At 52.6% G+C, this 50255-nt stretch carries 42 protein-coding genes and 1 pseudogene; 19 read left to right on the top strand and 24 right to left on the bottom strand.

Annotated elements, in window-relative coordinates:
• Positions 1 to 166 precede the first annotated feature (166 nt).
• From F456_RS0118330 to F456_RS0118355, 5 genes are all read right to left on the bottom strand, one after another.
• Positions 167 to 1468: a glycoside hydrolase family 27 protein gene (locus tag F456_RS0118330; protein WP_018978509.1), complete on the bottom strand. Its 1302-nt coding sequence runs from the start codon at positions 1466 to 1468 to the stop codon at positions 167 to 169.
• A gap of 236 nt (positions 1469 to 1704) precedes the next feature.
• On the bottom strand, positions 1705 to 3192 hold the full coding sequence (locus F456_RS0118335; RefSeq protein ID WP_018978510.1) for an alpha-N-arabinofuranosidase: 1488 nt from the start codon (positions 3190 to 3192) through the stop codon (positions 1705 to 1707).
• 241 nt (positions 3193 to 3433) lie between these two features.
• Complete coding sequence (gene arfA, locus F456_RS0118345; RefSeq protein ID WP_040925377.1) at positions 3434 to 4966, bottom strand: arabinosylfuranosidase ArfA; 1533 nt, start codon at positions 4964 to 4966, stop codon at positions 3434 to 3436.
• 288 nt (positions 4967 to 5254) lie between these two features.
• Positions 5255 to 6943: a glycoside hydrolase family 13 protein gene (locus tag F456_RS0118350; protein WP_018978513.1), complete on the bottom strand. Its 1689-nt coding sequence runs from the start codon at positions 6941 to 6943 to the stop codon at positions 5255 to 5257.
• 114 nt (positions 6944 to 7057) lie between these two features.
• Positions 7058 to 7843, bottom strand: a complete 786-nt coding sequence (locus tag F456_RS0118355; protein ID WP_018978514.1) for a glucose-1-dehydrogenase — start codon at positions 7841 to 7843, stop codon at positions 7058 to 7060.
• Between the two features lie 226 nt (positions 7844 to 8069).
• Here F456_RS0118355 and F456_RS23760 point away from each other — a divergent pair, with 226 nt between their 5' ends.
• Positions 8070 to 8570, top strand: coding sequence for a hypothetical protein (locus tag F456_RS23760; protein ID WP_051086763.1), 501 nt, complete (start codon positions 8070 to 8072; stop codon positions 8568 to 8570).
• Between the two features lie 156 nt (positions 8571 to 8726).
• On the opposite strand, the gene F456_RS23765 is transcribed toward F456_RS23760, so the two are convergent.
• Positions 8727 to 9209: an SRPBCC family protein gene (locus F456_RS23765; RefSeq protein ID WP_018978516.1), complete on the bottom strand. Its 483-nt coding sequence runs from the start codon at positions 9207 to 9209 to the stop codon at positions 8727 to 8729.
• A 416-nt stretch (positions 9210 to 9625) separates the two neighbouring features.
• On the opposite strand from F456_RS23765, the gene F456_RS0118370 reads away from it, so the two are divergent.
• The 4 genes and pseudogenes from F456_RS0118370 to F456_RS0118385 all read left to right on the top strand — a co-directional run bounded on the left by F456_RS0118370 (position 9626) and on the right by F456_RS0118385 (position 11443).
• Positions 9626 to 9817: a hypothetical protein gene (locus F456_RS0118370; protein WP_018978517.1), complete on the top strand. Its 192-nt coding sequence runs from the start codon at positions 9626 to 9628 to the stop codon at positions 9815 to 9817.
• Between the two features lie 23 nt (positions 9818 to 9840).
• Positions 9841 to 10026: pseudogene (locus F456_RS24095) on the top strand (ClbS/DfsB family four-helix bundle protein); the annotation flags it as partial.
• Positions 10004 to 10861: a hypothetical protein gene (locus tag F456_RS0118380; RefSeq protein WP_157060133.1), complete on the top strand. Its 858-nt coding sequence runs from the start codon at positions 10004 to 10006 to the stop codon at positions 10859 to 10861. The pseudogene F456_RS24095 and the gene F456_RS0118380, both read left to right, overlap by 23 nt.
• A gap of 69 nt (positions 10862 to 10930) precedes the next feature.
• Positions 10931 to 11443 carry a hypothetical protein gene (locus F456_RS0118385; protein WP_018978520.1) on the top strand — a complete coding sequence of 171 codons (513 nt, stop codon included), beginning with the start codon at positions 10931 to 10933 and terminating at the stop codon, positions 11441 to 11443.
• Between the two features lie 146 nt (positions 11444 to 11589).
• Here the strand turns inward: F456_RS0118385 and F456_RS0118390 are convergent, their stop codons facing one another.
• The 3 genes from F456_RS0118390 to F456_RS0118400 all read right to left on the bottom strand — a co-directional run bounded on the left by F456_RS0118390 (position 11590) and on the right by F456_RS0118400 (position 14804).
• On the bottom strand, positions 11590 to 12936 hold the full coding sequence (locus F456_RS0118390; protein ID WP_018978521.1) for an ABC transporter substrate-binding protein: 1347 nt from the start codon (positions 12934 to 12936) through the stop codon (positions 11590 to 11592).
• 167 nt (positions 12937 to 13103) lie between these two features.
• The gene (locus F456_RS0118395) at positions 13104 to 13943 is read right to left on the bottom strand and encodes a carbohydrate ABC transporter permease (RefSeq protein ID WP_018978522.1); all 840 of its coding nucleotides are present in this window, start codon (positions 13941 to 13943) and stop codon (positions 13104 to 13106) included.
• Positions 13944 to 14804: a carbohydrate ABC transporter permease gene (locus F456_RS0118400; RefSeq protein WP_026293974.1), complete on the bottom strand. Its 861-nt coding sequence runs from the start codon at positions 14802 to 14804 to the stop codon at positions 13944 to 13946. It lies immediately after the preceding gene.
• A gap of 155 nt (positions 14805 to 14959) precedes the next feature.
• Here F456_RS0118400 and F456_RS0118405 point away from each other — a divergent pair, with 155 nt between their 5' ends.
• Positions 14960 to 16894: a cache domain-containing sensor histidine kinase gene (locus F456_RS0118405; RefSeq protein ID WP_018978524.1), complete on the top strand. Its 1935-nt coding sequence runs from the start codon at positions 14960 to 14962 to the stop codon at positions 16892 to 16894.
• 39 nt (positions 16895 to 16933) lie between these two features.
• Positions 16934 to 18202: a helix-turn-helix domain-containing protein gene (locus tag F456_RS0118410; RefSeq protein WP_018978525.1), complete on the top strand. Its 1269-nt coding sequence runs from the start codon at positions 16934 to 16936 to the stop codon at positions 18200 to 18202.
• Between the two features lie 193 nt (positions 18203 to 18395).
• Here F456_RS0118410 and F456_RS0118415 read toward each other — a convergent pair whose 3' ends face one another.
• Positions 18396 to 20087 (bottom strand): methyl-accepting chemotaxis protein, encoded by a 1692-nt coding sequence (locus tag F456_RS0118415; RefSeq protein WP_018978526.1) that lies wholly within the window; start codon positions 20085 to 20087, stop codon positions 18396 to 18398.
• Positions 20088 to 20588: 501 nt separating this feature from the next.
• Here F456_RS0118415 and F456_RS0118420 point away from each other — a divergent pair.
• Both F456_RS0118420 and F456_RS0118425 read left to right on the top strand, forming a co-directional pair.
• Positions 20589 to 21107 (top strand): antibiotic biosynthesis monooxygenase family protein, encoded by a 519-nt coding sequence (locus F456_RS0118420; RefSeq protein WP_018978527.1) that lies wholly within the window; start codon positions 20589 to 20591, stop codon positions 21105 to 21107.
• 319 nt (positions 21108 to 21426) lie between these two features.
• On the top strand, positions 21427 to 23763 hold the full coding sequence (locus tag F456_RS0118425) for a UvrD-helicase domain-containing protein (protein ID WP_018978528.1): 2337 nt from the start codon (positions 21427 to 21429) through the stop codon (positions 23761 to 23763).
• A gap of 413 nt (positions 23764 to 24176) precedes the next feature.
• Here F456_RS0118425 and bshB2 read toward each other — a convergent pair whose 3' ends face one another.
• The 4 genes from bshB2 to F456_RS0118445 form a co-directional block, all read right to left on the bottom strand.
• Positions 24177 to 24854 (bottom strand): bacillithiol biosynthesis deacetylase BshB2, encoded by a 678-nt coding sequence (gene bshB2 / locus F456_RS0118430; protein ID WP_018978529.1) that lies wholly within the window; start codon positions 24852 to 24854, stop codon positions 24177 to 24179.
• A gap of 103 nt (positions 24855 to 24957) precedes the next feature.
• Positions 24958 to 25302 (bottom strand): YojF family protein, encoded by a 345-nt coding sequence (locus F456_RS0118435; protein WP_018978530.1) that lies wholly within the window; start codon positions 25300 to 25302, stop codon positions 24958 to 24960.
• A gap of 272 nt (positions 25303 to 25574) precedes the next feature.
• Positions 25575 to 28259, bottom strand: a complete 2685-nt coding sequence (locus F456_RS0118440; RefSeq protein ID WP_018978531.1) for a stalk domain-containing protein — start codon at positions 28257 to 28259, stop codon at positions 25575 to 25577.
• Positions 28260 to 28449: 190 nt separating this feature from the next.
• Positions 28450 to 29691 carry a DUF445 domain-containing protein gene (locus F456_RS0118445; RefSeq protein ID WP_018978532.1) on the bottom strand — a complete coding sequence of 414 codons (1242 nt, stop codon included), beginning with the start codon at positions 29689 to 29691 and terminating at the stop codon, positions 28450 to 28452.
• Positions 29692 to 29925: 234 nt separating this feature from the next.
• Between F456_RS0118445 and F456_RS0118450 the strand changes: the two genes are divergently transcribed.
• From F456_RS0118450 to F456_RS0118460, 3 genes are all read left to right on the top strand, one after another.
• Complete coding sequence (locus F456_RS0118450; protein ID WP_018978533.1) at positions 29926 to 30633, top strand: hypothetical protein; 708 nt, start codon at positions 29926 to 29928, stop codon at positions 30631 to 30633.
• Positions 30634 to 30892: 259 nt separating this feature from the next.
• Positions 30893 to 31330, top strand: coding sequence for a MarR family winged helix-turn-helix transcriptional regulator (locus tag F456_RS0118455; protein ID WP_026293976.1), 438 nt, complete (start codon positions 30893 to 30895; stop codon positions 31328 to 31330).
• A gap of 203 nt (positions 31331 to 31533) precedes the next feature.
• Entirely contained in the window at positions 31534 to 33060 is a 1527-nt protein-coding gene (locus F456_RS0118460) for an HD domain-containing phosphohydrolase (RefSeq protein ID WP_018978535.1), read from the top strand.
• Between the two features lie 55 nt (positions 33061 to 33115).
• On the opposite strand, the gene F456_RS0118465 is transcribed toward F456_RS0118460, so the two are convergent.
• Entirely contained in the window at positions 33116 to 33670 is a 555-nt protein-coding gene (locus F456_RS0118465; RefSeq protein ID WP_018978536.1) for a TetR/AcrR family transcriptional regulator, read from the bottom strand.
• 225 nt (positions 33671 to 33895) lie between these two features.
• Positions 33896 to 36538, bottom strand: coding sequence for a YhgE/Pip domain-containing protein (locus tag F456_RS0118470; RefSeq protein WP_018978537.1), 2643 nt, complete (start codon positions 36536 to 36538; stop codon positions 33896 to 33898).
• Positions 36539 to 36877: 339 nt separating this feature from the next.
• On the opposite strand from F456_RS0118470, the gene F456_RS23770 reads away from it, so the two are divergent.
• Positions 36878 to 38470 carry an ATP-binding protein gene (locus F456_RS23770; protein WP_018978538.1) on the top strand — a complete coding sequence of 531 codons (1593 nt, stop codon included), beginning with the start codon at positions 36878 to 36880 and terminating at the stop codon, positions 38468 to 38470.
• Positions 38471 to 38594: 124 nt separating this feature from the next.
• On the opposite strand, the gene F456_RS24580 is transcribed toward F456_RS23770, so the two are convergent.
• The 3 genes from F456_RS24580 to F456_RS0118490 form a co-directional block, all read right to left on the bottom strand.
• Positions 38595 to 38879, bottom strand: coding sequence for a hypothetical protein (locus F456_RS24580; protein WP_018978539.1), 285 nt, complete (start codon positions 38877 to 38879; stop codon positions 38595 to 38597).
• Positions 38876 to 39133, bottom strand: coding sequence for a DUF6953 family protein (locus F456_RS0118485; RefSeq protein WP_018978540.1), 258 nt, complete (start codon positions 39131 to 39133; stop codon positions 38876 to 38878). The genes F456_RS24580 and F456_RS0118485 overlap by 4 nt, the downstream gene beginning before the upstream one ends.
• A gap of 83 nt (positions 39134 to 39216) precedes the next feature.
• Entirely contained in the window at positions 39217 to 39561 is a 345-nt protein-coding gene (locus F456_RS0118490) for a DUF4870 domain-containing protein (protein WP_018978541.1), read from the bottom strand.
• A gap of 329 nt (positions 39562 to 39890) precedes the next feature.
• Between F456_RS0118490 and F456_RS0118495 the strand changes: the two genes are divergently transcribed.
• The 3 genes from F456_RS0118495 to F456_RS0118505 all read left to right on the top strand — a co-directional run bounded on the left by F456_RS0118495 (position 39891) and on the right by F456_RS0118505 (position 41306).
• A complete protein-coding gene (locus F456_RS0118495; protein WP_229675669.1) occupies positions 39891 to 40256 on the top strand; it encodes a MarR family transcriptional regulator in 366 nt (121 codons plus the stop codon).
• Between the two features lie 28 nt (positions 40257 to 40284).
• Entirely contained in the window at positions 40285 to 40923 is a 639-nt protein-coding gene (locus F456_RS0118500; protein ID WP_018978543.1) for a nitroreductase family protein, read from the top strand.
• Positions 40924 to 41006: 83 nt separating this feature from the next.
• A complete protein-coding gene (locus F456_RS0118505; protein ID WP_018978544.1) occupies positions 41007 to 41306 on the top strand; it encodes a putative quinol monooxygenase in 300 nt (99 codons plus the stop codon).
• A 164-nt stretch (positions 41307 to 41470) separates the two neighbouring features.
• On the opposite strand, the gene F456_RS0118510 is transcribed toward F456_RS0118505, so the two are convergent.
• The 3 genes from F456_RS0118510 to melA form a co-directional block, all read right to left on the bottom strand.
• Complete coding sequence (locus F456_RS0118510) at positions 41471 to 41797, bottom strand: hypothetical protein (RefSeq protein WP_018978545.1); 327 nt, start codon at positions 41795 to 41797, stop codon at positions 41471 to 41473.
• Between the two features lie 159 nt (positions 41798 to 41956).
• Complete coding sequence (locus F456_RS0118515) at positions 41957 to 42985, bottom strand: C40 family peptidase (protein WP_018978546.1); 1029 nt, start codon at positions 42983 to 42985, stop codon at positions 41957 to 41959.
• Between the two features lie 126 nt (positions 42986 to 43111).
• Positions 43112 to 44464, bottom strand: coding sequence for an alpha-glucosidase/alpha-galactosidase (melA, locus tag F456_RS0118520; protein ID WP_018978547.1), 1353 nt, complete (start codon positions 44462 to 44464; stop codon positions 43112 to 43114).
• A 155-nt stretch (positions 44465 to 44619) separates the two neighbouring features.
• On the opposite strand from melA, the gene F456_RS0118525 reads away from it, so the two are divergent.
• On the top strand, positions 44620 to 45459 hold the full coding sequence (locus F456_RS0118525; protein WP_018978548.1) for an AraC family transcriptional regulator: 840 nt from the start codon (positions 44620 to 44622) through the stop codon (positions 45457 to 45459).
• Between the two features lie 6 nt (positions 45460 to 45465).
• On the opposite strand, the gene F456_RS0118530 is transcribed toward F456_RS0118525, so the two are convergent.
• Positions 45466 to 46251 (bottom strand): helix-turn-helix domain-containing protein, encoded by a 786-nt coding sequence (locus tag F456_RS0118530; RefSeq protein WP_018978549.1) that lies wholly within the window; start codon positions 46249 to 46251, stop codon positions 45466 to 45468.
• Between the two features lie 237 nt (positions 46252 to 46488).
• Between F456_RS0118530 and pyk the strand changes: the two genes are divergently transcribed.
• A complete protein-coding gene (gene pyk, locus F456_RS0118535) occupies positions 46489 to 47904 on the top strand; it encodes a pyruvate kinase (protein ID WP_018978550.1) in 1416 nt (471 codons plus the stop codon).
• A gap of 140 nt (positions 47905 to 48044) precedes the next feature.
• On the opposite strand, the gene F456_RS0118540 is transcribed toward pyk, so the two are convergent.
• Entirely contained in the window at positions 48045 to 48380 is a 336-nt protein-coding gene (locus F456_RS0118540) for a hypothetical protein (RefSeq protein WP_018978551.1), read from the bottom strand.
• A gap of 397 nt (positions 48381 to 48777) precedes the next feature.
• On the opposite strand from F456_RS0118540, the gene F456_RS0118545 reads away from it, so the two are divergent.
• The gene (locus F456_RS0118545; RefSeq protein WP_018978552.1) at positions 48778 to 50127 is read left to right on the top strand and encodes an N-acetylmuramoyl-L-alanine amidase family protein; all 1350 of its coding nucleotides are present in this window, start codon (positions 48778 to 48780) and stop codon (positions 50125 to 50127) included.
• Positions 50128 to 50255 lie beyond the last annotated feature (128 nt).

Consider the following 50255-nt stretch of genomic DNA (forward strand, 5'->3'; position numbering starts at 1 on the left):
CAGGCATCGTACAGATGTCTTCGGATGTCGTACGCATGTCGTCAGGCATCGTACAGATGTCTTCGGATGTCGTACGCATGTCGTCAGGCATCGTATGGATGTCGTACGCATCAACGCCGGAGTGAAGTCAGCAAAAGCGAGAGTGAGCAATAGGGATAGACTTGCCTTACTCCGGCGCAGTCACCGCATACAGCATGCTGCCGTGCGGCGGAAGTTCCGCACGCAGCACGCCCTCCTGCGCGGCAGCGTCCTGCCGCGCCCACAGATCGCGCAGGCGCGCGTTGGGCGCCTGCGCAAGCTCATCGAGGCTGAGCGTGACCTCGGCGGATTCGTCGCCGAGGTTGAACAGAGCCACGTTCAAGCCGCCATCCGGGCGGCGCGAAGTCCAGATCCGGATATGATCCGGATCTGCCGCGCGCTGCGGCAGCGGGCGCGGCTCAGAGCCGTCACGCGAGACGGCCAGCACTTCGTCGTTGGTGAGCAGTGACAGCGTCCACTCGTCATTGCTGCGCAGTTCGCCGCCGAACATGAGCGGCGAACGGAAGATGCTCCAGAGCGTCATCATCGTAACCTGCTCATCGCAGGTAAAACGCGTCATGCGGTCTTCCGCCCCGCCGTCAACGCTGCGGATGCCGATCCGGCCGAGCGGCAGCATGTCGCAGTCCGGGAAGTGCCCTGGGCCGACATGCGGCGCCCATGCTTCGCAGCGCTCGAACATGCCGCGCAGCAGGAACCAGTGATCCCAGTAGTCGTCCGTCATGCGCCACAGATTGGCATTCTCGATCAGATGCTCCGCACGATCGACATGCGCCGGACCCGGCGACAGACTCAATACCATGTCCCGGCCGCTGCGGTCAATCGCACGGCGGATTAGTTCGACTTCGCCGGCATGATAGCCGTACAGTCTCGAATCGGCGATGTCGTCGACTTTGACGTAATCAACGCCCCAATCCGCATACATGGCGAACAGCGAATCGTAATATTCCTGAGCGCCTTCCTTCTCTGGATCGACGCCGTACATGTCCGTGTTCCACGGACAGATGGAATTCGGATGGGCGATCTGCCGCGCCGTAATATTCGTGCCGAGAATCTTCGTATCGGCATGTACGGCCTGACGCGGAATGCCGCGCATAATATGGATGCCGAACTTGAGACCCAGTCCGTGGACATACGCCGCAAGTTCACGGAAACCGCCTCCGTCAGCCGCAGACGGGAAGCGATTGGCGGCCGGAATCAGCCGCGAATACTCGTCCATTTCCAGCGGCACGAACGGCCGATAACGGGACGAATAAGCGCCCGGTTCGTACCATTGAATATCGACGACAACATATTCCCACCCGTGCGATTTAAGATGCTCCGCCATATAATCCGCGTTGCCCCGGACTTCCTCTTCCGTTACGCTCGCGCCGTAGCAGTCCCAGCTGTTCCAGCCGAGCGGCGGCGTCTGTGCATAAGCATGATGCTTCATGGTCACTGCTCCTCCTCATGCTGCGGGATCGTCCCGCCCTGTAAATTTCCCTGCTCCAATCCAATCTTTTTGACGCCCGAAAGCCGGCGGTTGTGCCGCCGGCCTTCCTCGACTCCACCTGACTTTCGAGATGCTTTACATTTGAACACGCCTTATGCTTTTGAACGTCTTGCACTCGTAACCTCTGCATGCCGACCTTTAATCAAGCGTTATGCTTTAAGCTCAGCCTGTAAGCTTTAGCCCTTAATCGTCAGTACTGTTACCGACATTGGAGAGAGCTCAACGTTCAGCGTTCCGTTCTCGCCGCGCTCAAAACCATTGAACTCCTGCGGCGCGATATTTTCCGGCTGCTCGAACGTGTTATGAGCCTCCATGCTGTCCGCCGTCAGTACGCGTCCGCTGACCTGCCCGTCCGCTCCGATTCCGCGCAGATCCAGTCGGACACTGCTGCTTTCCGTCGGGCTGACGTTGCACAGACTGATATGCACGACGCCGTCTTTTCTCGACGCGGATACGCTCACCTGCGGAATGGAATCGCCGTTCAATTCGTAATTCGGCGTTTCCACAGCCATCTGCAGCACTTCGGCATCCTGATGCACCTTGAACATTTCGAATACGTGATACGTCGGGGTCAGCAGCATCTTGTCGCCTTCGGTCAAGATCATCGCCTGCAGCACGTTGACCATCTGCGCGATATTCGTCATTTTGACGCGCTCATGATGCTTGTGGAAAATATGCAGATGCAGACCGGCAACCAGCGCGTCGCGCAGCGAGTTCTGCTGATACAGGAATCCCGGGTTGGTGCCCGGCTCGCTCAAGAACCAGGTGCCCCATTCGTCGACGATCAGCGCGACTCTTTTCTCCGGATCGTATTTGTCCATAATTGTCGTGTGGCGGGTAATCAGTTCGTCCATGTACAGCGACTTTTTCATGACTTCGAACCAGCCGCTCTCGTCGAAGCCGAGCGCCGGCTGCTTGTTTTCCCAGCCGCCTTCCATCGTGTAATAGTGCAGGCTGAGTCCGTCCATGTGGCGGCCAGCTTCGCGCATCAGCACCTCGGTCCAGTGATAGTCGTCGATATTCGGTCCACCCGCAATCTTGAACAGCTTGTTATCGCCGTAATTGCGCGAATACGTCTGGTAGCGGCGATATTCGTCGGCATAATATTCCGCTCTCATGTTGCCGCCGCAGCCCCAGTTTTCGTTACCGACGCCGAAGTACTTCAGTTTCCAAGGCTTCTCCTGCCCATTCTCCTGACGCCATTTCGCCATTGGGGATTCGCCGTCGAACGTCATGTACTCCACCCATTCGGACATCTCCTGCACCGATCCGCTGCCTACGTTGCCGCAGATATACGGTTCGGTCTCCAGCAGTTCGCACAGGCGGAAGAACTCGTGCGTTCCGAAGTGATTGTTCTCTATAACGCCGCCCCAGTGCGTATTGACCATCCGTTTGCGGCCTTCGCGCGGTCCGACGCCGTCTTTCCAGTGATACTCATCGGCAAAGCAGCCGCCCGGCCAGCGCAGTACCGGAATGCTGAGGTTTTTCAGCGCCTGCAGCACGTCTTTGCGAATCCCGTCGATGTTCGGCATCTCGGAATCTTCGCCGACCCACATGCCTTCGTAAATACAGCGCCCCAGATGTTCCGCGAACTGCCCGTAAATATTGCGATCGATCTTGCCCAACGCCACGTCGGCATTGATGACAACGGATGCCTTGGTCATGGAAAATCCTCCTTGTATCCTGTTCAGGATATTATGTTAACTTGTACGTACAATCACGTGAAAAAAGCAACCGATGTTGATCGCTGCTTCCCGTTTGGAAAAAGGATGTCGGCCGGCCGCGTTTCGCTCTTTCCAAAACGGTGGCCGACCGATTTCCGATTATGATGCCGCGCTGCACATGATTCTTACCATTCCAATTTGAACTTCCCGGCTTACCTATGGCTTAAAAAGAATTCGACGATCAGCCGCGCTTGCTCAAACGGATGACATTCCACGAAGCTTTGGCCAGACGTCCGCTTACGATGCCGTCTTTCAGCTCGGAAGCGCCGCGGTTATGCGGAGCGACTTTCTCGCTGTCGGCTGTGTTTACGGCTTTGAGGTCGTCATTTTCCAATACAATATGCTCCTCGATGGCATAGCCTTCGAAGCTGCGCACGTCGCAGGTCAGATCGAGCGCTTCGGTCAAGTGACGGTTAAGCGCGAAGATTGTCAGCGTGTCTTCTTCTTCGTTGTGCACGACGGCAGTGTCCAGATACGGCACGTCCGTATAGTCTTTCGCGTCGTACTTCGGCGAATCGACAACCGGCTTGAGCGAAACGCCGCGGCCGTAGATGGATGCGTGCAGGTATGGATAGTAGATCGTCTGCTTCCACGAACGTCCGCCGTTTTCCGTCATGATCGGCGCGATAACGTTGACGAGCTGAGCCAGGCAGGCCGACTTTACGCGGTCCGCGCGGCGCAGGAACGTCATCAGCATGCTGCCGACGAGCAGAGCGTCTTCGAAGTTGTACACATCTTCAAGCTGCGGCGGCGCGATGCCCCAAGGGTTGCGGTCGATCTGCGCATCCGCTTCGTTGGAGTGGTACCATACATTCCATTCGTCGAAGCTGAGCTTCATCGTTTTTTTGCTGCGTTTCTTCGCTTTAATAAAATCCGTCGTCGCGATAACGGTATGGATAAAGTGGTCCATGTCCATGCCGCGGGCCAGATAGTTCGCCGAATCGTTGTCGCGGTTGCCGTAATACTGGTGCAGCGACACGAAGTCGGCTACATCATAAGTATGCTCAAGCGTTTCCGCTTCCCACGACGGGAAGGTCGGCATATCGGTATTGGAGCTGCCGCAGGAAACGAGTTCGATGTCCTTGTCGATCAGACGCATCGCTTTGCCTGTCTCCGCTGCCAGACGTCCGTACTCTTGGGCCGTCTTATGCCCGATCTGCCAAGGGCCGTCCATCTCGTTGCCGAGACACCACATTTTGATCTTGTGCGGTTCTGCAAAGCCGTGGCTTTTGCGCAGATCGCTGTAGCGGCTGCCGCCCGGATGGTTGCAGTACTCAAGCAGATTCCGCGCATCTTCGATTCCCCGTGTTCCGAGGTTGACCGCCATCATGACATCCGTGCCTACGTCTTTAGCCCAGCGCATGAACTCGTTTGTTCCCACATAGTTAGGTTCCGACGTGCGCCACGCCAATTCCAGACGCTTCGGACGGTCTTCGACCGGTCCCACGCCGTCTTCCCAATCGTAGTTCGACACGAAGTTGCCGCCCGGATAACGCACGATCGGTACTCTCAGATCGCGGATCAGCTGCTTCACATCGCCGCGGAATCCGTGCTCATCCGCAGTCGGATGTTCCGGTTCATAGATGCCTCCGTATACGGCACGTCCCAGGTGTTCGATAAACGATCCGTAGATGCGCTCGTCGATCTCGGAAATGCGGAACGCCTTATCGACGATCATTCTAGCTTTCAGGTTAGATGCTGCCAATTTGCTCATCCTTTCGATCTGAAAAGTTAATGAAGGCTCGTCCTAATGAAACGCTTACAAATCTCGTCGAACGACAAATCCGGGCGATCGCTTCCCCTGCTCCGGTGCCGATCTGGCGGACGGAAGAACCTTTACGCACCCAATGTATCATGCATGTCCGTACAAGTCAATTCTTATACGAATTATTAATGTTTATATTAAGTATATAGTTTTCATTCTGTCGGATTCCCATTCAAAAAGCATGGCTGCCCACTTTGGGACAGCCATGCTTTTTAACCGTCTACGTTCCATCAGGTGTCAACCCAACCGATACACCGCCGCCTCATAAGGCCGCAGCTCAAAATCGCTTCCCTCCACCACACCCGGTTCGTAGTTCCCAATCAGAAACTCGCGCGGGCGCTCGCACAATCGCTCAGGACATGTGAACATCGGCGTCTCTCCGAAGAAGTTCAGCACGATCATCAGCGTCTCGTCCTCGAACGTGCGCGTATACGCGTAGATGTCTTTGTGCAGCGGCAGCAGCAGCTTGTACTCGCCATACAGCAGCGCCCGGCTTACCTTACGCAGTTCAATCAACTTTTTATAGTAATGGAACACGGAATTCGGATCTTCTACTGCTGCAGCAGCATTAACCGTCTCATAGTCCGGCGCAATTCCGATCCATGGATCGCCGGTCGTAAAGCCTGCGCCGCGCGAAGCGTCCCACTGCATCGGCGTACGGCCTGCATCGCGCGTATTGCGCCTTGCAATCTTGAGCGCTTCTTCCTCGTCCATACCGCTTTTACGTGCATGGTCCAGGAAATTGAGCGTCTCTTCGTCGCGGAAATCGTCTGCCGTATGGAATACGCCCCCAATCATGCCAAGTTCTTCGCCCTGGTAGATGGACGGAGTGCCTTCGAGCGTCATCAGCAGCGTCGCCAGCATCTTCGCAGACTGCTCTCGGTACTCGCCCGGATGACCGAAGCGGCACACGGCACGCGGTTGGTCGTGGTCGGCGAGGTAGTTGGCATTCCAGCCGTGACCGTGCAGCACGGTCTGCCAGTGGCTGATCGCGTTCTTGATATCGAGCAGCGTCCAAGATTGAGTCGTCCAGCGTGCAATACCCTGCGACGCATGACTCAGCAGCATATGGTCGGAATTAAGCACCATGTTCGCTTTGCCCGGTTCGTCGCCGATCGAATCGAGCGTCTGCGACGGATCAAGCCCTGCCGCTTCACCGATCGCCACAATCTCATAGTTCGCGCCTTCCTCTTCGTGCAGCCTTTTCACAATCCCATTGACCTTATCCAGACTCGAGAACATCTGGTACGCTCGTTCAACAGGCAGATGCTGGGTATTCCCGGTATCCTCGTCTCGCTGCCCTTCGGTCTTGACGATGTGCGCAATCGAATTGAAATGGAAACCGTCTACGCCTTTATCCGCCCACCATTTGACGATTTGATACGCTTCTTCGCGCACCTGCTCATTTTCCCAATTCAAATTGGGCTGACGGTGGCTGTATAAGTGCATATAATATTCTTCCGTCTCGGTATCGAATTCCCAGACGGAACCGCCGAAATAGGAGCCCCAGTTGTTCGGGAAGCCGGACCCTCGTCCTTCGCGCCAAATATAATAATTTCGTTTGTCGTTTTTCTTGGATGCCCGAGACTCTTTGAACCACGGATGCTCGTTGGATGTATGGTTCAGCGGCATCTCCAACATAATCTTCATACCGCGGCCGTGCGCTTCTTCAAGCAGCTGCTCGAATTCTTCCATCGTGCCGAATTTATCCATAATACTTCGGTAATCGCGAATATCGTAACCGCCTTCATGATCGGGAGAATCGAAGATCGGCGTCAGCCAGAGTACATCTACGCCGAGCTCCTGCAGATAGTCCAGTTTGGAGCGGACTCCGACCAGATCGCCGACTCCGTCGCCGTTCGAATCCATGAAGCTTTTGATATAGATCTCATATACGACGCTTTCTTTCCACCATTTCGGATTCATCACTCATTCCTCCTTCGCGGTTTACGAACCAAAAGAAGCGGAAGGGCTGCCCTATTCAAGACGCCTTCCGCTTCCGTTCATTTGCATGGATACTGCACATGAATCATGCGCTAATTATCCTTTTCCGCCTTGGAAAGCCGGATACTTGGTCATGCCTCCGTCGGCAAACAGCGTGATACCCGTCACATAGCTGGATTCCGATGATGCAAGCCAGGCCGCAACTGCGGCGATCTCTTCCGGTTCGCCTACGTATCCCATTGGGATCATACTCTCGACCTGCTTTTTCTGCTCGGGATCTTCAAACTTCTCCTGATTGATCGGCGTGTTGATTGCACCCGGTCCAATCGAATTTACACGAATACCTTTCGGTGCGTATTCGAGCGCAAGCGTCTCGGTCATCATTTTGACCCCGCCTTTGCTAGCTGCATAGTGGACAAAATGAGGCCATGGAATGATCTCGTGCACGCTGGACATATTGATGACCGTACCTTTGATATTATGCTCCAACATGTACGATATCGCCTCGCGGCTGCCCAGGAAGTATCCCGTCAAGTTGAGCTGGATTACACTGTTCCAGTCTTCAAGCGGCATTTTATGCGATTCAACTTCATTTTCTTTGCCCGCATTGTTGATCATAATATCTAGACTGCCAAACGTGTCGTGCGCCGCTTGGATCAGCTTTTTGACGCCTTCCTCTTCTGCAGCGCTTGCCTGAACTTCAATCGCTTTCCCGCCGGCCTGTTCGATTTCTTCAATCATCTCGTCGACGCCTTCGCGGTTGCTGTGATAATTGATGACGACATTTGCCTTCTCGCGGCCAAGCCGCATCGCGATCGCTTTCCCCAGCCCCGTTGCGGCACCGGTTACGATCGCAGTTTTTCCTTCCAAGTCCGGATACATTGCCATCCCTCCTTCTCTCTATTAGTACACCCGTTTGCAGAAGCAGAAACTCTATTTTTTGCTATCAATCCTGTAAAAGAACCCGGAGTTAAGCTTAGACTAAGATTCGGTGTGTATAGTAGAGAGAGAAAGAAGTTCCAAGCACCTCCCCACATCGAAAACAGACGGACATCCTCCATATAACGAATGACTCGATGAGAACGAACGAAGAAAGCGAGGAACATTGATGAGAACGATGAAAAAAGCAAGTTCAAAAAGCACAAATATTCGCAGCAGAAAACCGCTGATGCAGCAGACCGATCTTCTCACAAAAAGTAGAATTAACTTGAAACGGATCTGGATCGTCGGCACGCTGGCGCTGGGTATTACACTGGGCAGCAGCTTGGGAGGAGGACGGGTGGAGGCGGAAGCGGTCTATCGCGAAACGCCGCCTGCTTCAAGCGACGAAACGACCCGCAGCAGGGACGCTTTCCTATACGCCTTGGGCACTCAAAGCGAGCAGGAAGTGTATGACCTCATGTACGAAGGGCTCTCGCTGCGCGAAATATCCAGTCTGAACGGCGGCAGCGAAGAAGCGCTGATCACCCTGCAGGTACGAGAGCTGGAGCAGCAGTTGGAACAGCGATTGGCCGACGGCCAGATCACCAAGGAAGCCTACATAGCATACAAGGCCGAGCTGCCGGAGGTCGTGACGGCGAGCCTGTCGAGCAGTATGGCGGGCTTGTAACCAACGTTCGGCAGTCGCTCATATCCAAAACTCAAAACACTCCTTTTCCGATTTCGGAACAAGGAGTGTTTTGATGTGCTGTTCGTATCTTTGCCACAGCCCAAGCCTGTAATAAGATCGCTCTCGCCTTCCATCAGCTTCTTTTCGATAAGATATCTACGCTTCTGCCGCTCCGGACTGCACCAACCGAATTCCGAGCCGACTTGTCAGCCCTTCGACACAGTCCGCCATGACCCGATTGTGGTTCCAAACGAATGCCGGACGAAAAAAAGGCGCCCACATATTCATCCAGCGCTTCTTGGTCCGTACCTCCCACGTATACCGGATACGGGTGCAGGCTCCGACCTGCTCGAATTCCAGTCGGCCGCTGCCTTCCAGATGGCCGTTCGCACGCAGCACGATCAGATGCGGACGGCGCTTTTCCACGATTTGTGCGGTAAAAGACAGCTTGTACAGCATCCGAGTACGGATGACCGTCCGGTATTCATCCCCGATTCCGTCGCCGCTTGATCCCGATTTCAACTTACAGATCGAACATCCCCGCCACCAGTCTGCCTGCTCCGGTTTCTCAATCAGTTTCCACAATTCTTCCGCACTCGTCTCCAGCATCCAGTCGCTGACGAATCGGTAACCGTTCATGCCTCTTCGCCTCCCTGCCGTTTAAGGTCTTTCTCTTCATTTAAACGCCAAGCAGGGAAATTGAACAGCGGGTCAGTGAAAAAAGCGCTCGTCTGTATGGTACGGAAATTCTGGTTATGCACTGGAATGCCGGTTATGCCGGTGAGTGATGTGGCGGTCATAAGAGGGCGTGGAGTGAAGCTATTTGCAGCGCGGCATCCAGCAGACATTTCTACTTGAGCTTGTCAACAAGCAGGCCAAACGTACACGCTCAAATCCTCGTCCTCTCAAACTCCCGAATACGATCGTAACAAACTCTCATTCATTTTCGTTCACTAATAAAAGGCATTGATTTGAAAGAATCCAAGGCTTTCGCCAGCCGGTCGTGCTGCTGCCTCTTTCACTTGAAAAAATCTTTATTGGAAAGGAGAATAGTTATGAAAATGCCCGAAAATTTTCGTCTATGGGACTACATCGTATTCTTCGTACTGATTGCCGGGCTCGGTATTCTCAACATTCTGTCTCCAGGTCCCTTCCTCGGCCCTCTGCTGATGTGCATCATTAGCGGCGCGATCGGCAGCCTGATCCTGGGGACTGCCACAAATCTGGTTTTCCAAAGGAAACACTGACATGCCGAGCTATCAATACGCAGGCGGAAGCGGAATGGCTGGAGTGGATCGACCGCTTGAGCGATGAAGAACTGTTTATACAGGGCGTCGGCTGCTGGACCGGTAACAAGCCCAATTGGCCGATGGTACGCTGGATTCATATCAACTCGGCAGCACCTTTTGGCAGCTTTCGTACCAAGATTCGAAATGGAAAAAGCTGCGTTCCCTAAAAAACAGCGAATAAATTGGGGGGGTTCGGGGCGCTGCCTCAACGTCAGGCTGTTCATCCGCTTCAAGAAACCGAGCTCCTTCTTTCCCGTAATACAAACAAGCATAAACAATCCTATATGGGTAAAGGAGCCGGGAAATATGCGAGAAAAAACAGAACGCAATTTGAAAAATTTTTTAGGTTTTAACGCCAGTCTCCTTCTGGCTTCAAATCTGTTATGGGGCGCACTCTTTTCACTGATGCCTTTCGGCTTTTGGAATGCAAAGATATTTACCGCAATTCTGGCCATTACCGTTGTCGAACTTGTGATCATCTGGATCTGGTGGAAAAGCCCCAATATGCCGCTGTCCCGCTGCAATTCCCTGACCTCGTATGTTCAACTATTGACCATGAACGTTATTTTTTCACTGTCTCTCTATCAATTGACCTGGGGTTCCGTCTGGTTTTGGGTGTTCCTTGGGGTATTTGTTGTCGTATGGGCATTGTCGGTATTTTCCCTGGAATACCTGGCAGCTGCACTTCGAACGCCCAAAGGCGAGAAATGGATGCTTCTTCCGCTTGGTGCGCTGGCGATCTTTTTCACCCTGGGAGGGCTGTCCGCTTACAAAGGTCAGGAAGGAATTATAATGGAGCTCCTGACGGACTATGGAAAAGCCTGGTATGTGTCGCTGTTCATGTACGTTATGGGCCTGTTCCTAATGTTCCTCACAGGGAATTTAGTAAGAAAAAAAGATCCCAAAAAGCAAAGCTCACAAAAAAGCTCGGGAAGTCAAGCTTCGAGAAAGAAACTGTCCAGAAAGCAGCGTTTGAAAAAAAGCTCTCGTTCTTCCGGATAAAAATACTGGGGCTGCAAAGTTCAGTTCAACTCCATCTGCAAGTCTCACAAGAAAGGCGGCGACTTCCACATGAAAATCAGATGCCTTCTCTTTCTTTGTTTTGTATGTATTCTATCCGCCTGTGCTTCCAGCAGTAAGCCCGATTCGATCGTTGAAGAGGCTAACAGAGTTACAGCGACTAAACGGATTGCGGACAGCGACTTTGAACTTAGATTGGTCGCGGAACGAATCGACGAGGACGACAACATGTTCGAGTTGGAAGCGGGTATTCGTTATATCGGAGATCGGCCGGAAATTGAGATCATGCACGGAGATCCACTGATCTCTTCTTCTATAATTATAGAGGGCGAAGAGATCGGAGGACCTAGTGTTGTTATTACCATAGGAATTTTTACAACATTAAAAGCAAACGAGTGGCATACTCAAGACATCACCCTTCAGTCCTCCCGAACGCAGATTAAGCAATTTTACGAAAAGGACGGAAAGATCACGATCAATGCCGGATTCAGCGCCGACGGCTATACCTATGAGCAAAAGGATAACGCTTTTCTGAGCCTGAAAGCCGAAGACATTCCGCGTTGATGCCCGTCAGTTCCAGTCACCTTCTTCCCGACGCAGCAAAAAAGCGGCTTTCGCAGGCACTATGCCCGCGAAAGCCGCTTTCCCATATTCGGAGTCCCGAGCGCCTATTTGCGCTCGGAGTCCGTTCAATTCTCGATTTCTATTCTTTATTTCCCCGCCAACTTCAGTACCGTAGCATCCATCTGCTTGAACAGCTCTTCCTTCGTGATCTTCTTCGCCACATAAGCCTGCATCAGAGCGCCGAATTCCTGATTCGTTCCATCCGGCAGCTTAGGCCAATGCCAGCCGAGCGTTTTTTCAGCTTGTACGTATTCCTGGATGCCTGCGGCGATGTCGCCGAGCTGTTCCGGTTCATACGTGATCGTTTTCAGTGCCGGGATGAATTTGAACTCTTCAACTGTATAGCGTTTGCCTGTTTCGGACGTAACCATCCAGTTGAGGAATTTCTTCGCTTCTTCTTTGTTGGCCGAGTTTTTGTTCACGACCCAGTTGTTCGGTACGCCGACAAAGATATTGTCGTTCAGCGCTTCGTCATCGTTGATTGGCATAGGCAGAATGCCGACTTCGAGCTCTGGATCGATCCCGTCGATCTGCACCTGCGTCCAGTTGCCCTGCTGCGTCATTGCCGCCATGCCGGAAGCGAATTCCGTCATCTGCGTGTTGTAGTCGGTCGTCAGTGGACGATCGTTGCTGAATTCCATCGTCAGGTCGACCAGATTGATCCAGTCGTTGAAGATTTCGTTGTCGGCAACGGAAGTCTCTCCCGCTCTCCATTCTTGGATGAACTTATCCGGATCTTCCTGCTTGGCATAAGCGTCATTCACCAAATGCTGCCCGATAACCCACCACTCCTGGTAGCCGTTTTCGAACGGTACGATACCTGCATCCTGCAGCTTCTGTGCCGTTTCGCGCAGAGCGCTAAGCGTCGTCGGAAGTTCTGTAATGCCTGCCTGTTCGAACAGTGTTTTGTTGTACAAGAAACCGTAACCTTCGATGTTCATCGGCAGTCCGTACAGCTTGCCGTCCATTGTCATCGGGTCTTTCACGTTATCTGCCAGATCGGCCACCCAAGGCTGATCGGACAGATCTTCCATACGGTCTTTCCACAGCTGTGCTTCGTTGTAACCGCCGTTGTTGAAAATGTCCGGCTCGTCGCCCGAAGCGAATTTTGCTTTCAAGGCTGCGCCATAGTCCGCGCCGCCGCCGACCGTCTCAATCGTAATCTTGACGCCGGTCTCTTTTTCGTATTCGGCCAACAGCTTCTCCATCGCATCCGCGATTTCAACTTTGAACTGGAACATCTTGAGTGTCACGTCAGAAGTCGGTGCATCTCCTTCTCCGGTTGTCCCCGCATCTGTACCGCCCGTGCCGGCCGTCGTACCTGTCCCGCCGGTTCCGGCTTCCGGATTCGGCATAGCGCCTCCGCCTCCGCAGGCAGCGAGCAGCGAAATCATCAGCAGCAGCGCCATCGTGAGAAAACTACTTTTTTTCATGTGTACAGCCTCCCTTTTGTGTGTGTCCAAACATCCGTGCAAAAGTGTAAAGACGGTATCCCTTCTCCGACCTGTCCTCGCTCTTCCCAATCTGGTTGGTAGCGATTACAATAAGATTGCTTTTATGTGGTATTGCGACTTGCCGATATTAGGGTGCTGCTTGTGGATCAGCCTTTGACAGCGCCTGCTGCGATACCTGCGATAATATGCTTCTGTAGGACAAGGAAGAAGATGACGATCGGCGCAATGCCCATCAGCAGTCCTGCAAGCGCCAGATCCCACTGCTTCGTATACTGCGAGAAGAATGCGTTAGTCGCCAGCGGAATGGTCCGAAGATCCGGATTACCTCCGACAATCAGCAGCGGCAGCAGGAAGTCGTTCCAGATCCACAGTGTGTTCAAGATGAACACCGTCACGATCATCGGCTTAAGCAGCGGTACGACAATTCGGAAAAAGACACCGAATGGCGAGCAGCCGTCCATAATGCCCGCTTCCTCGACTTCCACCGGCACCGACTTCACGAAGCCGTGGAACAGGAAGATGGTGAGCGAAGCGCCAAATCCCAAATAGCAGATAATTAGCCCCGGCAGGTTGCCGGTCATGCCCAGATTTGCAGCGACCCGTACCAGCGGAATCATGATCGACTGGAACGGAATAACCATCGCCGCTACGAAAGCCATAAATACAATATTGTTGAATCGGCTCGGATGCCGAACCAACCGGTAGGCAGCCATGGAACAGAACAGCGCCAGCAGGACGTTCGCCAATATGGTAATGACTAGCGAATTGGTGAACGCTTTTGGAAAATCAAGAATGTCCCAAGCCCGCGTAAAGTTATCGAAAGTGATCGCTTTCGGAAGCGCTGCAGAATCTTTGAGAATATTCGCGAACGTCTTCAGCGAGTTTACGATGACAAAGTAGAAGGGAACAAGGAAGAGCAGTGCCAGCAGGACGGCGATGATCTCAAGCAGCAGCGTGCGCCAAGAATACTTGTGACCCGTTTCCATTTAGGACTGCACCTCCCTTCTTTTTGTAAACCAGACTTGCAGTGATGATACGGCTGCGACGATAATGAAGAACAGCAGTGCCTTTGCCGTACCCAGTCCGTAGTTGCTGTTGGTGAACGCTTCGGTGTAGATGTTAAGCGCCAGCGACTCGGTCGAGCCGAACGGTCCGCCGCGTGTCAGCGACAAGTTGAGATCGAACATTTTGAAAGCGTTTGACATGGACAGGAACAGGCAGACGGTAATCGCTGGCATAATCAGCGGGAACGTAATGAAGCGAAGCTTCTGTCCGTAACCGGCTCCGTCGATCTCAGCGGCTTCGATCAGCGAGCGGTCGACGTTCATCAATCCGGCGATATAGATAATCATCATATAGCCGGCGGCCTGCCAGACGAATACGATGACGATTCCCCAGAAACCGGTTGCTTCTGTTCCGAGCCATTCAAGGTTGAAAAATCCGATTCCGGTTGCTCTGCCGACAGCCGCGAAGCCGCGGATAAAGATGAACTGCCAGATGAAGCCGAGCAGCAGTCCGCCGATAACATTCGGAATGAAGAAGAGTGTCCGCAGCAGATTGCGCATTTTGAGCTGCTGGACCAGGAGCAATGCCAGCAGGAACGCGATCACGTTGGTGAGAATAACAACAGCCAGTGTGAAGCGGATTGTAAACCAGAAGGAAACCCAAAATTTCGAATCCGCGAACATCGCGGCAAAGTTACGTCCGCCTACCCAATTGACGGTAAGGGCTACGCCGTTCCAGTCGGTAAAGGAGTAGTACATGCCCAAGAAAAACGGGATGACGACAATAACGACGAAGAAAAGCAGCGACGGACCCAGAAACACGCTCTGCATCAGTAAATTCATCCAGCGCTTGCGTCCTGCCAAGATAGTGCACCTCCCGTTACGTTCTGTTTTTCTGATCTGTCATCATTATATAACCAAAAAGTAAGCGCTAACATAGAGAGAAATGACGAATATAGTGGAGTATATTGACCTTCCTCAGGAGAAAGGAGTGCCGCATGTTCCGACAGTCCATTCGCAGCAAGTTGACCCTATTCCTTGTCGTCGCCACCGCCCTACCCATTCTGCTCTCTGCACTGGTCGTCTACAGCTTGACTAAGGAAAACGTCAAGCGCAGCGCGATCGAAGACAATGCCAGCCTGCTGTATCAGGGACAGACAAATATCGTCAACTATCTGGATGCGGTTAATAAACTGTCCCTGCAGGTCTACGATGAATCCGTATACGGCGATACGCTGATTGATATTATGCTCACGGGCTCCGACGAATTGGGCTCCGGGATCGACCGCGGCGACGTCATGGGCGCCCTGCGGCGAACCTATTACTCCATGGACGGGATACACCAAGTCTTTCTGCATATCGACAAGAGCAGCAATTCTTATCTCTACTATGCAGGCAAGCCTTACGGACCGATGCGTCAGGATCAGCTGCCCGAATACCGCAAATGGGAAGCTCAAGCTTTTGCTGGGGTCACACATCGAGCCGGCAGCTATCGCCTCCGTCCAGAGGACGAGGAACGGTCGACCGACGTGTTCACCTTCAACCGGATCGTCTACGACATTCCCCGTAATGAAAAGATTGGATTGTTGGCAATCGACGTGCGAATCGACTTCCTTCGTTCGTTGGTTCAGCGGCTGGCCGCCGAAGGTGAGCAGGTCTATATTGTGAACAGCCAAGGCAGATTAATTGTTGGGCCGCCGGAACGCCTCGGTGAAAGGCCCGAATTGGCCGGATTGGATGAAGTGCTTGCAGCGAAGAAGGAATCGGGGTATTCAGTACAAGAAGACGGCAGTAATACGTTCCTCTTCTACGAGAAGGTACAAAGTTCACTCGCCGACTGGACCCTTATCAAACGTGTCGATACCGATACGCTGTACCGACGCGAACGACAGATCCTGCTGCTCAACGCTGGTGTCGGCGTACTGTCACTGATCGTTGTCATCGTGGCGACGGCGTTTATCTCGCTCAAATTCACCCGGCCGATCCGCAAATTAATCCGCGGTATGCAGCAGGTGGAATCCGGCGCACTGCCGCTGGAGCTGGAGACGAATCGGACCGACGAATTCGGCGTGCTGTCCCGGCGTTTCGAAGGCATGGTTCGGCGGCTGAACGACTCGATCTTGAAGCAGTACCGATTGGAGATCATGAACAAGACCAATCAGCTGCGGGCGCTCGAAGCTCAGGTCAATCCACACTTCCTGAACAATGCACTCCAATCGATTGCGACACTGGCTTTGAAAAAAGGCGATCGAGAAGTGTACGGCCTCATCTCCTCGCTCGGTCGGATGATGCACTATAATATGCACGTCGGCGATGCTTTTGTTCCGCTGAATCGAGAGATCGAATATGTGCAGGATTATCTGGGTCTACAGCGGCACCGCTTCCGTGGAAGCTTCCGCTTCTCGCTCGAAGTTGAGCCGGAAACAAAAAATATCCAGGTTCCTCGAATGATTCTGCAGCCGCTGGCGGAAAACTATTTCAAGCATGCCGGCGAAACGTTCGAGAACGAAGGCATACTTCGAATCCGGACATTCATAAGAAAAAACGAACCGGAAGCGGAAGTGAAAACGGAAGAAGATGCGACCGAAACTGAAAATTCGTCTTCCGCCCGCATAATCTCGACCGAAGACGAAGACTGGCCGGCCGCTGCTGCACAGAGAAGCAGCGTACGACGCGAATTAATTGTAATTGTTGCCGATAACGGGCCGGGAATCGAACCCGAACTTCGGCGCGAACTTCAAGAAATGCTGGACCGCCCACTCGTCTTTGGTCAGAATACGGAGCCGGCACAGATCGGATTGCGCAGCGTCGGCGACAGGCTGCGCTTGTATTTCGGCGATTCGGCTGCCGTCTTCCTGAGCCGATCACTTGAAGGCGGCCTTCAAGTCACGCTTCGGATTCCGCTGTTTGGCTACGAAGAAATTGGGGAATAAACTCGCATATTTGACCATTCCAACACAAGGAGGCTCGATATGAAAGTTCTTATCGTGGACGACGAGGCACATGTTCGGGAGGCCATTCGCCTTCTGATCGATTGGGAGCGTTACGAACCGGCAGAGGTCATGGAGGCATGCAGCGGTCGTGAAGCCATCGCCATAATCGAACGGCATGCGCCGCAGATTGTCCTGACCGACATGATCATGCCGGCCGGCGGCGGAATCGATCTGCTGGAATGGATCAGCCGCAGCGTACCCGATACGAAAACGCTGGTGATCAGCGGACATGGCGATTTCGACTTCGCCCGTCAGACGCTGCGATACGGAGGAATGGATTATCTGCTGAAGCCGATTGACGGCGACCAGCTCAACGAATCGTTCTCGCGAGCCGTCGAAAGCTGGCTTGCCGACGAAGAAAATCGTCAGCGGCTGCTGGCACAAACGATGGAAGTAAACCGTTTCAAGCCCGTATATTGGGACAAGCTCTGCTCCGATCTGCTCGGAAGCTCGACCGCCCGCATGAGAGCGGATCATGAATTGATCGGCGAGTTCAGTCTGGATGGGCCGACAGGAACGGTGCGAAGCGCCGTTGTCCGGCTCGATGAAGACTCTCTCCTCTGGCGCAAATACGCGGCGAGAACCGAACTGCTCTTCTTCACCTTGACCAATGTGATCAACGAAATGCTGGGCCGAGGCCGCGACGGTTACGCCTTCCGAAATCTCGGCCGCGATCGCGAAGTCGTCATCTTTTTCTGGCGTAATGCGGCACATGTCGGCGAAAAGTTGATACGGATCAACGCGGGGCTTGAGAGCGTGCTCGGCGAGCCGCTGCATTTCGGCCTCGGCGGCTGTACGGAAGGATTGGCCGAAGGACTGCGTTCTTCCTACCTGCAGGCGGAGGAAGCACTGAAGCAGCTGTATCTTTCGGCAGATAACCTTGCAGCGGAAGAATATATTCATGCTTTCGAGGGCGGGCATATTGGACGGACGGATACGATGGAAGAGATTGCGGCCTATATCCGCGAACATTATCGCGAAGATCTGACGCTCCAGGATTTGGCGAAGCGCTTCTTCCTGAGCCGCGAGTACATTTCCCGCCGCTTCAAGCGGGAATTCGGTGAGAATGTATTCGATTATCTGGCCAACATCCGCTTGGAACGTGCCAAGCAGCTGCTGCTCGATTCAGAGATGAAGATCGTTCGTATTGCTGAGCTGGTCGGCTATCAGGATGAGAAATACTTCAGCCGCGTCTTCAAAAAAGCGACCGGTCGGACACCGAACGAATTCCGGCGCGGAGAAGCTTGAATGTGGAAGAGGGCTTAGCCGTTGGCTCGGGAACCTGTGCAGTGTAGAGTATGCTACGATTCTCGCATCAAAAAGCCTCTTCCAAAACGGAAGAGGCTCTTTAATCCTGTGAGACACTCCAAATTATCTGGACTGTCTCCTAGATGCGCCTGCTTGTGAGGCTCCGTGCCTCATGCTTTCAGGACCGCAAAATTCATACCCGGAACTGCCCTACTTCTTCGCGAAGTTCGCCGGACAATCGGCTCAGCACATCTGCCGAAGCCGAGACTTCCTGCATCGAAGCGAGCTGCTGCTGCGCAGCTGCAGCCACACTCTGCGAACGGGCCGAAATGTCCCTCGACAGCTCATTCATATCCTGTTCCGAGCTAAGCGCCTGCTGCATGCCTGCCGAGATCTGCTCAACGGAAGCTGCTGTCTCCTGCATCCGATCGGTAATCCGCTCAAGCGAATCGTAAATGCGGTAGAAGGACTCTCCGGCACGATTGGCCGTCTGTGCTCCTTTTTCCACTTCCCGTGCTCCTTCCTCCGTCGCATCTACGGCAGCCTGCAGACGGTTCACGATACCTCCAAGCAGTTCTTCGACTTCGGCCGATGCCTTGCTCGACTGTTCAGCCAGTTTCTTAACTTCCGCAGCGACTACACCGAAGCCCTTGCCCTGCTCTCCTGCACGGGCCGCTTCGATCGAAGCGTTCAGCGCCAGCAGATTGGTCTGACTGGCAATGCCGCCGATTGTCTGCACGATCTCCGTGATCCGCTTTGATTCGCGCTCCAATTCGTAAATGGCGGCCGACGAACGGCCGACCGTTTCCTTGGCCGTACGCATACGCTCCATCGTTTCTCCGATAAGCTTTGTCCCTTCCTGTGCACCTTCAAGTGCATCAGTTGAAGCACGCGACACATCGGAAGTTGTATCCGCCACCCGGCGAAGGTTTTCTCCACCCTCTTCCAATGCCAGCTTGTTTTCATCCATTCCCGCCATTTGGCGTTCCGCTCCACCGGCCACGTCCATAATTGCACCCGTCACCTGGTCGGCCGCTTCGGACGCTTGCCCGGAATTTTTGAGCAGTATACCCGAAGCACCCGCCACTTGTTCCGAACTGCTGTCGATCTTAACAATCAAATTACGCAGATTATTTTTCATCCGGTTAAAAGCTTCAGCCATTTCGCCGATCTCGTCACGATTCGAAATATGCAGATCGCTGCCTGTAAGATCACCCGATGCAATGCGTTTCGCTTGATTCGCAATCTGCGAAACCGGACGGGCAATTTTGCGTCCCAGCAGATAGGCGATCAGTGTTCCGAGCAGAAGCCCGACTGCTACAAGCCCTATAATAATCGTCTCAATGCCTTTTACATCTCCGGCAGTATCCGCAATCGAAGCATCAAGCTGCGCATGCTGCAGGTTCTCAAGCTGTTGGGAACGTTCCGCCAAGGCGTTGGCGAGCGGCACACATTCCTCTTCTACGATTCGTGTATAGGCTTCAAGGTCTCCCGCCTGCTTCAAAGCAATCAATTTTAGGCCGACATCACCGTAGCGCGTTTCCAACTCCCGAATTTCGCCCAATATCGCACGCGCTTCTTCACCGGTCAACATCGTTTCCAGCTTATTCATTTGCTCTAGCAGAGTCGCTTTATTCTGTTCAAACGATTCCATATGAGCCGAATTGCCTGTAATCAGATAGCCCCGCAAGTTTTTCGCCTGAGCGGTCGCTTCATATTTCATATTTGCAATTGTCTGGATCTCCTCAACACTACGATCAATCAGAGCGCCGTAGTTTTGATGAACTTGTTCCACTTCGTAAAAGCTGAACGAAGCCAGAAACAGCGTAATCAACAGTACTCCCGCAAATCCTACATGCAATTTTCTTCTGATCGTCATCTTCATTGTTCATTCTCCCGTTCCTGTCTCCGATTTGTCGTTCGGGCGTTCCAGCGACAGGTTTGAAGGAAGTAACCTTAAGACCTGGATTTTATTGTTTATTGACTAGTCGCCTACTGACATGTAGTTAATTAGACTTATTTTACGTGCTTGAAACAACTTATTTAGCTAAAATAACTTACTATATATATTTTTTTCAGAACTATAGACCTAATACAATAATTAAAATAGGCCGCTGCATCCGAAAAGCAGCCCTGTATGTCTAAGTAAACCGAATGACGCTGCACGGGAGCTGCACAGAACAAGTGATAGGGAACGGCACCACATTTTCTCCAAACCTGCCCGCTTGGCGCTTCCTTCATCATTACAAAGGGTATAATAAGAAAGAAAAGCCTTATGAACTTCAATGAGTCCTTCGCACGTGAACGTCAAAATTGACGCTCACCGCTTCGACCGGGACTCCCAGTATGGATTCCACTATTTTGACGCAAAGGCAGGTTGATTTGTATGTTCTTATACTTATTTCACGATACGGTACCGGAAGACCCGCAGCTCGACAACGCACATACGTTAAAAGGCGAAACGGAGACGCTGCGGCTGTTCGAAGCCCTCACTCCACTGGAAACGTCCGTCGATTCCCGCTCCGCTTATCAGGTAATCGACAGCTCCGGCAATTTGACGGGAGGGTATGCCGTGATGAATAACATTCCCGTTAGCGAAGACAAGCGCGAAGCTTTTGAAGAGCGTTTCCTCGGCCGTGCCCGCCGAGTTGAAGAGATGCCAGGCTTTGGCGGCATTCGGGTTCTGCGCCCGCTGCAGGGAGATACCTACATCGTATTAACGATGTGGAAGGACGAGGCAAGCTTTACAAGCTGGCAGGATTCGGAAGCTTACAATCATGCCCACCGTCAGCGTCATTCGGAAGAAGGATTGGGCAGCAAGCGTCCCGAGATCTTCGCCCGTACACCTTTTATTACGACGTATACTGTCGAGACTCCGGACGGCGGACATACTGGCCGTTCTTGAACAAAACAGATCAGATCGGATCGAATGAGTTGAAGTTTAGTCTCATAATCATAAAAAGCGGCGAACCTATAGGTTCGCCGCTTTTTATGATTATATTTATATTCAATAACTTGATCGTTATTCGGCATCCGTTCGTTCATCCATACACGGCTTAACTTTGACAGCTGGTTGTTTAACCGACTTCTCAATACATTCCGCCCTTTTTCTAATGTAACCGAAGACAGTCGGTGCTTGGTGTCAGTCTTCAGAAAGCTTTGACGCGTTTCCGGGCTCATGATACATTTGAAGAATCGGAATTTTCAGTGGAGGAGAATCGCTAGTGAACAAGGTAACAGATTTCAGCAAAAGACCGTTTGGCGCACCGGACACCTCTGTTCCGCTCGCGGATCCGGCGGCATCCGGCGGAAGAAGGATTCCCGATCATCCAAAGGAAGCCGCTTATTTCCGCATGCTGCAGGATCACGGCATCTCGCTCAACCCTTCCCAGATCGATGCCGTAAGGTATACGGAAGGTCCTCTTCTTACGCTTGCCGGCGCCGGTTCCGGCAAGACCAGCACGCTCGTCTGTCGCACCGGTTATCTGCTGGCCGTCAAGGAAGCCGATCCATCGGGCATTCTGCTGCTGACCTTCTCCAGCAAGGCGGCAGCCGAAATGAGAGAGCGGATCGCCGGCCTGCCGGGAGCGGCGGAAGCCGCGCCGCGTATTCAAGCCCGGACCTTCCATTCTTTCTGCCTGTGGCTGCTGTACAGTCAAGGATCGCAGAAGCAGATCTTCGGCGACACCCGCAGACAGCATATCCTGCTGCAGCAGATCATGCGGGAGCTCGGTCTTGGTGATGCTTATCCGCCGGAGAATCTGCTGGCGGTTCTCTCTTCTTATAAGGTCAATCTGATGACCGCCGAACAGCTTCCCGAAGCGAGCGAAGCGGAGCGGCAGATGAAAAAGATTCTGCTGCGCTACGAAGCTTGGAAAGAAGAGAACGGACATATCGACTTCGACGATGTCCTGACAGGGGCTTACTCCATGCTCAAGCAGCGGCCCGAACTACTGGATAGACTGCGCCGCCGCTTCCGCTACGTGATGGTCGACGAATTTCAGGATACCAACTTGCTGCAGTACGAATTGGTGAAGATGGTCGCTTCGCCGCGCAACAATCTGATGGTAGTCGGCGACGACGATCAAACGATCTATTCGTTCAACGGAGCCCGCAGCCAATTCATTCTGGAATTCGAAAAAGCTTATCCGAAAGCCCGCGTTGTTACACTCGATATCAATTACCGCTCGGTGCCTTCCATCGTCGGTCTTGGCAATGCGGTCATTCGCCATAATAAAAAGCGGCGCAGCAAAACGCTGCGGGCGGCCATACCGGGACGGAATCTGCCAGCGTATATGCGTCCCGCGTCAGCCGACGACGAAGCGCAGAAGATCGTCGACCATATCGTACGCGAAGTTTCTTCAGGAAAACGCAGTTTCGGAGACTATGCTATTCTGTATCGTTCATCAAGCAGCAGCCGTGCCGTGCTGGAGCAGCTGGTCATCCGGGATATTCCCCATATCGACTATGGAGACGGCAGACTGCTCTACGAACACTGGCTGGTCAAGCCGGTCTTGGATCACCTGCGTCTGTCGGTCAACCGTCGGGACTTCGACGCCATGGAAGGCGTGCTGCCGACTCTATATATCGCAAGAGACAAAGGCATGACCCATATCAGGGAAACGGACGCGGGCAGACCGAAGAAAGGTCCGCTCGTCCACCTGCTTACGCTGCCCGGGTTGAAAGACTTTCAGATCGAGAAAGTACGGCAGCGGCTGGAAAGCATCCGCTCGCTGAAAGGGCTTGTCCCTGCAGCCGCAATCACACAGATTCGTCAAAGCTTCTATGACAGCTATATTCAAGCTGGAGAGCACAGCGAGCTGACTTCGCACCGGGAAATGCTGAAAGAAATGCTCGACGAACTGGAAACTTCGGCAGGACGTTTTGATTCCATTGTCTCCTTCCTTGCCTTTGTTGACGAAATGATGCTGAAGAATCGCCAAACGGCCGCCGTAAAATCCCAATCTCAAGGCGACCGGGTTGCACTGATGACAATTCACAAGTCCAAAGGACTGGAGTTCCCTGTCGTCTTTCTGATCGGCGCTTCGGAAGGCGGTCTGCCTCACGCTTCAGCTCTCGAAGCCGACAATCTTCGCGACACTCGGGTAGATGCCGCAGACGGAGATCGGTATACCGAAGCACTCGAAGAAGAAAGACGTCTGGCTTATGTTGCGGTAACCCGGGCCAAAGAGGAGCTGTTCATCAGCTCTCCTGCTTTTCAGCGGGGGAAGAAAGCCGAAGTCTCCCGCTTTCTGCTGTCCGCCTTCGGCGGCAAAGAGCCGGCAGACGCCGGTCGTCCGGCCCGTCCGACCGGTACACTGCGTTTCGGCAAGATTCGCTCGGAACGGGAACGGACGTCTTCCGGTCACTCGGGCGGAGCCGGCAGCGCAGCAGCAGCGGCCTCTGTCCGCACACAGAACGTGGCCGTCTGGGCCTGCAGCGCTCCCGGCTGCAAAGCATGGACCCGCATCATGCACAGCAAAGACATGAATGCGGCGCATAAGCCCTGCCCGCTCTGCAGCTCCCCGATGAAAAAGAGCCGCAGAGACGTACCGGTCTGAGACGGATTTTTTACAAAGCTGCACAAATCCGCAGAAGTTACAAAGACCCTGAGTAAACTTGTAAAGATTGCTGCCGCGAAATACGTATATCTATTCGTTTGCACTGGATCGGCCTATCTAAGGTCGATCCTTTTTTGTGCCAAAACTCAACACAAAAAAGCCGCGGAAATCGCGGCCAGTGTGTCAAGAAAGTCTCTCCTTATAGAAATCCAATAAGCGGAAGAGGAAATTCAATGTAGGAGCAATAGCGTGCGCCTTTGAAATCGGGAAAATTCCATTACAATTTCATTCCTTTTCCCGATTTCCACAAGCGACCGGAATGAAATTCCTCTGCAGCCTCTTCGAAATTTCTACGCATTGGACTTTCTTAAAAACTTAAAGCCGCGTAAACCGCGGCTCTAACAAAATTATCATTATTTAGATTTGGACGGATGCGAATCAAACTTGTACGTCCAGAATTTCTCATCTGCGAAACGTTCGCGAAGCATCGGATCGTGCACGGAATGTCCTTCGAACACCGGGTCCGTATGGAATTGCGACTTATGCGCCTTGATCGAGCCTACCTTCTGCTCCAAGAACAGTCTGATATCGACATGGACATCGGCCGGGCCGAGCGCGCGCTCATGGCCTTTTGCAAAAGCGACCGTATGGACTTTCGGACGATCCTTGGGCTTCATAGCTTCGACGACGCGCACAACCGCCGCGCCGCAGGCGTCATGATCGGGATGCACGCTGTACAGCGGATGGAAAGTGAGAATCAGCGACGGATTCAGTTCTTCGATCAACTCGCGGATTTTGCCGTCGAGCAGTTCCCGGTCTTCAAATTCGATCATTTTATCGTGAAAACCGAGTGTACGCAGATCGGTAATGCCGATCGCTGCGCAGGATGCTTCGAGCTCTGCCCGGCGAATAGTCGGCAGCGTTACACGGTTGGCAAACGGCGGATTGCCGAGATTGCGTCCCAGCTGTCCCATAGTGAGGCAGGCATAAGTGACCGGCGTTCCGTTATGCAGATGGTATGCAGCGGTGCCGGAGACGGTAAACGACTCGTCGTCGGGATGGGGAAATACGATTAAAACATGGCGTTCCACGGGATGTACCCGCTCCTTTCCGGATGCGGCAGGCCGCTTTAATGAAAAGCTATGAACTCGACATGGAAACGGGAGGCAGTAAGAAAGCCGGGATGCTTGGAAGTTAGAAAGGTTCCGGGCTCAGCATCAAGCTGACGACAAGTTTGCCGTCACGATCGTTGCCGGCAAGAATGGCTCTCTCTGTCTCGCTTTCTTCGTAATGAGTTAATCCTTCAGCATAAATCCAGCCCTCCGGCATTTTCAGACCGACCCGGTAAGGGCCAACTCCGGAGATCGAACCATGCGAATAGCTGACTTTGACATTGCGAATCAAGTTGGAGGCGACAAGCTTCGACCGGTCACGGTCGAATGTATAGGCGCCGTTGGTCAGCTCGAGATGCAGATAAAGCTCCTGATTTTTCAGCTTGTCCAGCAGCTCTTGAACGGCTTGCGGTTGAATCGGCAGCATCGGAGTCTTCCCTTCGGTTTAAGATTTACAAAAAGTACTTTCAATTATAGTACAGGTTGCCCCAAGAACAAAACCTTCTATGGAAGAAAAGCGGTGAAGTCCGCTTTCGAAAGAGAGCGACCGGAGATGGGATGGCTCAAAAAGAAACGGTTCGCTCCCCGTAGGGAAACGAACCGTTTCTTGGTCTTCAGGCCATCGGTGCACTTGGAGGGATGAGATGCGTTATGCCGTTTTCCGTCCAGATGCCCCAACTGCCTTGGCCGATCCGATGTTTATGGGTTGACCAAGATAAAATCGTTTGAAGCTGCGGACAGCGCATTTGCCGTAATCTGTCTGCCGTCTGCGATCGACAGAACGAAGGCCCGGTAAGATACGCCTGCCTGCAGGGCTCCTCCGAAAGCATCCGTATCGCCGCTGTTCAGACTAAACGACGCTGTGCCGGTCGAAGCTTTAGAGTAAGCCGTCGAAGCACTGCTTGCATTGGCGACCGTAAAGTTTGGAGCCGAAGAGGCCGGAACCAGCATCACCCGGTATTCCAAGATTCCGGTTGTATTGCTTGGCCGTGTGAAACCGACCGTCGCTACCGATCCGTTGACCGTAGCACCTACGCCGACCGCAGGCTGTACAGCTGCTTCACTCAGCGAAACCTCAGCTGAAGGAGCGGACAGTGTGTTGGAGCCGCTGTTAGCGACCGTCAGCACATAAATGCGGTACTTGCCGCCTGTTGTAATGATGCCGCCAAATACATCGCGGCTGCCATTGGTCAGAGCTTGGCGAATCTGGCCGCTGCCTGCCTTGGATACCGGAGTGGAATAGTAAGCTGCGTTTGCATCGGCCAACGAGTACGCCCCTGCACGGTCGGCCGGTACAGCCAGAATCCGGTACTCGGCTACGTTGTCCTCATTCGAAGAGCGCGTAAAGCTCACTTCGATATCGCTGGCCGTTCCTGTTGTTCCGCTTACCGAAGCGGCAACGTTCGAAGCACCCGATACAGCCGAGTTGCTCGATAGGGTAACCGCATTGGATACGCCGGACAGCGCGTAATTGGCATTCGTATTCGACGAATTGGTCGAACCGACCGAGAGGATGAACACCCGGTAGCTGACACCGCTGCGAATCGGCTCTCCGTTCACGTCACGGGTCGAAGAGTACAGGAATTGGCTTTGACTTGCGCCAGTCTTCGCAATCGATGCGTAGTTCGCAGCCGGCACGCTAATTGCTGAAGCCAGATTAAATGTCGGTGCGCTGCCCGATTTCACGACAAGTACCCGATATTCCGACAGGCTGCTTTCGTCCGCCGCGCGGCCGAAAGTGACAAGCAGATCTCTTCCGTCTCCGAAGTCACCGGCGTCGCTCAGCACAGGCGTCGCTGCCGCGCCTACGCTGTAGTTGCTCGCCAATGTAATCGGCTGCGAAGAAGCCGACAGTACGTTCGTGCTTGTCGAAGTTCCCGCACCAACTGTCAGCACATAGACGCGGTAGCCCACTCCGTTGCGGATCGGATCACCGTCCGTATCGCGCGCATTGCTGCTCAGTGTCTGCGTAAGGTTAGCGCCGGTCTTGTTCACCGCCGTATAATTCGCGCTTGAAACGGCGTTTGCATTGTTAATGTTGAAAGAAGAAGCTTTCGAATCTTTTACGACCAGTACGCGGTACTGACTGACGAGCGCTTCGTTGGTCGCCCGGTTGAATGTCACGCGCAGATCACGTCCGTCGCCATAGTCGGCAATGTCACTGACCGCCACATTCGCTGCCGAAACGTCAGACCCGGTTGCCGCCAGCGTTACCGAAGCGGAAGCGTTCGACAGCGTATTGTTCGAAGCATTGTTGGTCGAGCTTGTGCCCAGAACGAATACCGTATAAGGAACGCCGCTGCGAAGCAGTTCGCCCGACGTGTCGCGGGACTGCGCCGTCAACGTCACGCTCGGCGTCGCGGAGCCTTTCGGTACCGTCGTGTAGTTCTGCGCTGCAACCGCATTGGCTGTAAGCAGATTGAACGAAGACGCATCCCGTGTCTTGACGACCATGACCCGGTAGCCCGACAGGAGCGATTCATCCTGTGCTCTGGCAAACGATACCGTCAGATCGCGTCCGTCGCCGAAATCGGCTGTATCCGTCGCCTTGACCGAAGAGGCCGTACCGACAGCCGCCCCGCTCAGCGTCACTGCCGCCGATGAAGGAGACAGTTCCATTTTGCCTGCCGCATAACTGTTCCCGACCGCAGCTACGAATACTTGATAAGGCTGTCCTGCGCGCAGTGCTTGTCCGTCGGTGTCTTTGGCTTGGGCCGTCAGCGAAAACGTCTGATTCGATCCGTTCGGCATAACCGGCGTATAGTTTCGGGAGCTTACTGCCCGGCTGACATTGAAGGCGGAAGCGCTGCCCGATTTAACAACGAAGACGCGGTACTGCTGAACATAGGATTCGTCCTCTGTTTTCACAAAGCTTACTTGAAGATCCCGACCGTCTCCGAACTGTCCCAGATTACGCGCCGTTACCGAAGTTGGTGCTTCGAATTCATCTGTCGTTGTAATATTGACGGTCTTGGTGGTCGCATTCCAGTTTACGCCTTGTCCAAGCGATTCACTGATAAAGCGAAGCGGCACGACTGTGCTTCCGTTGACGACGCGAGCCGGAACGTCGAGCGTAACCGAACTTCCGTTAACCGTTGCCGACTTGGAGCCGATTGTCAGAAGTACCGTATCGCTGCCTTTGTAGGCACTGACCGTCTTCGCTTTCTGATTCCAGACGACTCTGGCATTCAGCGCTTCGAAAATACCTCGCAGCGGTACCAGCGTCCGGTTGCCCTGCATGATCGGCGCTTGACGAGTCGTCAGTTCTACTCCGTCGATATAAACTTTAATAGGAGTGGCCGCATCGGCGGAATAAGGAACGGCTGCCGGCAGAAGCAGTGCCCCCGCAAGTAAAGCGGCACTAACTTTTTGCATTTTTTTCATTTTATCGTTCTCCCTTCTATAATAGGTTGGAATGTTATTCTATTCTGCTGTTCTCTACTCTTAAGGTTTGACGCATGAATTAGACGAAAGGTTGCTGTTTACGCTGAAAACAGACCGAAAAAGCCCGAAAGGCAGGGCATGGCCCCACCCTTCGAGCTTCCTATACACCTGCCATTTTCGGTTCGTTTCTTCAGAACAGTTGAATAATCGACAGAATAATACCGACGAGGAAGCCGCAGACCGCTCCGTTCACACGAATCCACTGCAGATCTTTTCCGATCTTCTCTTCCAACATTTCTACAAGCTGCTCGTCGTCCATGCGTTCCACGTTGTCCCGAACAAGCTGCCCAATCCGGTAATGATTGTCTTCGGCCAACTGGACGATTCTGCTACGGGCTTTTTCTTCCCATGCTGCAATCCGTTCTGGTTCCGCCGCCGCATTGCGCAGCACCGCCGCGTAGAGGCGGAATACGATCCGTCCTCCGCGCGCACGTTCCTCCGCCGTTTTTTCCAACGCGAATTCCCGCAGTTTCTCCAGGTTTTCGCGGATAAAGATTGCCGTACTTTCTTCCTGGAGAATCTCCAGAATTTGTCCGCGTACATACTCCAGCTTTTCTTGGTCGCCGGCAGCCTCGAACAGCTTCACACGCACCTCGCGCAGGATGGACAGACGCTGCTCGCCGTAAGGGTCGAGCAGCGAATCAATGCTTGAATTTAACATGGATTGGATCATGGAACCAAGCTTGTCCTCGTTCACCATGCCCGCAAAAGCCTGGAAAGCGAACCCGGTAAATCCGCCGACCTTGGCACTGGAGAGCTGCTCCAGTGCCATCGCGCCCATCGTGTCTTTGGTCTCGGGACGCTGCACCCACTTCTTCGCTTCACCAAGAGCATAATCAAACAATCGGATCTCGTATCCATCGTTCAGCACCTTCGTCAGTCCGCGATCCGCCATTCCGGCCGCATCCATACCACGAACATAACTCGCTGCGGCTTCCCGTGCCGGTTCCACCGCTTTCTCCAGCGGAAGCTTAGCAATCGCCTCCGCCACAAAATCCAGCACCTGCTGCCGCGTACGCTTGCGCGCCATGACTCCGGTCAGCATCCGTGCAGCACTATGAATCAGATTAAGCTTATGCAGCTGCCGGATAATACTTTCTTTGTTGAGCAGCTGGGTTTCCATAGCGGAGACCAGCGAATCCACAATGCGGTTTTTGTTCTTGAGCAGCAGCGACGTATGCGGGATCGGAATCCCCAACGGATGCCGGAACAGCGCCGTAACGGCGAACCAGTCCGCGAGACCGCCTACAAGGCCGGCTTCGAAACCGCCGATCAGAAGGAACGTCCATACGTTCTCGGGCAAGAACAAGCAAAATACAAAGCCCGCGGCCATTACAATTAACGAAATGCCCGCCAAATTTTTCGATCCCATCGCCATCCCCCTTGCTTCGATTTATTTTCCCTACTTTTATATGACCCAAACTTTTTCCGTTTCAGCGCCCTTTCAAACCGATACTTCTTGAACACCAATTTGGAAAGTATGCTGTGGATTCTCGTTTATTTTAGTATAGCCGCTGATTGAAACGCAAAAAACAACTTTATAACAGTAATAGAAAAGTCCGCAGATCCAGCGTTTTCAGGTCGGACGAAAGGATGGGAAAGCCTAATGGACAATATTATATTTATTACTTTCAAGCAGGAAGAAGAGCTAAACACGGTCTTGGAAAGCTTGCGGGAACATCCCGTGACGGAAGAATATTCAGTCCTTCAAGCTTCTGTACTGCGCAAACTGTCCGGTAAGACTGTCTGTGAGCGGGAAGAGCACTTTGCCGAAGACGGAACAGATACCCGCCATCTGACGAATGACTTGATCGACTCTATCGTTTCGGTAATGTCCGGACCGGTTGGCAGTCTGATCGGCGGTTATACCGGACCCCTTCTGGACGCCGACCACAATGCCAAGCAGATCGTCGAAGATTCCGGCATGCTTGAAGCGATCGCCGCCAAGCTGAACGAGAACGAATGGGGACTGCTCGTTCTCGCACGAGAAAATAACGAGATTAGCCTCAGCAGCCGGTTTAACTCACTCGGCGCAAGCGCGGTTGTCCGTAAGGATGCGGCACTTGTCGCCTACGAAGTCATGAATGCCCAAGAACTGCGCAGCGAATGGGAAGAGCGGCATGGGGTACTTGATGCCAACTCGGCGGACGATGCCATGAAAGAAAGCATCCGCGAAGAACTTCGCGAACGTGCCAATCGCAATTCATTCGAGCAGGAACAGTCTGTCCGTCTTATGCTGCAAGGTGACTTCGAATATTTGCACAACAAGGTCAAAGGCTTTTCAAAATCGGCCGGCACTCCTTCTTCCGATTAAGTCGGAAAACAAAACCCAAAGCAAAAGCCCGTTTAAAGCCGGAATAAACGCTTAATAATACACAGTTTGCGGATCATTAGACGGTCCGCTTCTTGCTGTGCTTTCTTGCTTTCCTTCATTTATTGTCGAACTTTACCGAAATCTATAATTAAGGCTATTTCTTCCGGCTTTTATGTATAATTTATTGCAATTATGTTGTTCGAAATATAAAATGCTAAGAGTATGCAACTTTTTATTTAAGAAAGGATTCGGTAAAGTGATGGATCAACAACGGCTTACGCTTGATTCCCACCTCTGCTTTTCGCTGTACGCCTGCTCAAGGGCTATTTTTCGGATGTATCGGCCCCTGCTCGATGAATTGAATCTGACCTACCCCCAATATTTGGTCCTGCTCGTCCTCTGGGATCATCAGGAGAGCAGCATCAAGGAACTCAGCCAGGTGCTTAGTCTCGACTCTGGAACACTTACGCCGATGCTGAAGCGGATGGAAGCCTCTGGACTGCTCAAACGCAGCCGTTCCATGGACGACGAACGCATCGTTACTGTGCGTATTACCGAAAAGGGACTGGAGCTTCGAGATCGTGCTCACTGTATCCCTACTTCGTTGGTCGAGTCCAGTGGTCTTTCTCTGCAGCAGATCGATACATTAAATGATACAATTCGGACGCTGATGTCGAGCGTCGAAAATCATCGTTAAATTTTTGGACAGCCGGACACTCCTCATGAGTGTCCGGCTGCTGCTTTTTTTGACTTTTCTCGGGCTTTTCTTTGTCTGCGGAACGTCTGCTGTAACCATGGAAGCTGATCCGGCCGATAAAAGAAGAACAATATGCCTAATCCTTGATCCATTATAAATGAACGTGTTCAAGGAACCAGTTTTTCAGGAAAAGAGGAATTTTAATGACCGAATACCGGCTCTTCCTACGCCGGCTCGTGCGCAACTACATCGTCGGGTCGATTTTGGCCGTTCTCTGTGTGGGAGGAGCTGTCATTTCATCTGCACTTCAGCTTCCGATCGGCGGTTTCGACCGAATTTTCATCGTACTGATTGTCTCCTTCCTCGTTATGGCTTCGCTGGAGCTGCTGACATTCGCCCGGCAGGTCCGACCGATCCGCGGTCTTTTCCTGCAGGAAAAGCCTTCGTTGGACAGCATTCGGGACGCTTATGTACAAATTCACCGTCTTCCTTCCCTATCGGTACTGCGCATCATGGGACCGCATTTATTTGGACTATCCGCTCCCGCCATCCTTATGACCCTGCTGTTTATTCACCTTGGATGGATCGAGCTTCCCGTCTATTACATCGGCATTGCGGCTTCCGGTGCCTTCTTGATCGCAGGCATGCATGCGCTGATTGAATACTTTCTGACCGATCAAGCCATTCGCCCTCTCTTGAAGCATGTCAGCGAGATGGGCGAACGCGAGTATGGCGTCAGTGTCTCTCTTGACGGTAGAGTCATTGTTTCGACGCAGCGCAAGTTCCAACTCAGCGCTTTTTCGATCGGTGTATTCCCTTTGTTCTTTTTCGTATTGGCTACGCAGATCAGACTGACGGCAACCGGTTCGCCTCTCCTTGAAGACTACTGGCATTGGGCTTTACTCATTCTCTTGTTCGGGGTATGCTTCTCGTCGCTCGGAGCCTGGCTGCTCAGCCGCAGCGTCCGCCAGCCGATCGGCAATCTTGAACATGCGCTTCTTGCCGTACGAAAAGGCGACTTCGATGTGCGCGCTTCCGATCTGTATTCGGATGAGTTCTCACGGCTTGTCTCGGGCTTCAATCACATGGTGCAGGGTCTGTCCCAGCGGGAGCGGGTCAACGAGCAGCTGCTTCAGAGCTACTTCTCTACATTGGCTGCAGCGCTTGACGCCCGGGATACGTATACTGCCGGACACTCGCAGCGCGTTGCCGAATATTCACTGCTGATCGGCCGTGGTGCCGGACTTGAGCGCGAGGAACTGGATCTGCTCAACAAGACGGCGCTGCTGCATGATATCGGCAAGATCGGCGTCCGCGACAGCGTACTGCTCAAGGATGGAAAGCTCACCGATGAAGAGTTTGAACAAATCAAGAAGCATCCGGCACTCGGCGAGGAAATTCTGAAGCGGGTTGAGCCGGTCGAGATGATGGCTCCGCTGCTGCCGGGCGTTCGTTCGCATCATGAGCGCTATGACGGACGAGGCTATCCCGACGGGTTGGTCGGTCTCGATATTCCGAAATTCGGCCGCATTATTGCGGTAGCCGACGCTTTCGACGCCATGACATCCAATCGTCCTTATCGCAGTGGAATGCCGCTGGAGAAAGCTATCGCAATCATCGCCGAAGGCAAAGGCACACAGTGGGACCCTTATTACGCCCAGATTTTCCTCGACGCTTTCTATCAGGAAAAAGAACTGCCGATGCCAGAACGATATCGCGCGGAAGCCTAAACCTCCAAGCTGCCTCATTCCTGCCGTCTCCAAAAAAACCGCGCTGAGCATACCCTTACAAGGCGAATGCGTTCAGCGCGGTTTTGATTTGTTCGGGCGGCAGTGGCTCATAAAGGTCTTCCCAATCGTAAATCAGCTGCAAATACGACCGATACACGAGAAAAGCGATCACTTTGGGCTCCAGACGGAACGTCTCTCCTGATCGCTGATGACGCCGGACCAGTTCTTCGATATAACGGACAATGCCCTCTTCGAGGGCTTTTCGCATTTCCAGTACTTCTTGTGTGCCCAGATGGCGCGCTTCCCGATAAATGCCGACGAGCAGCCGATGAGATCCTCTCAGTTCAATGACGGCATCGAATGTTTTTTCAAGATCTTCGCTTAGACGTTGACCGGGAGTGCAGGCTTTTTGAGATTCTGCCAGCAGGTCGTTCAGCACGTCTTCGACAACTGCCAGCAGCAGAGCCTCTTTGTTTTCAAAACAGTCGTAGATCGCACTCTTGCTGACACGGGCCGCTTTCGCCACACTTTCGATTGTCGCACCGCGGAAGCCAAAGCGCTCAAAACACAGCATTGCCGCTTCCAAAATTCGGCGTCTTTTTTGCTCCATTTCCGCTCCTCCTTCTACTGTCGATCCTCACTACCAACTGCACGTACAAACTGTACTTACAAAACTCTGCTTACAAAAAACTTCCCGCGAAGTCGATCTTTCGTTCGCGGGAAGTCGTGGAGCCTTCTTCAACTTTCATTGTTCAAAAATCAAATCGAACAGGTGATTCGGTCAACGTGACACGGTCAACAGACCGGAGTGCTGCCGATATTAACAGTTGCGGCATTATACGATAGCAGGCTCGATATTCTGCTCTTCTTCGATGCCAGTCTTGATTCGCTTGCTGCTGAACAGGAATACCAGCAGCGCAAGTATAATAAAGACGACTCCGAATACACCGACATGAACAAGCTGTGTCCAGAAGTAACCCCAATCGTTGCCCAACGACACCGCTTCGCGCAGAGCGCGAATACCGTAAGTTGCAGGCAGGTAAGGATTGATCGCCTGGAAGAAGTCCGGTGTCAGTACTTTAGGGAACGTACCCGCACTGCCGCCAATCTGCGCCAGCAGAATCAGGAAGGCGATAAATTGTCCGACCTTACCGAGTGCTGCAAACAGGAAGAACAGCAGCGACAAGAACGTCAGGCTGAGCGTAAACGTAATCGCATAGAAATGCCATAGGCTCTGTACGTGCAGCCCGACCATACCGATCAATATCGCATCCAGAATAGCTGATTGCAGCAGCGCCATAAACAGAATGACGCTGAACTTGCTCAGGAACCATGCACAACCGGAACGCGGCCGAATCTGCGGCGTCTTGAGCGGATAGACCGAGGAGAACATGAGTCCGCCCGCAAACAGAGCGATCGTCATCATATAAGGGGCCAGTCCTTCACCGTACTCCGTTACATCATGCACATCGGAATGCGTCAGTTCGGTCGGCTGGGCGAACATATCGTACGTTTTGTCGTCCGACTTGACCTCGCCCGCTTCCTGTACGCCGTCATTCAATGCCGTGTACAATTCGTTCGTGCCTTCCTTGAGATCGCCAACACCATCGTTCAGCGTTACCGATCCGTCCGCCAGTTGATCGGCCCCGTCTCTCAGCTTACCGGTTGCGCCGCCAAGCTCCGTCAGACCGCTGACCAACTGTCCGCCCCCGTCCTGCAGCTGGCCAAGACCGCTAACCAGACTCTGCGAACCATCCTGCAGCCGAGCTGTTCCGCTTACGAGATTCTGCGAACCGTCTTTCAGCTGACCGGCTCCGCTCACAAGACTTTGCGAACCGCCTCTCAGCTGTTCGGTTCCGCTCACAAGACTTTGCGAACCTTCCTTCAGCCGATCGACTCCGTCTACCAGACTCGAAGCTCCTTCCGCTAACTGCTTGGACCCGGCTTCGGCTTCTCCGATCTTGGAAGACAGTGTATTCAGACCGCCCGTCAGTTCTTTCTGTCCGTCCAGCAGACTCGAGGAGCCTTGAACCAACTGCTGCTGACCGGCAGCCAATTGACCGACCGCCGATTGAATCTGCTTCGCGCCTTCATTCAACTGGCCGACGCTTGTCGACAGCTGGTCCAGCTGGCCAAGCGACTGTTCCAGCTGTGAAGAAGATGCTCCCTCACCTGAAGGATTCTCGCTGTCGTCCGAACCCCCTGCAGCCATCATCGAAAGCAGCTGCTGTTTGTCGGCACCCGGAATTGTAGAGCTGCCCTGAATATAAGCCGCCATGGCTTCCTGCTGCTGCTTGATTACTGCTGCTTTCTCGCCCAATTGCTGCTGAGCTGCACCCAACTGCTTCGCTGCTGCGGCCGCTTGTCCGCCTAATCCCTGAACCGCCGTGTTCAGCTGATCCATGCCGGCAGTAAACGGCGCCAGCTTCTCCTGCAGCTGCTGCAGTCCGGCATTTGATTGGCCGAGTCCTTCACTCAGCTGCTGCGCTCCGCTCTCCAGCTTCTGAGAGCCGCCGGACAGCGTGTCCGCGCCGCCCTTCAATTGGCTCAATCCTTTGTCCAGCTTCGCGGCTCCGTTCTGCAGACCACCTGCCCCTTCGGATAGCGCGCTCAGCCCTTCGTCGAGCTGCTGGGCCCCGCCGGACAATGTACCCAATCCGTCGTCAAGCTGCTGCGCTCCGCTGGCGAGCGTCCCCAACCCATCGTCGAGCTGCTGCGCTCCGCCGGACAGCGTACCTAACCCGTTGTTCAGCTGCTGCGCTCCGAAAGCCGCACTGACGATGCCCGCACCCAGCGTACCGGCTCCCTTTTCCAGATCGCTCACTCCCTGTTGGAAGCTTACGCTGTTCTCGGCCAGCTTTTTCAAGTTGTCCGTCAGCTTCTTCGATCCGTCTGCCAGGTCGGCCGCACCGTCGTCCAGCTTCTTGGCACCGTCGTCGGCGTCGCGAAGTCCGTCAATCAGGTCGGTGAGGCTGCCGAATACCGTAGAAGCATATTCTTTCGTCACCTGCTCAGCAATCTCGCTGTTGACTTCCTTGATCGCCGATTTGGCAATCTGTGCCGACGAATATCCCATACCCGCATTCGTGTAATACTTGAGATTCATTTTTTGCGGATCGGCATCCAACAAGGTCGAAGCGTTCTCTGAGAAATTCTCGGGAAGCTCAATTACCATAATATAATCTTCATGATTCAGCCCATTCAGAGCATTCTGCTTGTCGGTCACAACCCATTTGAACGAATCATTATCTTTCAATCCTTCGATAAAGTCTTGGCCTACCTCTAGGCGCTTTCCTTCGTAGTCTGTACCCAGATCGCTGTTGACAACTGCCACAGACAAACGGTCTGTATGGCCATAAGGATTCCAGTACGCGGACAAGAAGAACAGTCCGTACAATCCCGGCACCAATAGCATCGCAATCACAGTCAGCATCGTCATTCGATGCTTCAAAATATTTTTCCATTCCGATTTAAACATTGCCGGATTCTTGCTCCTTTCTTATTGCCTTGGCGTCATTTGCAGCCGATTCCACAGTCAATAATGACCAGAAAAACATTTTGGTCATTCAGTACTGAAAAGAAGTATATCATATTCGACATATAATACAATCTGTTTCTTTCATCTTTTTTCAAGAAATTTCACATTTTCTTTTTGATTTTTGTGAAATACTGCAGCGACTTAGCCGATTTATATATACAAGAACTTTTTATGTTTTATACAAACTTTTACAAGCCTGCTGATTCGCATCTACTTTTCCTTCTATACGGATGCTATAATCGCCATATAGGTAAAGATTGATAAATGAGGTGAGTTTCGTTGAATCCGGAAAGCGACCTGGAGCTAAAATATGAAGCGCTGACCGATCTACTGCCGGGAATCGCATCCAGCGAGACGCCTTCGCAGCTGTTGACCCACGTCTTCAATTGTATGAATAAATATTTCGGCTTGGATTTTCTGTTGAACTACTGGATGGAAGAACGGTTCCCTTATCGTCTCCAGCTGATCCATCACCGTGGTGTGACGGATGCGGAAGCTGAAGCCCTGCTGTCGCTCGATCAGGGTCAGACAATCTGCGGAACGGTGATCCAGTCCAATCAGAATTATATTGGCGAACAAATTCAAGAAACTTCCGATTTCCACGGTCGCATCCTGCGCCAAATGGGAGTTCAGCGCTATGCCTGTTTCCTGCTTGCCCTCCCCGGACAAGAGCGTCCGTTCACATTGGGCTTTGGCTCGCGTACCGGCGACCGATTTGCTCCTGCCGAGCTGGAAATTCTGCATTTGCTCGTCTCGCAGCTCGTCCACACTTTCCATCGAATCGGCAAAATGGAAAGTCTGGAACGTCAAAATGCAGCGCTTGCCGACACCAATCGTTTCCTCTCTTCTTCGGAAAATCGCTTCGCTGCCATTTTCGCCGCCAGTCCGCATCCTATGCTGATCACCACACTGGAAAATCACGAAGTGATCGAAGCCAACGATGCTTTCCTTCTGCTGCTCGGCATTACAAGACGCGATATGGAGCTGCGTTATGGAGAGCTGATCCGGGGCAATGAGCTGATGGCGCAGCTGCCTGATTCGGAGGAGAGCTCTACTGTACCGGAAGGCGTCAGCCGCGAAGTGAAGTTTACTAATCATGTCGGTGAAGAAAAAGTTTGTATTCTGCGCACCGTAAGACTGGATTTCAACGGCGAACTGCTGCTGCTCACCATGATCAGCGACCTGACCGAACATAAGCAGTACGAACACGAACTGCAGCGTCTGTCTCAGCTCCATCTGGTTGGCGAAGTAGCGGCGGGCATCGGGCATGAAGTGCGCAATCCGATGACGACCGTACGCGGCTTCCTCCAATTAATGCTGATGCAGGGCAAAAACACGCTGGAACCGGCCTATCTTCAAGTCATGATCGAAGAACTGGACCGCGCTAACCAGATCATCACGGAATTCCTCTCGCTCGCCAAGGATCATATGGTGCAGCTGAAGCAGGAAAATCTGAATGATCTGATCCGTAAAATTCTGCCGCTGATCGAAGCCGATGCTTCCGTCACCGGCAGGATCATTACCACCCATCTTACGCCGGTCGAACCGGTTGAGATGGACAGCAAGCAGATTACACAGCTGATTCTCAACTTTGTCCGCAACGCGGTGGAAGCGACCGGAGAGAACGGATGGATTCAGTTGAAGACGTATATGCAGGATGGCTGTACCGTACTTGTCGTCGAAGACAACGGTCCTGGAATCCCGGCGGATGTCATCGAACAGATCTGGAAACCTTTCTATACGACCAAAGATAACGGCTCCGGTCTCGGACTTGCCATCTGCTTCAGTATCGCCAACAAGCACGGCGCTTCTGTCGATCTGTCGACTGGCAAGGAAGGCACCGCGTTCTATGTTCGATTCCGGCCGAATTAATCGGATACCCGGTCTTCCTACTGCGCAAATGAATACAAAAATGCCGCATGAAGGCCAAAAAAAGCGGCCGACCAGGCTCACTCAATCGTGATCTTACATTGAAAATTCATTGTCAATGTCAGACTCACTCTTCTTTTTTCTTTAAGAAGTCGCCTTTTCCGGTGGCTTTTTTCTTTTGATTGAAAAACGTCTCACCTGCGTAAAAAGTGGCTTGGGCAGAGGGAGCGTTCATGAAGGAGCGAAGCGTTCGCCTTTGCAATCGGGAAGCCTCCATCTCCATCTCATCCCACTTCCCGATTGCAACAAGCGACCGTAATGAACGCTCCCGGCGCCCTTCCCGCTGTACACCCACCTGCAGACTTTTCCAAACAAAAAAGCCGCCGGAACCCCGGCGGCTTTCTTCAATCATCCTATCCATCCCCACATAAACCCGTCACGATCCCAAGAAATGCTTCCGCGGTGCAGCTTGCGGAACTCTTTTTTGACTTCCTTTTCAAGCGACGCATTGCCGTTCTCATTGACGAAAATAAAAGATTCGCCGAAATGTTCACGGATGTGGGCGATCGCTTCCTCCTGCCTCAAAATACCGCGAAAACGAATCTCTTCGACCATCCATTCCGCGACCTGCTTGGCAGTCATTTCCGTCCCTTGCTGTTCACTCATGTCCATCCTCCTGCTCCCGTCCGCCGGTAGGTTCTTCCTCTCCATATGGACGGCTTTTCCTCTACTATACCCGATATTGACGTTTACTTCAGAATTTCAACGTTCGGCATAAACGGAAGAGGCTGTGTTTTGCCGCCGACCGCATTCATCACGCCGATGATCATGTATCCCAAGCCGGCCAGATTGAAGAACGGAATCAGCAGCCAGCCGATGAACGGAATTAGACCAAGAACGAAATTCCCGGCAAACATCGCCAACAGGAACACCAGACTCTGATTGGCATGGTACATGGCAAAACGGGAATTGCGAGCAGCCAGCAGCGGCAGGAAAAACAGAAGATAGGACAGCGCCGCTATCGCCTTATTGTTCTCCTTATCCTCCATATCACTCAGTTCGTTCCGCAGGTCGTACGGATTTGGGTTTTGCATTGTTCAATCTCCTCTCAATTTTGGATATCCGAATCTGTGGGAGGCCTAGACGCTTCTCTGATCGTCGCCTGCTGTCTAACTTGATATACGCCGGGAATAGTGCCTAGTTTCATTCTTTGATTAAATTTTCAACTTTTATTTTTATAGAAATCTAATCTTCAATTATGAATTTTTAGTCAAGCACTTGCTTTTTATCAGTAAGTTCTTTATATTTATTGACATATCAATCTTTGATGTATCAATCATTATTGCGAAAGGGGAGGCTGCAGATGTGTCCGGTCACACCAGAAACATGCATTTTAGAAAAACTTCAGCTGCTTAACAACCGTATGGAAACTGCATTTTCCGGCTGTGCCGGTATCAGTGCATCCCGCTTTCGGCTGCTGCAGGAGCTGTTCACCGCCGAAGAAATCGGCCAGACTGCTCTGCAGAAGCTGCTTGGCATCGATGGTGCCGCTGTTACCCGTCATCTGAAGCAGCTTGAGACTCAGGGCTTCGTCGCACGCCGCAGCAGTCCGGAAGATAACCGGATTACACTCGTCCGTCTTACCGAGATCGGACGAGCTCATATCGACGGCTATGTGCGGGAAAAGTCGCGTCTGATCGAAGGGCTGCTGCACGGCTTCGATGTCGAAGAGCGACGGGTGCTGGCAAGTATGCTGGATCGGATGCACCGCAATGCCGAGACCCTCTAAATTATTACAAAAAGGAGCTGTTCCTACTATGAGCAGTGTACAAAAAGTTCAAGATTTCCTGGAAGTTGTTAAGAGCCGCCGTTCGGTGCGCTACTACGATTCGTCGGTCAAGATCAGCCGTGAAGAAATGACGCAAATGCTTGAAGAATCCGTGCTCGCCCCTTCGTCCGTCAATACACAGCCATGGCGTTTTGTCGTGATTGAAAGCCCGGAAGCCAAAGCCAAGCTGCTGCCATTGGCGAAATTCAACGGCAATCAGGTCGAGACTTCCTCCGCTGTCATCGCCGTATTCGGCGATCTGAATTTCGCGGATTATATGGAAGAGATTTTCGGTAAAGCTGTTGAACTGGGCCATATGCCGCAGGATGTTATGGAAAAGCAGCTTGCCAGCTACAGTTCGTACTTCGAATCCTTGCCAGTCGAATTGAAACGCGACTCCGTCCTGATCGATGCTGCTCTTGTCTCGATGCAGTTTATGCTCGTCGCCCGCGCGCACGGTTACGACACCAATCCGATTGGCGGCTATGAGAAAGATCAGATTGCCGAAGCGTTCGGTCTGGATCCGGAGCGTCACGTACCGGTTATGCTGATCTCGGTCGGCAAAGCAGCGAAAGCGGGACACTCCTCCGCACGCCTGGACATTGCCCGCACGACAGAATGGCGCTAAGCTTTAAATAAGCCCATCCCACCCGTTAACCGAGTCAAACATTCAATTTAACTCGGTTAACGCATTACAAGGAGGAATATCAAATGATTATTATTCATGCAACTTTTCACGTAAACCCTGCCAAAGAAGAAACATTTCTGAATGAAATGAAATCGCTGGTTGCCGGTTCGCAGGCTGAAGAAGGCAACATCGTGTACGATCTGCATAAAGCTGTCGGTCAAGACAACGTCTATACGATGGTTGAAGTATGGCGCGATCAGGAAGCAACTGCTGTGCATAACAAAACCGAGCATTTCACGAAATTTGTTGCCAGCGCCAGCGAATACCTGACCGCTCCTCTGGAAGTCAAAGCATTCACAGGCGAAGAACTGACACTGTCTTAATGCTGTGGAAGCGGCCTCCCTGCTGAAAGTGCCGACTTCCAATATAAATGAACACAGCAAAAAGCCCTCAATCGCCGTTTCCCGGCAGATGAGGGCTTTTCCTTATGCTTTTTCACCGTTTGGCTCAACCGACTGCCCGAATTGATCAAACGTTTAACGGACGTTTAATAGTATCTACGCTGCTGAACGCCCCGTGTGTCGGTACGAGGTCCTTGAAAAGCATTGACCAGCAAAGCAATACCGCTTGCAAGGTGCAGTGCCCAGCCTATAAACGGAATCCAGGCTAACAGCGATGTAATGATACCGAGTACCGGACCATAGAAGGGTACACGCTCGCGAAGCGTGAATACCAATGCAGCGGCATGCAGCAGGAACATAAATCCGAGCACGCCCCAGCCCGTTGCAAGCACGAACCATCCGCCAAGAACCGGAATAGCCAGCAGCAGTTCGCAGACCCCCGCTATCAGCAGCAAAACTCTTGATATTGACATAAGTTTCTCCTCCTTCCCCTATAAAATGAATAAAACTGTCTGTGTGATCTGCTTCTTATTACGGGCGATCTTCCGGAAGGTTTCTTTTTCCATACGTTTCTTTTTCATTTAAAAATTCGCTACTCTGTCTTCAGCACATCTGATGCATTCGTTTAAAATTTAATTGTTCAGATACCGTCTTGCTCCGGCAAACTCCTTGGCGTAGCTGGCTGTGGAGATCGGAATGATCTCTACCGTTTTGCCAGCCTTTGGCGCATGCATCATTTTCCCGCCTCCGATGTACATGGACACATGATGGACTTTACCTTTGCCGTTTTGGTAAGCGAAGAACATGAGATCGCCCGGCTGCATATCCGCCTTTGCTACCGATTTACCCGCCAGCGCCTGTTCCGAAGCGTCGCGCGGCAGCAAAATGCCATAATAGCGGTAGATCGCTCCCGTAAACCCAGAGCAGTCGAATCCGTAGGCGGATGTGCCTGCCCAGAGATAAGGAAGTCCAAGGAACGCTTTGCCGGTCTCAACGAGCTGCGTGCCTGTCGGCTGTTTCTCCGTTTGGCCGGCTTCCAGCAGCTTCACATCGGAAGTTCGCAGCAGCGCGTACCCGTACCGCGGCGCATCGACCTTGATCCAGCCTTTATGCTCGGAAACGACTGGCAGGCGTGTTCCGAAGCTCAGCTCCAACAACTTGGTAGATCCGTTCGTTTTATATAAGTTAGCGGTCTTGGAAGCAACCACGACTTCGGCCGCTGCCTTTCGGTCCACACGGACGGCCGGGCTGGCGGAAACTTCCGCCAACTGTACCTCGGGCATCCAACCCGGGTAGCCCTGACTGTTCTTGGCGGTAGACTGTTCGACGACTGCGACTTGAACCCAGTTTCCTTTGCGCTGCAGCACTTTGACTTCCTGGCCGTACAGCGCTTGCGTTTCGGTCTTTCCAGTCAGCCATCGGCGCTTCTCGGTCGTATTCATCGCGGAAGTCCAGGCTCTAAGATCGACATTTTTACCAAGCGACGGAAGATCGAGCTTGCGGTGAATACCCGGCGATTTCCAGAGTGTTGCCGCAGGGACGGCGATCACCTGCTTCTTGGATGCGGCGGCCGAAGCCTGATTTGGTGCGACAGGCAGCAGCATCAGCATAAGCAGTGTCGCAACTGCAATCAGGATGCTTCGGTGCATGATTTTTCTCATGAGGTTCTCGTTCCTTCCTTACTGCAGGATATGGAAATTCAACTCCAATTCTAACAAACGAACGAGGGAAATACAGTAGGAAAAACCGGTCGTTTCGATTGTAATCGGTCTTTAACCTCTCCCTAATTATGACTTCACAACATTTATCTGCAAATATCTATCAGAATACGGGTGCAGCTCTCCATCAAATGCTGGCAGCCAGTCTCCATGCGCTTCGATTAGGTCGTCGCACAGCGAAACGATATCGTCGATCGACAGCTCGGCCGCGGTATGCGGATCAAGCATCGCCGCGTGATAGACATGTTCCCTTTTCCCGGTCAAAGCCGCTTCAATCGTCAGACGCTGCGTATTGATGTTCGTCTGATTCAGAGCGGCCAACTGCGGAGGCAGAGCGCCGACATACGTCGGGTTGACGCCGGAAGCATCGACCAGGCAGGGAACCTCAACGCATGCATCCTGCGGCAGATTGGTGATCAGACCTGTATTCATGACATTGCCAGCGATCTTGAACGGCACGTCCGTTTCCATCGCTTCAAGAATGCGCGATGCGTATTCCAGACTGCGTGTATGCTCGAGCGATTCGCTGTTCATCAAGCCGTCCCGCATTTCGCCCCATTCGCGGATCTGGTTCACGCAGCGGCGCGGATATTCATCGAGTGGGATATTGAAGCGCTCAATCAATTCGGGATAGTTCTTTTTAATAAAATAAGGATGATATTCGGCATTATGCTCAGAAGATTCTGTCACATAATAGCCGAATCGGTTCATCAGCTCGAAGCGAACCATATCGTGATGCTTCTCCTTCTGCTTCTCGGCCGCGCGGCGTTTGATCTCCGGATATAAGTCCTCGCCGTCCTGCGTTACTTCGAGCAGCCAAGCCATATGGTTGATCCCCGCTATCTTGGCTCTCACGTTTGTCGGATCCATATTCAGATTGGCGAACAAATCCGGAATACAGTGCTGCACGCTGTGACAGAGACCGACCGTCTTGATGCCGCCTGCCGTATTCATGACGCTTGTCAGCACCGCCATCGGATTGGTGTAGTTCAAGAACCAGGCATCCGGGCAAAGCTCGCGCATATCGGCGGCAATATCCAGCATAACGGGGATTGTACGCAAATTTCGGAAAATACCGCCGATCCCAAGCGTATCCGCGATCGTCTGACGCAGCCCGTATTTCTTGGGGACTTCAAAATCCGTAATTGTACATGGATCATAGCCGCCGACCTGAATGGCATTAATCACGTACTTGGCTCCCTGCAGCGCTTCCCTGCGATCGCTGTAGGACTTGATGACGCATCTGCTTCCCGCCGTCTGCTTCATGGCATGAAGCAAGGTTTCGGACTCATTCAATCGGGTCTGATCAATATCAAACAGTGCCAATTCGAAGCTCTGCAGCGCTGGAGTCAGCATAATATCCCCCAGTACATTGCGTACGAAAACCGTGCTTCCTGCACCGATAAACGTAATCTTTTCCATTCCATTCAGCCTCCTTGTTTGCGGTTCGTTTCTGCTTCCACTATAACGATAGCGCTTACAAGAAGACATGGAGTAATGGCAGGTGTTTTTGTTATAATGCATGAATACAGATTGGTTTTTTGTTTATCGATTCGCATCGAAAGGAGAGCGCTGCTGTGCCTGACGAATATTTTACCGACACACGTGAAGCTTCCCCTGTGCAGGGCGAAGTTTCGCTGCTGTTTTACGGACGCGAAGAGTGTGCGCCCGGCCATTTCTGGGGTCCCGGACTGCGAGATTCCTTCATTCTGCATTATATTCATAGCGGCCGAGGCGTATTCCGCTCGGAAGGCCGCGAATATTCGCTCACGGCTGGGCAGGGCTTCCTGATTATGCCCGATACGCTCGTGCATTACGAAGCGGACCCGAACGATCCGTGGGTCTACGCCTGGGTCGGTCTGCGCGGACTGCATGTTCGCGCGCTGCTGGAACGAGCCGGACTGACGGCCGGCTCACCGGTGTATGCGGCGGCGGATAGACCGCCGTTCGAACGGTTCTACGCCGGGCTGCTCGAGGCACGCGAGCTGCACGGCGGCGACCTGCTGGCGCAGGCGGAAGTCTACCGCCTGCTGGCCGCGCTGGTCGCGGGCGCGCCGCAGCAGGCGGCGCGGCCTAATACGCCTCCCCGTGCAAGGGAGGCGCATCTATCCAGGGCTGCGGCCGTGATCGAGAACGGCTACAGCCGCAAGTTGGGCGCGGAAGATATTGCCCGCGCCGTAGGGCTCGACCGGACCTACCTGTCGAGCCTGTTCAAGGACGCCTACGGCGTTCCGCTGCAGATATTTCTTCTGCAGTACCGCATGCGCCGCGCCCGGGAACTGCTGCGCAATCCGTCGCTCTCCGTCAGCGACGTGGCCCGGTCGGTCGGCTATTCCGACCCGTTCTTGTTCTCCAAGATGTTCAAGCGCGTCTGCGGGATGTCTCCGACCGCTTACCGCGAACAGTCGGAACTTTAGCCGGCGCTATCCCTCCGGCCGCCTTTCCTTCAACAATTCCGAAGGTGAACCCCCGGTAATTTTTTTGAACATGCGATAGAAGTAAGAAGCATCCTTATAGCCGAGGAACTCGGCAATTTCCGCTGCGTTCAACCGTGACTCGTTGAGCATATAGACGGCGCGCTTCATCCGCTGCCGATGTACATATTCGCTGATGGTTCGTCCGGTTACTTCCTTGAACAGCGAAGCCGCGTAATTCGGTGTTCGATTGATGACCTCTCCAAGCACTTCTTTATTAATCTTCTGCCTATAGTTGCGTTCAATATATCGCTTCATGTGTTCAACATGCCGCTGCTTCTCGGTCTGGATCAGACCCCTGTCGAATTCACGGCTGATGTCGATCAGCAGTTCGGTTAGCAGCGACTGCGCCATCAGCTCATAGTACGAAGGTTTCTCATACCACTGCTCGCGCAGCAGACGAATACGCTCGTGCACCGATTCATAGCGTCCAAGCCTCTGCTTGTAAGGTTGTCCGTGCCGAAGCAGAGGCAGCGCACTCGCATCGTCGGACGATATGGTAAAACCGACTACCGTCTTTGTATGTGTCAGTGTAGGCACGCTTTTCCCATAGTAAGGGGTATGTGCAGGAATCAGCAGCACGTCCCCCCGCTCCATAATATTTCGTTCTCCGTCTATCCAATAGATACATTTCCCGTAAGTCTCCAGCGCCAGCAAATAACAGTCCTGTCCCGTCTCAGCTTGTTCGTACCATTCCGATCCGTTGTCCTGATGCACGTCTTTCACTCTCGGCATAAACGTTCCCTTTCTATCGTACTATGTTTCCTACATTGTACTATATGTCATTTCATCCTGCTTGCCTGGACGGTACAATAAACGCAAAAGGTTGTTGAAAACGCCTATCATTCCGCGAGCAGCGGGTAAACAATAAGAGATGGATCGTCTTTTCCCGATGCCGAACCGATGCACTTTACACTTCGGGAGAATCAACAACCTCGAAGCTGAACAACAATGAGGAGGCTTTTATCGACTATGAAAACGAAAATTGTATGTACCATGGGACCTGCCTGTGATTCTGTCGAAATGCTGAAAGAAATGATTCAATCCGGGATGACCGTTGCTCGCTTGAATATGGCACACGGCGAGCCGGCTGACCACAGCGAACGTATCCGCAAAGTTCGTCAAGCCGCGGCTGAACTGAATACTTTTGTACCGATCATGATGGATATTAAGGGACCGGAAGTACGCATCGGCAAACTTCAAGACGAGTACGTTCAACTTGAAGCCGGCAGCGAACTGATCCTAACAACCGAACCTGAAGTGCTGGGCACAGCAGAACGTATCGGCGTCAACTATCCGGGATTGAACGAAGACGTCAAAGCGGGCGACCGTATCCTGATCGACGACGGCCTGATCGCGCTGGACGTACTGAGCGTAGAAGGCGGAGAGATCTACTGCAAAATCTTGAACGGCGGTCGTCTCAAACCTCGTAAAGGCGTAAACCTGCCGGGCGTCAAAACCAGCCTGCCGGGCGTAACGGAACGCGACGTTATGCATATCAACTACGGTCTGAGTGAAAATGTAGAGATCATTGCCGCTTCCTTCGTCCGCAAAGGCGAAGATATCCGTGAAATCCGCCGCATTTTGAGCGAAAAAGGTGCGGAGCATGTACAGATCATCTCGAAGATCGAGAACCAGGAAGGCATGGACAATCTTGACGACATCATCGAAGCTTCCGACGGCATCATGGTCGCTCGTGGCGATCTCGGCGTTGAAGTACCGGTACAGGATGTTCCTGCCGCGCAAAAACTGATGATCGACAAGTGCAACCTGGCCGGTAAACCGGTTATCGTAGCTACGCATATGCTGGAGTCGATGCAGGTTAACCCTCGTCCAACCCGTTCGGAAGTCAGCGACGTGGCCAATGCTGTACTGCAGGGCGCGGATTGCGTTATGCTGTCCGGCGAATCTGCGGCAGGCAAATATCCGCTGGAATCCGTACGCACAATGGCGGCTGTTGCGGCAAAAGCCGAATCGATGATCGACTATGACACGCAGTTTAACAGCAAGCGGGCTCTGCACCTGAACGATATTACAGAAGTCGTCAGCCAAAGCTCCGTTAACGCTTCGCTCGTGCTCAATGCGGCTGCACTGATCATTTCCACAGAATCGGGCTTTACCGCTCGCATGATTTCCAAGTATCGTCCGAAAGCTCCGATCATTGCCGTGTCCCAACATGAAAAAACGCTGCCTAAAATGAGCCTGCTCTATGGCGTACTGCCTGTTAAGGGCGGAGCTGTAAGCAGCACGGACGAAATGTTCGAAGTGGCGATCAACAATGCGCTTGATGCCGGCTACATCCAGTCTGGCGACACTGTCGTTCTGTCGGCTGGTATTCCGATTGGACAGACAGGCAACACGAATGTGATGAAAGTGCAGCAGGTATAAGAAAGCTCGGTTGAACCATACGATCACCGGGTGACCAAACGAAAACCCCGCTATCCGTAATTACGGATAGCGGGGTTTTTTGTAGAAAAAAATCGGCAGCCGCCTCGCTTCAAAATCAGCGGGGTACTACCGAAGTACAATCAGGCCTTTTTCTTAGTAGTTGTGGACTTTCTGCGGGCAGGCTTTCGAGCAGCTGCTTTTTCTTCCGCAAGTCGCACTTCTTCTTCTTCGCGCTTTTGCTCTTCTGCGCGCTTTTCTTCGGCCATAAGGATTTTCTTCTGTCGAACTTCTTCACCCATTTGTTCCTGCTTTTGCGGATCACTCATTTTTAAATGCTGATCGAAAGCTTCGGGATACAAAAAACTCTTCTCCCCAACTTCTTCAGTGAAGCGAACATTGATTCTTCCGTCACCACTGCCAATCACTTTGCCTGTTCCAAAGCTGGCGTGCTCGACCTGTTCGTCGTTTAAGTTCATTGGATTTCATCTCCTTCTGGCTTGCCCATTGGACCTTATCCTTGCTTCTATAGGTCGGCCATCGGCTATTTGCATATAAATAGCTGTAATTGCTCTTTTAACCTTTCCCCTATCTATGCTCCTTTGAAACACCATTTTACCCCAAATCGCAAAAATAATCGAACACACTCGAAATAAATCTAAATGTGACAATCGTCAAGCACCTTAGGAAATGATTTTTTAGAAAAAAACAAAAATATTTTTTGAGCATAAAGAACCATTTTTTTAAATAACCGCATCTTTACGCTCAGAAAAGGGTACTATAAAATGAAGTTGTGGACATCGATGATACTGTTTTCGAACATTAATGTTTTTTGCAATCAAATCTCGAAAACGAACAATACGGAGGTACATATACATGAATCAATTGAAGCGCCCGGCGCATGCAAGACGCGAAATAACAACGGCCGACTCTGCAGCAGGATCGCTTAAGAACGCCACTAATCCAAAAGACTGCGGCGGAGAACTGTCCGGCGAGCCTATTCGCGCCTTCCGCCGAAAAGGGGCCGCTTCACTGACATTGGCCGCCGGAATCGGCGCCCTCGTGCTGGCTATGCCCGGCGGCGAAGCGCATGCGGATAACTCCTACACAGCCAAAGTTCATACGGATTCGCTCAACGTTCGGAGCACGGCAGGCCCCGATACGCCGATCGTAGGATCACTTCGAAGCGGTGACGTCGTTACCGTGACGGACGAGCTGCTCGGCTGGTTGAAGGTGGAAAATGCATCAACCTCGGGCTGGGTAGCCGGCTATTATCTGAAAAAGACGAACGGAAGCCCTGCCTCTGCAGTCATTTCGTCTTCATCAGTTAAGACGTCTGCCCAAACTCAAGCCGCTTCTTCAGGATCTTCCACAGTTTCCGAAGGTAGCAAAGCTCTGGTTACGGCAAATTCCGTCATTATCCGCAGCGGCCCCGGAAAAAAATACGAACTGCTTGGTTCGGCTAATCGGAAAGATGCGGTAACCGTATTGGAGAACCAGAACGGCTGGTCTCGCATTAAGACTTCGTACGGCGCTTATGGTTGGGTCTCGTCGCAGTACCTGCAGGGCGGCGGCGCCGCAAAAGCGAAAGCAGCCGTACAGAAGCAAAAAGCGATCCATGTCAGCACGGCAGCCGCTCAGAGTCCCAAAGCCGATACGTCCGAGATCAAATCCGGCAGCTTGCAGGGCAAGTTAATCGTGCTTGATCCCGGTCACGGAGGCAACGACCCCGGCACAGTAGGCACCACCTACGGCATGGTTGAACAGGAATTGAATCTGCAAACGGCACTCTATGTGCGGGACTATCTGGTATCTCGCGGTGCACGTGTAGAATTGACCCGGACAGGCAGCGGAGAGCGGCCTTCCCTGGCATCCCGCGCCCAACTGTCGGGTTCGCTTGGAGCAGACGCTTTTGTAAGCATTCATTACAACTCGTCGCTGAGCGCCTCTTCGAACGGAACGATTGTCTGCTTCTATTCCGAGTCCAAGGACTTGGGACTGGCTCGCGCTATCGAAGCGCCGCTGAAGGACGGTACCGGGATTCGCAACAACGGTCTGGCCTTCGGCAACTTCAAGGTTATCCGCGAAAACAGCGTTCCGTCCGTACTGCTCGAACTGGGCTTCCTATCCAATCCGTCGGATGAAGCTACCGCTTCCAGCGCTGATTATCAGCGTAATGCCGCCAAAGCCATCGCCGATGGACTTCAGCTGTATTTCTCGAAATAAACAGGCTGACGACTAACGCAGCGGGCATCTGCGTTCTGCTTTCTGCTTTCTGCTTTCTGCTTTCTGCTTTCTGCTTTCTGCTTTCTGCTTTCTGCTTTCTGCTTTCTGCTTTCTGCTTTCTGCTTTCT

This window comes from Saccharibacillus kuerlensis DSM 22868, from assembly GCF_000378145.1.
In the GTDB taxonomy this organism is placed as follows: Bacteria; Bacillota; Bacilli; order Paenibacillales; family Paenibacillaceae; genus Saccharibacillus; species Saccharibacillus kuerlensis.

Excerpts from the sequence above, each read along its gene's own strand:
- F456_RS0118445 (WP_018978532.1), bottom strand. The coding sequence starts at position 29,691 with ATGGGATCGAAAAATTTGGCGGGCATTTCGTTAATTGTAATGGCCGCG.
- F456_RS0118350 (WP_018978513.1), bottom strand. The coding sequence starts at position 6,943 with ATGAATCCGAAATGGTGGAAAGAAAGCGTCGTATATGAGATCTATATC.
- F456_RS0118440 (WP_018978531.1), bottom strand. The coding sequence starts at position 28,259 with ATGAAAAAAATGCAAAAAGTTAGTGCCGCTTTACTTGCGGGGGCACTG.
- F456_RS0118330 (WP_018978509.1), bottom strand. The coding sequence starts at position 1,468 with ATGAAGCATCATGCTTATGCACAGACGCCGCCGCTCGGCTGGAACAGC.
- F456_RS0118460 (WP_018978535.1), top strand. The coding sequence starts at position 31,534 with ATGACCGAATACCGGCTCTTCCTACGCCGGCTCGTGCGCAACTACATC.
- pyk (WP_018978550.1), top strand. The coding sequence starts at position 46,489 with ATGAAAACGAAAATTGTATGTACCATGGGACCTGCCTGTGATTCTGTC.
- F456_RS0118370 (WP_018978517.1), top strand. The coding sequence starts at position 9,626 with ATGAAAATGCCCGAAAATTTTCGTCTATGGGACTACATCGTATTCTTC.
- F456_RS0118405 (WP_018978524.1), top strand. The coding sequence starts at position 14,960 with ATGTTCCGACAGTCCATTCGCAGCAAGTTGACCCTATTCCTTGTCGTC.
- F456_RS0118395 (WP_018978522.1), bottom strand. The coding sequence starts at position 13,943 with ATGGAAACGGGTCACAAGTATTCTTGGCGCACGCTGCTGCTTGAGATC.
- F456_RS0118545 (WP_018978552.1), top strand. The coding sequence starts at position 48,778 with ATGAATCAATTGAAGCGCCCGGCGCATGCAAGACGCGAAATAACAACG.
- F456_RS0118400 (WP_026293974.1), bottom strand. The coding sequence starts at position 14,804 with ATGAATTTACTGATGCAGAGCGTGTTTCTGGGTCCGTCGCTGCTTTTC.
- F456_RS23760 (WP_051086763.1), top strand. The coding sequence starts at position 8,070 with ATGAGAACGATGAAAAAAGCAAGTTCAAAAAGCACAAATATTCGCAGC.
- F456_RS0118410 (WP_018978525.1), top strand. The coding sequence starts at position 16,934 with ATGAAAGTTCTTATCGTGGACGACGAGGCACATGTTCGGGAGGCCATT.
- F456_RS0118515 (WP_018978546.1), bottom strand. The coding sequence starts at position 42,985 with ATGAGAAAAATCATGCACCGAAGCATCCTGATTGCAGTTGCGACACTG.
- F456_RS0118385 (WP_018978520.1), top strand. The coding sequence starts at position 10,931 with ATGAAAATCAGATGCCTTCTCTTTCTTTGTTTTGTATGTATTCTATCC.
- F456_RS0118530 (WP_018978549.1), bottom strand. The coding sequence starts at position 46,251 with ATGCCGAGAGTGAAAGACGTGCATCAGGACAACGGATCGGAATGGTAC.
- F456_RS0118415 (WP_018978526.1), bottom strand. The coding sequence starts at position 20,087 with ATGAAGATGACGATCAGAAGAAAATTGCATGTAGGATTTGCGGGAGTA.
- F456_RS0118495 (WP_229675669.1), top strand. The coding sequence starts at position 39,891 with ATGGAAACTGCATTTTCCGGCTGTGCCGGTATCAGTGCATCCCGCTTT.
- F456_RS0118510 (WP_018978545.1), bottom strand. The coding sequence starts at position 41,797 with ATGTCAATATCAAGAGTTTTGCTGCTGATAGCGGGGGTCTGCGAACTG.
- F456_RS0118505 (WP_018978544.1), top strand. The coding sequence starts at position 41,007 with ATGATTATTATTCATGCAACTTTTCACGTAAACCCTGCCAAAGAAGAA.
- F456_RS23765 (WP_018978516.1), bottom strand. The coding sequence starts at position 9,209 with ATGAACGGTTACCGATTCGTCAGCGACTGGATGCTGGAGACGAGTGCG.
- F456_RS24580 (WP_018978539.1), bottom strand. The coding sequence starts at position 38,879 with ATGATTGAAGAAAGCCGCCGGGGTTCCGGCGGCTTTTTTGTTTGGAAA.
- F456_RS0118455 (WP_026293976.1), top strand. The coding sequence starts at position 30,893 with ATGGATCAACAACGGCTTACGCTTGATTCCCACCTCTGCTTTTCGCTG.
- F456_RS0118490 (WP_018978541.1), bottom strand. The coding sequence starts at position 39,561 with ATGCAAAACCCAAATCCGTACGACCTGCGGAACGAACTGAGTGATATG.
- F456_RS0118465 (WP_018978536.1), bottom strand. The coding sequence starts at position 33,670 with ATGGAGCAAAAAAGACGCCGAATTTTGGAAGCGGCAATGCTGTGTTTT.
- melA (WP_018978547.1), bottom strand. The coding sequence starts at position 44,464 with ATGGAAAAGATTACGTTTATCGGTGCAGGAAGCACGGTTTTCGTACGC.
- F456_RS0118450 (WP_018978533.1), top strand. The coding sequence starts at position 29,926 with ATGGACAATATTATATTTATTACTTTCAAGCAGGAAGAAGAGCTAAAC.
- F456_RS0118420 (WP_018978527.1), top strand. The coding sequence starts at position 20,589 with ATGTTCTTATACTTATTTCACGATACGGTACCGGAAGACCCGCAGCTC.
- F456_RS0118390 (WP_018978521.1), bottom strand. The coding sequence starts at position 12,936 with ATGAAAAAAAGTAGTTTTCTCACGATGGCGCTGCTGCTGATGATTTCG.
- arfA (WP_040925377.1), bottom strand. The coding sequence starts at position 4,966 with ATGAGCAAATTGGCAGCATCTAACCTGAAAGCTAGAATGATCGTCGAT.
- F456_RS0118470 (WP_018978537.1), bottom strand. The coding sequence starts at position 36,538 with ATGTTTAAATCGGAATGGAAAAATATTTTGAAGCATCGAATGACGATG.
- F456_RS0118435 (WP_018978530.1), bottom strand. The coding sequence starts at position 25,302 with ATGCTGCCGATTCAACCGCAAGCCGTTCAAGAGCTGCTGGACAAGCTG.
- F456_RS0118380 (WP_157060133.1), top strand. The coding sequence starts at position 10,004 with ATGGAAAAAGCTGCGTTCCCTAAAAAACAGCGAATAAATTGGGGGGGT.
- F456_RS0118540 (WP_018978551.1), bottom strand. The coding sequence starts at position 48,380 with ATGAACTTAAACGACGAACAGGTCGAGCACGCCAGCTTTGGAACAGGC.
- F456_RS0118335 (WP_018978510.1), bottom strand. The coding sequence starts at position 3,192 with ATGACCAAGGCATCCGTTGTCATCAATGCCGACGTGGCGTTGGGCAAG.
- F456_RS0118355 (WP_018978514.1), bottom strand. The coding sequence starts at position 7,843 with ATGTATCCGGACTTGGAAGGAAAAACTGCGATCGTAACCGGTGCCGCA.
- F456_RS0118500 (WP_018978543.1), top strand. The coding sequence starts at position 40,285 with ATGAGCAGTGTACAAAAAGTTCAAGATTTCCTGGAAGTTGTTAAGAGC.
- F456_RS0118485 (WP_018978540.1), bottom strand. The coding sequence starts at position 39,133 with ATGAGTGAACAGCAAGGGACGGAAATGACTGCCAAGCAGGTCGCGGAA.